Origin of the sequence: Nocardia sp. CA-136227 (genome assembly GCF_050955695.1) — a bacterium.
GTDB lineage: Bacteria > Actinomycetota > Actinomycetes > Mycobacteriales > Mycobacteriaceae > Nocardia.
Map to the genome: position 1 here is coordinate 6,380,004 of NZ_CP192081.1, position 56,364 is coordinate 6,436,367.

60 protein-coding genes (2 of these 60 running past the window's edge) are annotated in these 56,364 nt (G+C 69.0%); 30 read left to right on the forward strand and 30 right to left on the reverse strand.

Annotated elements, in window-relative coordinates; translation table 11 throughout:
* The 3 genes from ACQP06_RS29555 to ACQP06_RS29565 form a co-directional block, all read right to left on the reverse strand.
* Positions 1–387, reverse strand: partial view of a Uma2 family endonuclease gene (locus ACQP06_RS29555; RefSeq protein ID WP_433667956.1) — the 5' portion only. It extends 234 nt beyond the left edge of the window; only the first 387 of its 621 coding nucleotides appear in the window; the start codon lies at positions 385–387; its stop codon lies off the left edge, out of view.
* A gap of 135 nt (positions 388–522) precedes the next feature.
* Complete coding sequence (locus ACQP06_RS29560) at positions 523–2,076, reverse strand: molybdopterin-dependent oxidoreductase (protein ID WP_433667958.1); 1,554 nt, start codon at positions 2,074–2,076, stop codon at positions 523–525.
* 66 nt (positions 2,077–2,142) lie between these two features.
* Positions 2,143–2,574: a VOC family protein gene (locus ACQP06_RS29565; RefSeq protein WP_379280581.1), complete on the reverse strand. Its 432-nt coding sequence runs from the start codon at positions 2,572–2,574 to the stop codon at positions 2,143–2,145.
* Between the two features lie 140 nt (positions 2,575–2,714).
* On the opposite strand from ACQP06_RS29565, the gene ACQP06_RS29570 reads away from it, so the two are divergent.
* On the forward strand, positions 2,715–3,593 hold the full coding sequence (locus ACQP06_RS29570; protein WP_433667959.1) for an alpha/beta fold hydrolase: 879 nt from the start codon (positions 2,715–2,717) through the stop codon (positions 3,591–3,593).
* An 87-nt stretch (positions 3,594–3,680) separates the two neighbouring features.
* On the opposite strand, the gene ACQP06_RS29575 is transcribed toward ACQP06_RS29570, so the two are convergent.
* The 4 genes from ACQP06_RS29575 to ACQP06_RS29590 form a co-directional block, all read right to left on the reverse strand.
* Positions 3,681–5,477 (reverse strand): AMP-dependent synthetase/ligase, encoded by a 1,797-nt coding sequence (locus tag ACQP06_RS29575; protein WP_433667961.1) that lies wholly within the window; start codon positions 5,475–5,477, stop codon positions 3,681–3,683.
* Between the two features lie 111 nt (positions 5,478–5,588).
* Positions 5,589–6,503 (reverse strand): alpha/beta hydrolase, encoded by a 915-nt coding sequence (locus ACQP06_RS29580; protein ID WP_433667963.1) that lies wholly within the window; start codon positions 6,501–6,503, stop codon positions 5,589–5,591.
* Between the two features lie 27 nt (positions 6,504–6,530).
* Positions 6,531–7,361 carry an SDR family NAD(P)-dependent oxidoreductase gene (locus tag ACQP06_RS29585; RefSeq protein ID WP_433667965.1) on the reverse strand — a complete coding sequence of 277 codons (831 nt, stop codon included), beginning with the start codon at positions 7,359–7,361 and terminating at the stop codon, positions 6,531–6,533.
* Between the two features lie 37 nt (positions 7,362–7,398).
* The gene (locus ACQP06_RS29590; RefSeq protein WP_433667966.1) at positions 7,399–8,919 is read right to left on the reverse strand and encodes a flavin-containing monooxygenase; all 1,521 of its coding nucleotides are present in this window, start codon (positions 8,917–8,919) and stop codon (positions 7,399–7,401) included.
* 113 nt (positions 8,920–9,032) lie between these two features.
* Here ACQP06_RS29590 and ACQP06_RS29595 point away from each other — a divergent pair, with 113 nt between their 5' ends.
* The gene (locus ACQP06_RS29595; protein WP_433667967.1) at positions 9,033–9,677 is read left to right on the forward strand and encodes a TetR/AcrR family transcriptional regulator; all 645 of its coding nucleotides are present in this window, start codon (positions 9,033–9,035) and stop codon (positions 9,675–9,677) included.
* 45 nt (positions 9,678–9,722) lie between these two features.
* On the opposite strand, the gene ACQP06_RS29600 is transcribed toward ACQP06_RS29595, so the two are convergent.
* Both ACQP06_RS29600 and ACQP06_RS29605 read right to left on the reverse strand, forming a co-directional pair.
* Positions 9,723–10,070, reverse strand: coding sequence for a Crp/Fnr family transcriptional regulator (locus ACQP06_RS29600; protein WP_433667969.1), 348 nt, complete (start codon positions 10,068–10,070; stop codon positions 9,723–9,725).
* 295 nt (positions 10,071–10,365) lie between these two features.
* On the reverse strand, positions 10,366–11,271 hold the full coding sequence (locus ACQP06_RS29605) for a glycine betaine ABC transporter substrate-binding protein (protein WP_433667971.1): 906 nt from the start codon (positions 11,269–11,271) through the stop codon (positions 10,366–10,368).
* A gap of 404 nt (positions 11,272–11,675) precedes the next feature.
* Here ACQP06_RS29605 and ACQP06_RS29610 point away from each other — a divergent pair, with 404 nt between their 5' ends.
* The 8 genes from ACQP06_RS29610 (at position 11,676) to ACQP06_RS29645 (ending at position 18,066) form a co-directional block, all read left to right on the forward strand.
* Positions 11,676–12,572 (forward strand): ABC transporter substrate-binding protein, encoded by an 897-nt coding sequence (locus tag ACQP06_RS29610; RefSeq protein WP_433673465.1) that lies wholly within the window; start codon positions 11,676–11,678, stop codon positions 12,570–12,572.
* A gap of 16 nt (positions 12,573–12,588) precedes the next feature.
* Positions 12,589–13,734 carry an ABC transporter ATP-binding protein gene (locus ACQP06_RS29615; protein WP_433667972.1) on the forward strand — a complete coding sequence of 382 codons (1,146 nt, stop codon included), beginning with the start codon at positions 12,589–12,591 and terminating at the stop codon, positions 13,732–13,734.
* Entirely contained in the window at positions 13,731–14,372 is a 642-nt protein-coding gene (locus ACQP06_RS29620) for an ABC transporter permease (RefSeq protein WP_433667974.1), read from the forward strand. Before ACQP06_RS29615 ends, ACQP06_RS29620 begins: the two co-directional genes overlap by 4 nt.
* Entirely contained in the window at positions 14,369–15,079 is a 711-nt protein-coding gene (locus ACQP06_RS29625) for an ABC transporter permease (protein WP_433673466.1), read from the forward strand. The genes ACQP06_RS29620 and ACQP06_RS29625 overlap by 4 nt, the downstream gene beginning before the upstream one ends.
* A gap of 50 nt (positions 15,080–15,129) precedes the next feature.
* Positions 15,130–15,552: a CBS domain-containing protein gene (locus ACQP06_RS29630; RefSeq protein ID WP_433667976.1), complete on the forward strand. Its 423-nt coding sequence runs from the start codon at positions 15,130–15,132 to the stop codon at positions 15,550–15,552.
* 60 nt (positions 15,553–15,612) lie between these two features.
* Positions 15,613–16,284, forward strand: coding sequence for a response regulator transcription factor (locus ACQP06_RS29635; RefSeq protein WP_433667978.1), 672 nt, complete (start codon positions 15,613–15,615; stop codon positions 16,282–16,284).
* Positions 16,281–17,639, forward strand: coding sequence for a sensor histidine kinase (locus ACQP06_RS29640; RefSeq protein ID WP_433667980.1), 1,359 nt, complete (start codon positions 16,281–16,283; stop codon positions 17,637–17,639). Before ACQP06_RS29635 ends, ACQP06_RS29640 begins: the two co-directional genes overlap by 4 nt.
* 91 nt (positions 17,640–17,730) lie before the next feature.
* A complete protein-coding gene (locus ACQP06_RS29645; protein WP_357087298.1) occupies positions 17,731–18,066 on the forward strand; it encodes a hemophore-related protein in 336 nt (111 codons plus the stop codon).
* 60 nt (positions 18,067–18,126) lie between these two features.
* Here the strand turns inward: ACQP06_RS29645 and ACQP06_RS29650 are convergent, their stop codons facing one another.
* Positions 18,127–18,918, reverse strand: a complete 792-nt coding sequence (locus ACQP06_RS29650; RefSeq protein ID WP_433667983.1) for a hypothetical protein — start codon at positions 18,916–18,918, stop codon at positions 18,127–18,129.
* A gap of 118 nt (positions 18,919–19,036) precedes the next feature.
* Between ACQP06_RS29650 and ACQP06_RS29655 the strand changes: the two genes are divergently transcribed.
* Entirely contained in the window at positions 19,037–19,681 is a 645-nt protein-coding gene (locus tag ACQP06_RS29655; RefSeq protein ID WP_433667985.1) for a TetR/AcrR family transcriptional regulator, read from the forward strand.
* 326 nt (positions 19,682–20,007) lie between these two features.
* A complete protein-coding gene (locus tag ACQP06_RS29660; RefSeq protein WP_433667987.1) occupies positions 20,008–20,874 on the forward strand; it encodes an Ig-like domain-containing protein in 867 nt (288 codons plus the stop codon).
* Positions 20,875–20,896: 22 nt separating this feature from the next.
* Here ACQP06_RS29660 and ACQP06_RS29665 read toward each other — a convergent pair whose 3' ends face one another.
* The 6 genes from ACQP06_RS29665 to ACQP06_RS29690 form a co-directional block, all read right to left on the reverse strand.
* Positions 20,897–21,541 carry a response regulator gene (locus ACQP06_RS29665; protein WP_433667988.1) on the reverse strand — a complete coding sequence of 215 codons (645 nt, stop codon included), beginning with the start codon at positions 21,539–21,541 and terminating at the stop codon, positions 20,897–20,899.
* Entirely contained in the window at positions 21,538–22,698 is a 1,161-nt protein-coding gene (locus ACQP06_RS29670; protein ID WP_433667990.1) for a sensor histidine kinase, read from the reverse strand. The genes ACQP06_RS29665 and ACQP06_RS29670 overlap by 4 nt, the downstream gene beginning before the upstream one ends.
* Before the next feature lie 120 nt (positions 22,699–22,818).
* Positions 22,819–24,036, reverse strand: coding sequence for an NAD(P)-dependent malic enzyme (locus ACQP06_RS29675; protein ID WP_433667991.1), 1,218 nt, complete (start codon positions 24,034–24,036; stop codon positions 22,819–22,821).
* Positions 24,037–24,504: 468 nt separating this feature from the next.
* On the reverse strand, positions 24,505–26,061 hold the full coding sequence (locus tag ACQP06_RS29680; protein ID WP_433667993.1) for an FAD-binding protein: 1,557 nt from the start codon (positions 26,059–26,061) through the stop codon (positions 24,505–24,507).
* Positions 26,062–26,112: 51 nt separating this feature from the next.
* The gene (locus tag ACQP06_RS29685; protein WP_357091388.1) at positions 26,113–26,379 is read right to left on the reverse strand and encodes a hypothetical protein; all 267 of its coding nucleotides are present in this window, start codon (positions 26,377–26,379) and stop codon (positions 26,113–26,115) included.
* A complete protein-coding gene (locus tag ACQP06_RS29690; RefSeq protein ID WP_433667995.1) occupies positions 26,376–27,230 on the reverse strand; it encodes a PHP domain-containing protein in 855 nt (284 codons plus the stop codon). The genes ACQP06_RS29685 and ACQP06_RS29690 overlap by 4 nt, the downstream gene beginning before the upstream one ends.
* A gap of 71 nt (positions 27,231–27,301) precedes the next feature.
* On the opposite strand from ACQP06_RS29690, the gene corA reads away from it, so the two are divergent.
* Entirely contained in the window at positions 27,302–28,366 is a 1,065-nt protein-coding gene (corA, locus tag ACQP06_RS29695; RefSeq protein ID WP_433673467.1) for a magnesium/cobalt transporter CorA, read from the forward strand.
* An 87-nt stretch (positions 28,367–28,453) separates the two neighbouring features.
* On the opposite strand, the gene ACQP06_RS29700 is transcribed toward corA, so the two are convergent.
* From ACQP06_RS29700 to ACQP06_RS29710, 3 genes are read right to left on the reverse strand one after another with little or no spacing between them, the layout of a single operon-like run.
* Positions 28,454–29,029 (reverse strand): suppressor of fused domain protein, encoded by a 576-nt coding sequence (locus tag ACQP06_RS29700; RefSeq protein WP_357283338.1) that lies wholly within the window; start codon positions 29,027–29,029, stop codon positions 28,454–28,456.
* Positions 29,030–29,033: 4 nt separating this feature from the next.
* Complete coding sequence (locus ACQP06_RS29705; RefSeq protein WP_357091391.1) at positions 29,034–29,528, reverse strand: general stress protein; 495 nt, start codon at positions 29,526–29,528, stop codon at positions 29,034–29,036.
* Between the two features lie 12 nt (positions 29,529–29,540).
* Positions 29,541–30,497: an HpcH/HpaI aldolase/citrate lyase family protein gene (locus ACQP06_RS29710; protein ID WP_357091393.1), complete on the reverse strand. Its 957-nt coding sequence runs from the start codon at positions 30,495–30,497 to the stop codon at positions 29,541–29,543.
* Positions 30,498–30,558: 61 nt separating this feature from the next.
* Between ACQP06_RS29710 and ACQP06_RS29715 the strand changes: the two genes are divergently transcribed.
* From ACQP06_RS29715 to ACQP06_RS29755, 9 genes are all read left to right on the forward strand, one after another.
* Positions 30,559–31,884, forward strand: a complete 1,326-nt coding sequence (locus ACQP06_RS29715; RefSeq protein ID WP_433667996.1) for a magnesium transporter MgtE N-terminal domain-containing protein — start codon at positions 30,559–30,561, stop codon at positions 31,882–31,884.
* Positions 31,881–32,468 (forward strand): DUF1003 domain-containing protein, encoded by a 588-nt coding sequence (locus ACQP06_RS29720; RefSeq protein ID WP_433667998.1) that lies wholly within the window; start codon positions 31,881–31,883, stop codon positions 32,466–32,468. The genes ACQP06_RS29715 and ACQP06_RS29720 overlap by 4 nt, the downstream gene beginning before the upstream one ends.
* Positions 32,469–32,624: 156 nt before the next feature.
* Entirely contained in the window at positions 32,625–34,049 is a 1,425-nt protein-coding gene (locus tag ACQP06_RS29725; RefSeq protein ID WP_433668000.1) for a lytic transglycosylase, read from the forward strand.
* Between the two features lie 176 nt (positions 34,050–34,225).
* The gene (locus ACQP06_RS29730) at positions 34,226–35,092 is read left to right on the forward strand and encodes a lytic transglycosylase domain-containing protein (protein ID WP_433668001.1); all 867 of its coding nucleotides are present in this window, start codon (positions 34,226–34,228) and stop codon (positions 35,090–35,092) included.
* 69 nt (positions 35,093–35,161) lie between these two features.
* Positions 35,162–36,298 (forward strand): Mrp/NBP35 family ATP-binding protein, encoded by a 1,137-nt coding sequence (locus ACQP06_RS29735; RefSeq protein ID WP_433668003.1) that lies wholly within the window; start codon positions 35,162–35,164, stop codon positions 36,296–36,298.
* Between the two features lie 83 nt (positions 36,299–36,381).
* The gene (locus ACQP06_RS29740) at positions 36,382–36,768 is read left to right on the forward strand and encodes a DivIVA domain-containing protein (RefSeq protein ID WP_379275568.1); all 387 of its coding nucleotides are present in this window, start codon (positions 36,382–36,384) and stop codon (positions 36,766–36,768) included.
* A complete protein-coding gene (locus ACQP06_RS29745) occupies positions 36,765–37,337 on the forward strand; it encodes a DNA-3-methyladenine glycosylase I (RefSeq protein WP_433668004.1) in 573 nt (190 codons plus the stop codon). The genes ACQP06_RS29740 and ACQP06_RS29745 overlap by 4 nt, the downstream gene beginning before the upstream one ends.
* Before the next feature lie 165 nt (positions 37,338–37,502).
* A complete protein-coding gene (locus tag ACQP06_RS29750) occupies positions 37,503–37,670 on the forward strand; it encodes a DUF3117 domain-containing protein (RefSeq protein ID WP_083869218.1) in 168 nt (55 codons plus the stop codon).
* 62 nt (positions 37,671–37,732) lie between these two features.
* Positions 37,733–39,022, forward strand: a complete 1,290-nt coding sequence (locus ACQP06_RS29755; protein ID WP_433668005.1) for a methyltransferase domain-containing protein — start codon at positions 37,733–37,735, stop codon at positions 39,020–39,022.
* Positions 39,023–39,062: 40 nt separating this feature from the next.
* Here ACQP06_RS29755 and ACQP06_RS29760 read toward each other — a convergent pair whose 3' ends face one another.
* Complete coding sequence (locus tag ACQP06_RS29760) at positions 39,063–39,968, reverse strand: LysR family transcriptional regulator (protein WP_433668007.1); 906 nt, start codon at positions 39,966–39,968, stop codon at positions 39,063–39,065.
* A gap of 69 nt (positions 39,969–40,037) precedes the next feature.
* Here ACQP06_RS29760 and ACQP06_RS29765 point away from each other — a divergent pair, with 69 nt between their 5' ends.
* Positions 40,038–40,541 (forward strand): GNAT family N-acetyltransferase, encoded by a 504-nt coding sequence (locus tag ACQP06_RS29765; RefSeq protein ID WP_433668008.1) that lies wholly within the window; start codon positions 40,038–40,040, stop codon positions 40,539–40,541.
* A 1-nt stretch (position 40,542) separates the two neighbouring features.
* Here the strand turns inward: ACQP06_RS29765 and glgA are convergent, their stop codons facing one another.
* A complete protein-coding gene (glgA, locus tag ACQP06_RS29770) occupies positions 40,543–41,712 on the reverse strand; it encodes a glycogen synthase (RefSeq protein ID WP_433673468.1) in 1,170 nt (389 codons plus the stop codon).
* Positions 41,713–41,859: 147 nt separating this feature from the next.
* Between glgA and glgC the strand changes: the two genes are divergently transcribed.
* Entirely contained in the window at positions 41,860–43,074 is a 1,215-nt protein-coding gene (gene glgC, locus ACQP06_RS29775) for a glucose-1-phosphate adenylyltransferase (RefSeq protein ID WP_433668010.1), read from the forward strand.
* 98 nt (positions 43,075–43,172) lie between these two features.
* The gene (locus ACQP06_RS29780) at positions 43,173–44,363 is read left to right on the forward strand and encodes a DUF7373 family lipoprotein (RefSeq protein WP_433668012.1); all 1,191 of its coding nucleotides are present in this window, start codon (positions 43,173–43,175) and stop codon (positions 44,361–44,363) included.
* A gap of 33 nt (positions 44,364–44,396) precedes the next feature.
* Here the strand turns inward: ACQP06_RS29780 and ACQP06_RS29785 are convergent, their stop codons facing one another.
* From ACQP06_RS29785 to ACQP06_RS29810, 6 genes are all read right to left on the reverse strand, one after another.
* Positions 44,397–44,879, reverse strand: coding sequence for a hypothetical protein (locus tag ACQP06_RS29785; protein WP_433668014.1), 483 nt, complete (start codon positions 44,877–44,879; stop codon positions 44,397–44,399).
* A 60-nt stretch (positions 44,880–44,939) separates the two neighbouring features.
* Positions 44,940–45,176 carry a hypothetical protein gene (locus ACQP06_RS29790; RefSeq protein WP_379093743.1) on the reverse strand — a complete coding sequence of 79 codons (237 nt, stop codon included), beginning with the start codon at positions 45,174–45,176 and terminating at the stop codon, positions 44,940–44,942.
* Between the two features lie 213 nt (positions 45,177–45,389).
* Positions 45,390–47,051 carry an ABC transporter permease gene (locus ACQP06_RS29795; protein ID WP_433668015.1) on the reverse strand — a complete coding sequence of 554 codons (1,662 nt, stop codon included), beginning with the start codon at positions 47,049–47,051 and terminating at the stop codon, positions 45,390–45,392.
* Positions 47,048–47,983 (reverse strand): ABC transporter ATP-binding protein, encoded by a 936-nt coding sequence (locus ACQP06_RS29800; RefSeq protein ID WP_433668017.1) that lies wholly within the window; start codon positions 47,981–47,983, stop codon positions 47,048–47,050. Before ACQP06_RS29800 ends, ACQP06_RS29795 begins: the two co-directional genes overlap by 4 nt.
* A 40-nt stretch (positions 47,984–48,023) precedes the next feature.
* Positions 48,024–48,659, reverse strand: a complete 636-nt coding sequence (locus ACQP06_RS29805) for a TetR family transcriptional regulator (protein ID WP_433668019.1) — start codon at positions 48,657–48,659, stop codon at positions 48,024–48,026.
* A gap of 247 nt (positions 48,660–48,906) precedes the next feature.
* Positions 48,907–49,554, reverse strand: a complete 648-nt coding sequence (locus tag ACQP06_RS29810; RefSeq protein WP_379273350.1) for an O-methyltransferase — start codon at positions 49,552–49,554, stop codon at positions 48,907–48,909.
* A gap of 236 nt (positions 49,555–49,790) precedes the next feature.
* On the opposite strand from ACQP06_RS29810, the gene sigE reads away from it, so the two are divergent.
* The 5 genes from sigE to ACQP06_RS29835 are packed head-to-tail and all read left to right on the forward strand — an operon-like array spanning position 49,791 to position 53,857.
* Positions 49,791–50,480, forward strand: a complete 690-nt coding sequence (gene sigE / locus ACQP06_RS29815) for an RNA polymerase sigma factor SigE (protein WP_433668021.1) — start codon at positions 49,791–49,793, stop codon at positions 50,478–50,480.
* A gap of 55 nt (positions 50,481–50,535) precedes the next feature.
* Positions 50,536–50,940: a hypothetical protein gene (locus ACQP06_RS29820; protein ID WP_357283308.1), complete on the forward strand. Its 405-nt coding sequence runs from the start codon at positions 50,536–50,538 to the stop codon at positions 50,938–50,940.
* Positions 50,941–50,950: 10 nt separating this feature from the next.
* A complete protein-coding gene (locus tag ACQP06_RS29825) occupies positions 50,951–52,510 on the forward strand; it encodes a S1C family serine protease (RefSeq protein ID WP_433668023.1) in 1,560 nt (519 codons plus the stop codon).
* Between the two features lie 13 nt (positions 52,511–52,523).
* The gene (gene tatB / locus ACQP06_RS29830; protein WP_379273354.1) at positions 52,524–52,961 is read left to right on the forward strand and encodes a Sec-independent protein translocase protein TatB; all 438 of its coding nucleotides are present in this window, start codon (positions 52,524–52,526) and stop codon (positions 52,959–52,961) included.
* Between the two features lie 59 nt (positions 52,962–53,020).
* Positions 53,021–53,857: a hypothetical protein gene (locus ACQP06_RS29835; protein ID WP_433668025.1), complete on the forward strand. Its 837-nt coding sequence runs from the start codon at positions 53,021–53,023 to the stop codon at positions 53,855–53,857.
* A gap of 34 nt (positions 53,858–53,891) precedes the next feature.
* Here the strand turns inward: ACQP06_RS29835 and ACQP06_RS29840 are convergent, their stop codons facing one another.
* The 3 genes from ACQP06_RS29840 to ACQP06_RS29850 all read right to left on the reverse strand — a co-directional run.
* Positions 53,892–54,815: a glucosyl-3-phosphoglycerate synthase gene (locus ACQP06_RS29840; protein WP_433668027.1), complete on the reverse strand. Its 924-nt coding sequence runs from the start codon at positions 54,813–54,815 to the stop codon at positions 53,892–53,894.
* On the reverse strand, positions 54,812–55,684 hold the full coding sequence (gene folP / locus ACQP06_RS29845) for a dihydropteroate synthase (RefSeq protein WP_433668028.1): 873 nt from the start codon (positions 55,682–55,684) through the stop codon (positions 54,812–54,814). The genes ACQP06_RS29840 and folP overlap by 4 nt, the downstream gene beginning before the upstream one ends.
* 161 nt (positions 55,685–55,845) lie before the next feature.
* Positions 55,846–56,364 carry the 3' portion of a long-chain-acyl-CoA synthetase gene (locus ACQP06_RS29850; RefSeq protein WP_433668030.1) on the reverse strand. The gene runs 1,251 nt beyond the window's last position, so 519 of the gene's 1,770 nt are visible here — the last part of the coding sequence; its start codon lies off the right edge, out of view; its stop codon occupies positions 55,846–55,848.

Genomic DNA, 56,364 nt, shown 5'->3' on the forward strand with positions numbered 1-56,364 from the left:
GGCCGGGGACACCACCTCGACGGCGATCTTCACCCGCGCGGCCTGCAGCGGCCCGACATCGGCGGGAGCACAGGAGAACATGATGATATCGGGGCGGCGGACGGTGAGCCGCGGCGATTCCCACAGCAGCACGTCCTGGTCGACACCGACGTAGAGCGAGCCGTCGTTGTAGCGGCTCATATGTTGCTCGGCCCCGGATTCCAGCATGGCGGCCAGCCGCCGGGTGGCATTGCGGTACGGCAGCGCGGGCGTGTCGGCCCGCACCACATCCCCGTTGACCACCTCGACCAGCCGGCGGAAGTCGGGCGGCAGCTGCTGCCAGACGTCGAGCGTGATCGGTCCGGGCTGCAGGTTCTCCGCCCGCGCCCATTCGAGTACTCCGGTCATGCGCTTCCTCTGTTCCGTCGAGGGATGCTCCCTGAACCGGTCGGACTGGGCGACGACTGCCGCGCCGATCCTAAACGGCGGCCGCGGGCAAAACGGCCATTCGGAACTGTCGCCCGTGCTCGACCGGCGTGTTCGTCAGCCGATTCGCACTGTCAGCGAGGGATATCCGGTCGCGCCGTCGGGTACGACGTCCTGTCGCCGCTCGGTCTGGGTCTCCCCCGCGCCGTCGGTGGCGCGCGCCCACACCGTGTGCACGCCGCTGCCCGCGGGCGCGTCCCAGTCGAAGGCCCACTGCACCCAGGTGTCGATGGAGGGGGCGGTCGCCAGGCGCGCGGGCTGCCAGTCCCCTTGGTCGATACGGACTTCCACGCCGCGGATGCCGCGATGCTGCGCCCACGCCACCCCCGCGATGGTGACCTTGCCGGGCGCGAGGGTGCGGCCGCGCGGGGTGTCGATGCGACATTCGGTCTTGATGGGGCCGTATGCCGACCAGCCGCGTTTGGTCCAGAACGCTTCCGCGCGATCGAATCTGGTGATCTCGAGTTCGGTCACCCACTTGGTGGCCGACACGTACCCGTACAGGCCCGGCACCACCAGTCGCGCGGGATAGCCGTGCGCGGTGGGCAAAGGTTCACCGTTCATGCCGACGGCCAGCAGGGCGTCGCGGCCGTCGGTGAGGACGGCGAGGGGGCTGCCCGCGGTGAAGCCGTCGATGCTGCGGGAGAGCACCATGTCGGCGTCGGGGTGCGGCCCGGCCTGGGCGATGAGTTCGTCGAGCCGGTAGCCGAGCCAGCGGGCATTGCCGATCAGTTCGCCGCCGACCGGATTGGAGACGCAGGTCAGGGTGACCAGCCGCTCGATGGGGGTGCGCGCGGCGAGATCGGCGTAGCTCAACCGGATCTCGCGATCGACCATGCCGTGGATGCGCAGGGACCAGTCGTCCTTGCTGACCTGCGGGACGGTCAGCGCGGTGTCGATGCGGTAGAAGCTGGAGTTCGAGGTGAGGTAGGGCGTGAGGCCCGGCAGCTTCAGGTCGGCGCCCGGGTCGATCGGCGGCTCGACGCTGGTCGGCGTGGGCAACTCGACGTCGGCCCGCTCGGCGGAGACGTCCCGCGACCGCAGCCCGATGATCCGTCCGGCCACGCCACCGGCGACCGCGACGGCTCCGGTGATGGCGAGCCAGCGCATCACCTGCCGCCGTTGCGTGGTCTGTTCTTCGAGGGACTCCGCGGTGGCCGGTGTCTCGTCGGCGCGTTCCGCGGACTCCTCGAGTCGGCGAATCAGGCTGCGCAGCACGAGAATTCCGGCCGCGGCGCCGAGCAGCGCGGGTATCGCCCAGGTCCAGTCGGCGGCCGGACGTCCCACCGCGGCCAGTACGGCGAGCAGTCCGAAGGCCCCGAACAGGATCGATCCCCAGGGCCGCCGGGCCCGCTCGGCGAGTCCGGCGACGGCCGCCAGCACGACGGCCGCCACGCCCATCGACACGAACAACAGCAGTTTGTCGTTGGTGCCGACCAGCCCGATCACCCATTCCCGGAACCCGTCCGGCGTATGGTCGACGACCCACGCCCCGACGGCTTGCAAGGGGGTGCTGTCGGGACTGATCAGCACCGACACCGCTTCGGCCACGCCCAGCGTGACCAGGCCCGCGACGATGCCGCCGGCGATTCGTACTTCGCGATCGGGCACGAAACCGACCCTACTGCTGGAACCGCCGCGCGAACCCGCGCGAGAAATGACGATCCGGTGACGTCGTCACATGGTGGCGGAACCGGTGTAGTTGATCATCCACGGCACCGAGAACTTGTCGGTGACCATGGCGAAGGCCTCGGCCCACTCGACCTTGCCGAGCGGCATGGTGACGGTGCCGCCGGGGGCGAACTCGTTGAACAGGCGCTCGGCCTCGGCCGCGGACTCCACCTCGACCTGGACGGCGAAGCCGGGGTTCGAGTTGTCGATGTCGTTGCCGGGCGGGGTGTCGGACACCATGAGGATATTGGTGGCGCTCAGCGGCAGCTGCGCGTTGGCGACCCGGTTGGCGATCTCCGGGGGCAGGTCGCCGGGGGTGTCGCCGCCCATGTCACCGAAGCGGACGATGGTGGCCTCGCCGCCGAAGACGGACTGGTAGAAGGTGATCGCCTCCTCGGCATTGCCGTTGAAGACGAGGTACGGGTTCAGTGCGGGCATGGGTTCCTCCTCGGTCGGTGTGGCGGGTGCGGCGGCACCCGACAGGTAGGACGCGGGGGCCGCCCGGAAATCATCGGTCGTGGCCGGGAAATTTCGGTGAATGCGAGAAATATTCGGTGCGTCCCCCGGTTGACCTTGCTATGAGCGAACTGCCCCGGGTCCAGCACCGTCACCTCGAGGTGGACGGCGTCGACGTGTTCTACCGCGAATCGGTCCCCACCCGCGCCGATGCCCCGGTCCTGCTGCTACTACACGGTTTTCCCACCGCCTCGCACCAGTTCCGGCGGCTCCTGGACGCGCTCGGCGACCGCTACCGGCTGATCGCGCCCGACTACCCGGGTTTCGGAAACACCGTGGCGCCGGCGGATTTCGACTACACCTTCGACCGGTTGGCCGATATCACCGAGGGATTCGTGCGGGGGCTGGGCCTGACCCGGTTCGCCATGTACATCTTCGACTTCGGCGCGCCGATCGGCCTGCGGCTGGCCGCCCGCCATCCGGAGTGGATCGCCGGGCTCGTGGTCCAGAACGGCAATGCCTACGAGGCCGGACTGTCCGAGGCCGCACAGGGTTTCGTCGCACTGCGGCCCGATCACGAGGGTGACGAGGAGGCCATCCTCGGCCTGCTCACCCTCGAGGGCACCCGCGGCCAGTACGAGGGCGGCGTCCCCGATCCGAGCCTGCTGAACCCCGACGCCTGGACCCTGGACCAGCACTACCTGGACCTCCCCGGCCGCAAGGAGGCGCAGCTGGCCCTGGCCTACGACTACAAGTCGAATGTGGCCCGCTACCCCGAATGGCAAGCGTGGCTGCGCAAGTACACTCCCCCGACCCTCATCACCTGGGGTGCGAACGACATGTTCTTCCCCGCCCCCGGCGCCCACGCCTATCTCGCGGACGTTCCCGAGGCCGAACTGCACCTGTTCGACACCGGCCACTTCGCGCTGGAGACGCATGCAGCCGAGATCGCCCCGCTCATCGCGGACTTCCTCGACCGGCTGCCCGCTACCCAGGAATGAGAATGGGGCGCACGGGAAATCCCGTGCGCCCCGAGTCCGCTCATCCGGGGTTCCGGGGGCCTGGCCCCCGCAGCCTCCCGACTCCGGTCAGGAGTTGTAGATCGCGTCCACGTCGGCCGCGTACTGCTTCATGACGACGGCCCGCTTGAGCGACAGCTTCGGGGTCAGCTCGCCACCCTCCTGGGTCCAGTCGACCGGCAGGATGCGGACCTTCTTGATCGCCTCCGCGTGCGAGACCAGCTTGTTGGTGGCCGCGACCGCGTCATTGATCTCGCCGACCAGGGCCGGGTTCTCGATGAGGTGCTCGATCGGGGTGTCGGCGGGAATCCCGTTGCGCGTCTTCCACGCCGGCAGGGCCTCGGGGTCGAGGGTGACCAGCGCGCCGATGAAGGGCTGCCCGTCACCGACCACCATGACCTGGCTGATCAGCGCGTTCTGCCGCAGCGAGTCCTCGAGCATGGCCGGGGAGACGTTCTTGCCGCCCGCGGTGACCAGGATTTCCTTCTTGCGACCGGTGATCGCGATGAAGCCCTGCTCGTCGATGGCGCCGAGGTCGCCGGTCTTGAACCAGCCGTCGGCGTCGAACGCGTCGGCGCTGGCCTCGGGGTTGTTCCAGTAGCCGCCGAACACGACCGGGCCGCGGATCAGCAGTTCGCCGTCGTCGGCGACCTTGGCGCCGTGGCCGGGCAGCGGACGGCCGACCGAGCCGACCTTGATGTACTTGGGGGTGTTGACGCTGACGGCCGCGGTGGACTCGGTCAGGCCGTAGCCCTCGTAGATGGTGACGCCGGCGCCGCGGAAGTAATGGCCCAGGCGCGCGCCCAGCGGGCCGCCACCGGAGACGGCGGAGGAGCACTGGCCGCCCATGGCCTCACGCAGCTTGCTGAACACCAGCTTGTCGAGCACCGCGTGCTGCAGCTTGAGCACGATGCCGGGGCCGCCGGTCTCCAGCGACTGGCTGTACTGGATGGCGATCTCGGTGGCGTAATCGAAGATCTTGCCCTTGCCGCCGTCGTGCGCCTTCTGCTTGGCGCCGTTGAACACCTTCTCGAACACGCGCGGCACCGAGAGGATGAAGTTCGGCTTGTACTGGCCGAACTGCTCGACCAGGGTGGACCAGTCGGCGGTGTGGGCGACCGTGACGCCGGCGTCGAAGGCGGCCAGCGCCACCGCGCGGGCGAAGACGTGGGCCAGCGGCAGGAACAGCAGCGACTTGCGGCCGGGCTGCAGGAACTCGCTCATGGAGGAGCGGTCGGCAGCCGACTCAGCGTAGAGGTTGGCATGCGAGAGCATGACGCCCTTGGGCCGGCCGGTGGTGCCGGAGGTGTAGATCAGGGTGGCCGGGGAGGCGGCCTTCACCTGGGCGCGGCGCTCGTGCACCACGGCGTCGTCGAGATCCTTGCCGCGCGCGGCGAGCTCGGCGATCGCGCCCTTGTCGAGCTGCAGGACCTCGCGCAGGCTGTCCAGCCCGGACTCGATCTCGGCGATGGTGGCGCGGTGCTTGTCGTTCTGGACGACGGTGAGCTTGGTGGCGGAGTCCTCGAGGATCCAGCGCGCCTGCTCGGCGGAGGAGGAGTCGTAGATCGCGACGGTGCAGCCGCCGGCCGCCCAGATGGCGAAGTCCAGTACGACCCACTCGTAGCTGGTCTGAGCCATGATGGCGACGCGGTCGCCGAGCTCGATACCGGAGGCCACCAGTCCCTTGGCCACGTCGGTCACGGTCTTCGCGAACGTCGCCGCCGTGACGTCGTTCCAGCCGCCCTTGCCATTCGGAGTGTTGAAGACCACCAGGTCAGGGGTCTTCTCAGCATGCCGGAACGCGCCGTCCGACATGTTGGCGTTCTCCGGAATGGTGTAGGTAGCCGGGACTTCGAACTCTCGCATCGCTGCCCTTCCACAGAGGTTTACTGGCGGGTAATTTACGCCACGCTCACAGGTAACTCTCCGCGGACCGCCCGAACCTGTTCCCGGACGGTCTCGCGCTGTGACTCTTCTCTATCCTATTGACCGGCTTTGGGCCGGTCGAAGCGCCTGGCGCAGGAACTGTCCGAGTTCGACGGTGACCGCCGCGGCCGGCGCCACCAGCGCCGCCTGCAGCTGGGCCACATGCCAGAGACCCTCGGTCTCGGTGAACTCGGTCGGCACCCCCGCCGCACGCAGCTGCGCCACCAGCCGCGTGCACTGGTCGTGCAGCAGCTCGGCCTTGTCGGCCTGGACGTAGGTGGGCGGCAGGCCGCGCAGTTCGCCCAGCAGCGGCGCGTACCCGGCGTCCGTGCCGTCGCCGCCACCCAGGTAGGCCGCGGCGCAGGCCCGCGACCACGGCTTGTTGATGACCAGATCGCGGTTGCGGGTGGGGACCTCGTTCGGGTCGGCCCACGGCGCGATCAGGCCCAGGGCGGCCGGGGTCAGTCCGTGCCGGTCGCGCAGCCGCTCGGCCAGCGCCAGCGACAGCCCGCCACCGGCCGAATCACCGGCCACCGCAATGCGTTCCGGCCGGAAACCGGCCCGGACCAGTTCCAGGAACGCGGCCTCGGCGTCCTCGAGCGCCGCCGGGAACGGGTGCTCGGGGGCGAGCCGGTAGTCGGGAACCTGCACGGCGCAACCGGTTTCGCGGGACAGGTAGGCCGCCAGCGAGCGGTGCGTGAGCGGCGAGCCGACGGTGTAGCCGCCGCCGTGCAGGTACAGCACGGTGGCGCTGTCGGAGACCGGCCCGACCGAGACGCGCTCGGTCGGGCGGCCACCGAGGCGGACATGCTCGACATGGGTGCCGCGTGGCGCCCGCTGCGCCACCGAACCCCAATCCATCAGTGCCCGCTGGACACCGAACGGGAGCCGGTGATTGAGCATCACCCGGAAGACCGGGTTCAGCACGGCTCGGACGACAGGCAACGGCAGTGTCACATCGGGCATGACCGAATGTCCTTCAGAATCGCGGTATTACGGCAGGATCCGCTTCTGCACCACGGCGGAGATCCGCTGGTAGTACGAAGCCGTGGTGCGCACGAACAGGTCGAGGGCCTTGGCCTCCCAGCCGATCAGTACGCGGCCGTGGCCCTTGCGGACCGCCTCGGTGATGGTCTGCGCGGCCATCTCCGGGGTGTGCAGCGCGAGCTTGCTGTCGAACAGCGCGGCCAGGTTCTTCTGGTCCAGGCCCTCGGACACGCTGGCGTTGCGGGCGACGGCGGTCTTGATGCCGCCGGGGTGCACGCAGGTGACCTGGACCGGGGTGCCGCTCATCAGCATTTCCTGGCGCAGCGCTTCGGTGAAGCCGCGGACCGCGAACTTGGCCGAGTTGTAGGCGCTCTGGCCGGGAACCGCGATCAGGCCGAAGAGGCTGGACACGTTCACCACGTGGCCGTCACCGGATTCGATGAGGTACGGCAGGAACGCCTTGGTGCCGTTGACGACGCCCCAGAAGTCGACGTCCATGATGCGGTCGAAGTCCTTGAACGCGGTATCGGTGACATTGCCGTGGTGGGCGATGCCGGCGTTGTTGTAGATCTGGTTGACCTTGCCGAAGTGCTTCTTCACCTCATCGGCGTAGAGCAGCACGGCCTCGCGCTCGGCCACGTTCAGGCGATCGGACTTGATCTTCACGCCGAACTTCTCACAGCGCCGCACGGTCTCGGCGAGTCCCTCGGCGTCGATGTCGGACAGCGCCAGGTGCGCGCCGCGCTTGGCCAGGTTCTCCGCCAGCGCGCGGCCGATGCCGGAACCCGCACCGGTGATCACGCAGACCTTGTCCTTGAAGTAAGCATCGTTGCTCACGATTACCGCTTTCGGTTGGTGAAGGAGTGGGGGTGACTCAAACGGCCTGTGCGACAGGCTCGGTGGTGGTCTCGTAGGCCGCGACGTCGAAGTGCTCGAGCAGACTACGGAACCGGAAGGTGAAGTCCGGCCACAGCGTGGTGTTGTTGCCGTGCTTGTCCAGGTACCAGGAGGCGCAGCCGCCGGTGCTCCACACCGCGCCCTCCAGCTTGCGCTGCAGACCCGCGTTGTACTCGTCCTGCACGTCCTTGCGGACCTCGACGGTGCGCAGGCGCAGGTTGTCGAACTGTGCGATGGCGTCGGAGATGTAGTTGATCTGCGACTCCAGCATGAACACCATCGAGGTGTGGCCCAGGCCGACGTTCGGGCCGAGCATGAAGAACATGTTGGGGTAGTTGTTGATCGCCGAACCCTTGTAGCCCTGCTGACCGATGGCGTCGAACACCTCGGACAGGGTACGGCCGTCGCGACCGGAAACGGTGTCGTAGACCGGCGAGTCGGTGACGTGGAAGCCGGTGGCCACGATGATCGCGTCCACCTCGCGCTCGACGCCGTCCTTGGTGACGATGGCGTTCGGGCGGATCTCCTTGATCCCGTCGGTCACCAGGTCCACATTGTCGCGGCCCAGCGCCGGGTAGTACTCGTTGGAGATGAGCATGCGCTTGCAGCCGATGCGGAAGTCCGGGGTGACCTTGCGGCGCAGCTCCGGGTCGCGGACCTCGGCGAACAGCTTGGCGCGGGCGATCGCCTCCAGGGCGAGCATGGCGGGCGGGAACTTGGCCAGGCCGACCACCTGGGTCTCACGGGCCGCGTAGATGCCGGCGCGGTACAGGTTGCGCAGCGCGGGAATCTTCTTGAGCGCGAAGCGCTCCGGGGCCAGGTACTCGCGGTCGACGCGGGGCAGCAGCCAGGGGGCGGTGCGCTGGTAGACGTCCAGGTGCGCGACCTTGGCGGCGATGTTCGGGACGATCTGGATGGCGGAGGCGCCGGTTCCGATGACGGCGACGCGCTTGCCGGTCAGGTCGGAGTCGTGGTTCCAGCGGGCGGAGTGGAAGATCTCGCCCTGGAAGTCGTTGATGCCCTTGATGTCCGGCAGGTTCGGCTCGCACAGCGCGCCGACGGCGGAGACCAGGATGTCCGCGGTGAACGCGCCCTGGCTGGTCTGGATCTCCCAGCGCGCCTCGGCGGCGTTCCACTGGGCGCCGGTCATCTCGCAGTCGAAGATGTGCTTGTCGCGCACGTCGTACTTGTCGGCGACGCCCTGGATGTAGCGCTGGATCTCCGGCTGCTTGGAGAAGGAGCGCGACCACTCCGGGTTGGTGGCGAAGGAGTACGAGTACAGCTGCGAGGGGACGTCGCAGGCCGCGCCCGGGTAGGTGTTGTCGCGCCAGGTGCCGCCGACATCGCTGCCGCGCTCCAGCACGAGATAGTCGGTGCGCCCCTGCTTGCTCAGCCGGATGGCCAGGCCCAGGCCCGAGAACCCGCTGCCGACGATGATCACGTGGGAGTGCCGGGCAGGCCGGTTGCCGACAGCTTTGTCTGTAACCTTGCGACTCATGTACCCGAGAATATGGTCCTATTGAGTAGGAGTCAATACTCTTATTGAGCAGTAGTCAATATTATTGACTCGAGTTCAGTAATCGTCGACCCTCGTTCAGTACCGTCGGACAAATGACCAAGGAGCGCGCCGTGAGCAGCAGACCGGACAGCCGGGCCAAACGCGTGCGCCTCAGCCCCGCCGAACGCCGCGAGCAGCTGATCACCCTCGGCGCCCGCATGCTGCGCGAACGCGCCCTCGAGGACGTCTCCATCGGCGAGATCGCCGCCCAGGCCGGCATCTCCCGCGGCCTGCTCTTCCACTACTTCCCCACCAAGCACGACTTCCACCTGGCGATCGTCAATCACGCCAATGCCGAACTCCTGGAACGCACCACTCCCGACCCCACCCTGTCGCTGTTCGACATGCTGCAGGACGCGATCGAGCGCTACATCGCCTACGTCACCGAGAACCGCACCTCGTACCTGGCGCTGCTCCGCGGCCCCGCCAGCGCCAGCCCGGAACTCGTGGCCCTCGTCAACGCCACCCGCATGGCCCTCGTCGACCGCATCCTCGCCGAGGCCCCCATCCCGGCCGACGACCCCGACCGCCCCCGGCTCGGCCTGGCGGTCCGCGGCTGGATCGCCTTCGTCGAGGAGACCACCCTCACCTGGCTCCGCGAGGAACCGATCCCCCGAGAAGCTCTGGTGGACATGCTCGTCACCTCCCTGCCCGCCCTCGCCCTCAACGCAGATCTGGCCGCCGCCCTTCAACAGTGAGCGCCACCGCGGCGGCGAGCATGAGCTCGGCCGCGAGCTGAAAAATCAGGTCACCCGGGCGTCTTTCCCGAAAACATCCGTCAACTCGGCTGCCCGCCGCAGGTTTTCGAGATCACGGACGATGACGTGCCGCTTCATCAGGCACACCGAGCCGTCCGCGCCCAGTTCCTTCATCGCCTTGCCCACCGCGTCCACCCGCGCCCCGACCAGATTGCCCAGCTCCTCGTAGGACAGCCGCACGGTGAGCTCCCACCCGGCCTCCACCCGCCGCCCGTACGACTCGACGAACTCGACGAGCAGGCGCGCCAGCCGCACCCGCACCTGATGGTCGCCGAAGTCCAGGCGACGCTGATCCGACCAGGCCAGCCGGTCGGCCAGGGAACGGCACAGCACCAGGGAACCGTGAGCGCAGCAGATACACCATGCTGCCCGGATCGCCCTGCCGCATGAGCACCGTGCCCGGCGGCCCGTACGTCCGCGTCCCGAGCCGGAGTAGCGACCTCCGGGAGCGCAGGCACAGCCGCTCCATGAAAGTGCCTGTGGGCCAGGGCCAATTGCCCAGATGATCGTCGCCAGGTGAGTTCACCGTCGTATCCAGTTCCGTACCGCCGTTGGAAGCTGCCCCCGAACCCTCCACGGTAAGCGACCGAAAGGGTTTGTGGCACAGCGCGGCGGTGGTGGAACCGGATCAGAGGGCGTGGGCGTCGAGCCAGGTGCGGGCCACGGCGGAGGGGCTGGCGTTCTGGTCCCGGATCTGGTGGATCATGTCGGCGAGCTCGGTGGTGGTGAGTTCGCCTGCCACGTAGTTGAGTTTGCGGAGCTGAGGGTCGGTGAGAGCCGACTTGCGGAGGATGGGGGCGACCATGGCGGCGCGGAAGGCGTAGTCGGGGTCGGACAGGGCGGTGAGGTCGGCGCCGTCGCCGGGGAGGAAGGCGGCGGGGCCCGGGAGCACGGCCAACTGGATCTCGCCTTCGGAGAGGGCTTTTCGGAGGTCGGCGTGGGTGGTGAAGGTGACCGTGCGGGTGATGGCGCAGTGGTAGGTGGCGCGCAGGGGGGTGAGGACGTCGCGGTCGGGGTCGAGGGGGGCGCGCTGGGCGTCCAGCGGGGCGCCGGTATCGATGCCGACGATGAGGTCGTCGCAGCGGGGGCCGAGGTCCTTCAGGGAGGACGGGAGGGCCGTGGGGTGCGCGGCGGAGGCGACCACGGTGGGGCGCAGGTCGGTGCCGTCGGCGGGGTCGGAGGTGGTGACGCCCTGCGGAAGGGCTTTGGCGAGGGCCGCATTCACCGCGTCCGGCTTGGTGACGGTTGCGGTCGAGTCGAGGGCGGTGAGGATGTCGCCGGTGATGTCGCCGAACAGGGCGAGGTCGCCGGAGTCCAGCGCGGCGAGCAGATCACCGCGGGAACCCACCCGCTCCTCGACGCGGGTGTGCAGACCGGTGCGGGCCAACGCGCCCGCGTAGAGTTCGGCGATCATCCGGGACTGGGGCGAATCCCCTGCTCCCACCGTCACAACCGGACCGGTGTCCGCGCTGCCGCAGGCCACCGCGGCCACCGCGATCGCGGTGACGAGCGCGCCCCGGCCCAGTGTTCGCACGGCACAAACCAATCGGTTGGATCCGGTCCCGGACGTGCGCACGCGACGCGACGGACGACGGCGGGCGGCGCGACGGCCGAGCGCCTGCGAGGGGTGGGAGTCAGTGCCGGACACGCGCAACAGTCTGCCGCGCCGGCCCTCGCGGCGGTGAAACCGGGCCGGACATCGGGCGTGCCGTTTCCGCCGGAAGCGCGAAACCGACCGTAGGTAGTCACCGTTCGCGGGATGAGGCGGGCAATATGGACAGTTAGGTCTGTTCCAGGGGTGGTGACACCCCGCCCGCTGCAGGCATCCCGCTCGGAAGGACGACAGTGCAATCGCTCATCACCACGCGCGCCGATGGCAAGCGCATCTCCCGGACCGTACTTCGAATCCTGGCCGCGTCGGTCGCGCTGGCCGCCGCCATGGCACTGTCCGCCTGTGGCGACAACAAGTCCAATCCGCTCGGTGGGGGCGGCAGCTGCGGCGGCGACGCGAACAAGGTGACCGTCGGGTCCGCCAACTTCCCCGAATCCGAGACCGTGGCCGACGTGTACGCGGAAGCGTTGCGGGCCAACGGGTTCAGCGTCGACACCAAACTCAATATCGGCAGCCGTGAGGCGTACGTGCCCGCGTTGAGGCAGTGCGCCATCGACCTGATCCCGGACTACACCGGCAATCTGCTGCAATACCTGGACAAATCGAGCACCGCCACCACGCCCGACGAAGTGAACACCGCACTCGCCAAGGCGCTCGGCGATCAGCTCGCCATCGGCACGCCCGCACCCGGCGAGGACTCCGACGCCGTCGTCGTCACCAAGGCGACCGCCGAGAAATGGAACCTGACCAGCATCGCCGACCTGGCCGCGCACTCGGCCGAGGTGAAACTGGCCGCGCCCGCGGAATTCTCCGAACGGCCGGGCGGGCTACCCGGCCTGAAGAAGAACTACGGACTCGACATCGCCGCCGCCAACTTCGTGCCGATCGCCGACGGCGGCGGCCCCGCCACCGTGAAGGCGCTGACCGACGGCCAGGTCACCGCCGCCGACATCTTCACCACCTCCCCCGCCATCGCCGCCAACAACCTGGTGGTGCTGACCGACCCCAAGCACAACTTCCCGCCGCAGAACGTGGTGCCGCTCTACAACACCGCCAAGAAGAGCGACAAGCTGACCAAGGTGCTCGACGCGACCTCCGCGAAACTCACCACCGCCGAACTCATCTCGCTCAATACCGCCGTCTCCGGCAGCAGCAAGACCGAACCGGCCGCCGCCGCCCGCCAGTGGGTCGCCGCGCAGGGGCTCGACAAGCCGATCGCATAAGGGGAGGCGGAACACGGTGTCCGACATCGAATTCACCGGCGTCAGCAAGACCTACCCGGACGGCACCACCGCCGTCCACGACCTGAGCCTGCGCATCGAATCCGGGTCGTTCACCGTGTTCGTGGGACCGTCCGGCTGCGGCAAGACCACCTCCATGCGCATGATCAACCGGATGATCAGCCCCAGTGTCGGCGCCATCACCATTGGCGGACAGGACATTTCCCGCGTCGACCCGGTCAAGCTGCGGCTCGGCATCGGGTACGTGATCCAGAGCGCCGGACTGCTGCCGCACCGCACCGTCGTCGACAATGTGGCCACCGTGCCGGTGCTGCGCGGGCAGTCCCGGCGCGCGGCCCGGCAGGCGGCGCTGGAGGTGATGGATCGCGTCGGACTGGATCGCGCTCTGGCGCAACGCTATCCGGCGCAACTGTCCGGCGGCCAGCAGCAGCGCGTCGGCGTCGCCCGGGCGCTGGCCGCCGACCCGCCCATCCTGCTCATGGACGAGCCGTTCAGCGCCGTCGACCCCGTCGTGCGCACCGAACTCCAGAACGAGATGCTGCGGCTGCAGGCCGAACTGCACAAGACCATCGTCTTCGTCACCCACGACATCGACGAGGCCATCAAACTCGGCGACCACATCGCCGTCTTCGGGCCCGGCGGGCGCCTGCAACAGCACGACGTCCCGCAGACCGTACTCGCCCGGCCCGCCACCGATTTCGTGGCCGGATTCGTGGGCCGCGACCGCGGCTACCGCGAACTGTCCTTCCGGCCCGCCGACGCCGTACCCCTGCACGACCTCTCCACCATCTCCCCCGAACAGGTGCCCGGCATCCGGTTGGACGAGGGCGAATGGCGGCTCGTCATCGACGAGGCCAAGAAACCCATGGGCTGGATCGACACCACCGGCGTGGAAGGCGTCCGCGCCGGACGCCCGCTCGCCGACAGCATGGCCTCGGGCGGCTCCCTGTTCCCGCCCGGCGGCGACCTGCGGCAGGCACTCGACGCCACCATCTCCTCCCCCGCGGAAATCGGTGTCGCCGTGGACGATTCCGGCGGCGTGCGCGGCGCCATCTACGCCCGCGACGTGCTCGAACAGCTGCACCGGCAGCGCACGGCCGAGGACGCCGAACGCAATCGGGTCTTCTTCGAGGAGACCCGGTGAGGTACCTGCTGGACAATTTCGGCGAGATCGCCGGATACGCCCGCACCCACCTGTCGCTGGCGCTGCTGCCGCTGGCGCTCGGACTGGTGATCGCGATCCCGGCGGGCGCGCTCGCGCATCGGGCGCGCTGGCTGCGGCGGATCACCACCACCGCGGCCGGGATCGCCTACACGATTCCGTCGCTGGCGTTGTTCGTGATCCTGCCGCCGCTGCTCGGCATCGGGGTCATCGATCCGCTGAATGTCGTTATCGCCCTGACCATCTACTCGGTCGCGCTGCTGGTGACGGCGGTACCGGCGGCGCTGGACTCGGTGTCCGACACCACCCTCGACGCGGCCGACGCCATCGGGTACCCGCGCTGGCGGCGGGTGCTCACCGTCGACTTCCCGCTCGCGCTGCCCGTCTTCCTCGCCAACCTGCGGGTCGTGGCCGTCACCAATATCTCGATGGTGACCGTGGGCGCGCTGATCGGAGTGGGCGGTCTCGGCAAGCTGTTCACGCAGGGGTATCAGCGCGACTATCCGGACGAGATCGTGGCGGGCATCATCGTCGTGCTGGTGCTGGCCTTGATCGTGGACCGGGCGCTGTACCTGCTGGGCAAGGTGGCGACGCCGTGGCTGAAAGGGGTTGCGCGGTGAACCTTTTCGTGGACGCCTGGCACTTCCTCACCGACGGCGCGAACTGGTCCGGGCCCGCCGGGATCGGGCGGCGGCTGCTCGAACACCTCTGGTACAGCCTGCTGGCCGTGGGGCTTTCGGCCGTGATCGCCGTGCCCATCGGACTGCTGATCGGGCACACCCGGCGCGGGTCGGCGCTCATCGTCGGATTCGCGAACTCCATGCGCGCCCTGCCGACCCTGGGGGTGCTCACCTTCGTGGTGCTGCTCATGGGGTTGGGGCTCGCCCCGCCGCTGCTGGCGCTGCTCACCGTCGGCATTCCGCCCCTGCTGGCGGGCGCGTACGCGGGCATCGCGAACGTGGACCCCATCGTGGTCGACGCCTCCCGCGCCATGGGCATGAGCGAGCCGCGGGTGCTGCTCCGCGTCGAACTCCCCAACGCGCTGCCGGTGCTGCTCAGCGGCCTGCGCGCGGCCACCCTGCAGGTGGTGGCGACCGCGACCATCGCCGCCTACGTGAACCTGGGCGGGCTGGGCCGGTACATCTTCGACGGGATAAGCCTCTACCGGTACGACAAGGTTCTGGTCGGCGCGATCCTGGTGGCCGCGCTGGCGCTCACCCTGGACGGTCTACTGGCCTTCGTGGTGTGGCTGAGCGCGCCCGGGACCGGACGATTCGGCCAGCTCACCGGCAGGATCCGAAACAGGCGGATTGACCTTCCGGTGTGACTGGGGTCACGATGTCTCCTGGCACACCCATCCGAGACAGGAGGTTCGCAGTGAAGGCTCGCGACATCATGCACCGGAATGCGGAATGCATCCCCGCTGATGAGACGATCGACCGCGCCGCCCAGATGATGCGCAACATGGACGTCGGCGCCCTGCCGATCTGTGACGGCGACCAGATGATCGGCATGCTCACCGACCGCGACATCGTGGTCAACTGCATCGCCATGGGACACGATCCGGGCAAGGTCCGCGCAGGCGACCTGGCCCAGGGCCGGGTGTGGTCGGTGGACGTCGACACCGACCTCGGAACCGTCCTCGACGTCATGGAACAGAACCAGATCAAACGCATGCCCGTTCTCGACATGCGCAAAGGCAACAAGCTCGCGGGCATGATCTGCGAATCCGACCTCGCCAAGAACGTCAGCGACAAGCAGCTCGCCGCGTTCATCAGCGCCGTCGCGGTACCGCACTAATTCCACGGGAAGCGTCCCGGTTCGCAGCGGATTCACAGGCAGCGACCGGAGAATTACCGCGTGCAACCGGGACGCATTCTTGTCATCGAAGACGCCGAGGCCATTCGCGCCGCGGTCGGAGCCGGGCTCACCGCCGCCGGGCACGACGTGCTCACGCGAGGCGACGGCGCGCTGCTGGAACAGGACCTCACCCGCTACCGGCCCGATGTGGTGGTGCTCGATGTCGGGCTGCCCGGGCGGGACGGGTTCGCGCTCCTGGAATCGGTGCGAGCACGCTCCGCGGCGGGCGTGGTCATGCTCACCGCGCGCGACGGCGTCGAGGACCGGGTCCGGGGGCTGCGCGCCGGATCCGACGACTACCTGGTGAAACCGTTCGACCTCACCGAACTTGTGGCACGCGTGGACGCGCTGCTGCGGCGCATGGGGAAACTCCAGCGCCGCACCGTGATCGGCGACCTCGAGGTGACCGTGGACACCGGCAGCGCGCGCCGGGGCGGACAGGAACTCACGCTCACGGCCACCGAGTTCAAGCTGCTGGCGTACCTCGCGGCGCAACGGGACCGGGTGGTGACCAAGACCCAGATCCTTACGGCCGTGTGGGGATACGACGACTACGACCCGAATCTGGTCGAAGTGCACGTCAGCGCGTTGCGGCGCAAGCTCGAGGAACATGGGGAACGGGTCGTGCACACGGTGCGCGGACTCGGGTACACCCTGCGGGCGCCGAAGTGAGGACCGTCTCGCTGCGTGCGCGGGTAACCCTCACCGCCGCACTGGTTTCCGGCATCGTGCTGGTGCTGGTCGGGGTGAGCGTGCACGCCTTGTTCGGGCTGGTCGTCAACCGCAGCGAGAACGCGGTGCTCGGCGACCGGGCGCAGCTGGCCCGCGAACTCGCGCACAGCGGGGTGACACCGGAGGATCTGGTGTCCCGGGTCGACACCCGGTCCGTGCGGGTGCGGCTCGTGCTCGCCGACGGCCGCACCTTCGGCAGCCTCGATCACCGGATCGCCGAGGACAGCACCACCAAGACTCGCCTCATTCGCCTGAGCGGGTCCGGTGCGATCGACGGCAGCCGGCTCACCTTGCAGATCGACACTCCCCTGCTGGCCCGCGTGCAATCACGGCTGGGACTACTGCTGACCGCGGCGACCACGTCCGCCATCGCGATCATCTCGCTCGCACTGTGGTTCGGGATCCGCCGCGCGCTCGAACCGCTCGACGCCATGACGCGGCTGGCCCGCGACATCGCGCACGGTCACCTCGGACGACGGCTCGAACCGTCCCGCACCGACACCGAATTGGGGCGCACCGCGGCCGCATTCGACGAAATGCTGGACGCGCTGGAAGGGGCGCTGCGTGACACGGCGGCCGCCGAAGCCCGGGCCCGCGCCTCCGAGCAGCAGATCCGCGCGTTCGTCGGGGACGCCGCCCACGAATTGCGCACACCCATCACGGGAGTGCGCTCGCTCGCCGAAGCGGTCCTGCAACAGCCCACCGACACCGATCCCGAGGATCGACAGCGGATGTTGCTCCTCCTGGTTCGCGAAACGCATCGCGCGGGACGGTTGGTCGATGACCTGCTCGACCTGGCGCGTATCGACGCCGGGCTCCAGCTCCGGCGCGAGCCCGTCGATCTGCACGCGCTCGCCGGCGCCCAGCTCGACCGCATGCGAATGCTGCATCCGGACACCGAATTCCATCTCACCGGCGATCCGGTCACCGCTTCCGCCGATCCCGAGCGCATCACCCAGATCCTCACCAATCTGCTGACCAACGCCTGCCAGGCCATGCGGGACCACGGCTCGGTCACCATCGACGTGCGTGCCGCTCCGGACCGATCCGCCTCCAGCACAGTCGAACTGACAATCTCCGACACCGGCCCCGGCATCCCCGCCGAAGCCCGCGAACGCATCTTCGACCGCCTGGTCCGCCTCGATTCCGCCCGCGACACCCGCCCCGACGGGTCCGGTCTCGGCCTGGCCATCGCCCGCGGTCTCGCCCGCGCCCACGGCGGCGACCTGGTCTGCGTCGACCCCGAGCCGATCGGCGCGCAGGGCGCGGTCTTCCGCCTCGCTCTCCCCGCCTGAAGATCACCTGAAGAAGCCCGCCGGCTTCAGGGAGGCTTCAGGTTCGGCGGGCAGATTCGACGGCGAACCCACCACACAACCTGGAGTGAGCATGAAACGCACCCTCGCCGTGGCCCTCGCCGGAGCCGCCGGAGCCGCCGCCATCGCCCTCGCGATCCCCGGCACCGCCTCCGCCGACACCCCCACCTGCGGTCCTGCCGCCGCGGCCGCCGCGCGCGCCGACTCCGCACCCAAGGTCGCCGCCTACCTGGCCGCGCATCCCGACGTCGCCGCCGAGATCGCCAAGGTCAAGGCGCTGCCCAAGGATCAGCGGCGGGCGGAGCTGAAGGCGTGGCGCGAGGCCAACCCGCAGCAGGCCCAGGACCTGAAGGCGGCACGCCAGGCTGTCATCGACTATCACAAGGCGTGCGGCAAGCAGCACAAGTAGTCGGTCATCGCGTGTGGGGCCCGGTCGAAACGACCGGGCCCCACACGCGTTCCGTGACCACTAGACCCTCGCGGCCACCGGTGCGGCCGCGATCAGCCAGTTGCTGAACTCCACGGCCAGATGCCACCGATGCTGCCGAATGAACCTCCCTGGCAAGGTCGCCGGAAACTGAACGGTGAGAAGCGCATTCAGCGTGCCGCCCTGATCGCGGAACTGATGGCGGACGCCGCCGATGACCAGACCGTCATCGAGAACCGCTTGCCCCGCGATCTGAATCGGATACCGCGGGTCGACCGGAACGGTCAGGTCATCGGTCGTTGTGTAGTCGACCAGGAACCGGGTCGGCATGGGCGACCCACCGGTGGTCTCGACGACTTCCTGCCGTCCGTCGGGCAGCCCTCGGAGCAGATAGTGATCCGGGCAGGCATCGACCATCTCGGCCTCACGGTTGTCGAGGACCAGATTCTCGAACCACGCGGCGAACCGTTCCGCGGAGTAACCCGGGACCTCCAGACGAATCGCGGAGTGCGCCGTCCGACCGCGGCTCATCGCCATCCCAGCGCGAGCGATCCGCTCCGACACGACCAGATCTCGCTCGAGCACTGCGTATAACCCGGCATGCCCAAGGCGAATCTTCAAGTCCGTCAACGCGACTCGCTGCATGTCGAGGGGCGCGCCGAGCAACTCCGCCATCGTGCGATCCGGCAGCAGTTCAGCGAGCGCGCGCTCCCCCAGCCGGGCGGCGAGCTTCCGCAGCACGGCACCGGCACGCCGTGATTCCCACGCCCGCACCTGATCTCGCGTGATCCGCCGTCCACCCAGGTCCGCACGAATCTCGATGGGCTCGGCCATATCGCGTCCTCTCATCCCCATCCTTAACGCAAGCGAACCTAGCATTAAGCTCCGTTCAGTGGGAAGACTAAAGCCAGGAATGTTAGCTTTTAACCTCCGAACCTGTTAGGAACAGGGCATGGACCAGCCCGGAGACCGCGACCACCCGGAATCAAGCCCCCGCCGCAGGACCGGAGGCCGATCCGCCCGAGTCCGCCAGGCCATCCTCGCGGCCACCCTCGACCAGATCGCCGACCACGGTATCGAGGGCCTGACCATCACCGAGGTCGCCACCCGAGCCGCCGTCGCCGAAACAACCATCTACCGCCGCTGGGGCACCCGCACCGCCCTCATCGCCGACGCCGTCACCGAACTCGCCGCCGAAGCCAACCCCATCCCCGACACCGGCGTCCTCCGGGAAGACCTGCGCCAGTTGGCCCAGCAGATCGCCGACCTGATCTCCCGCCCCGGCATAGCCCGCCTCCTCGGCACCACGGTCGCCCTCTCCCCCGACCCGGAAGTAGCAGCCGCCCGCCACCACTTCTGGACCACCCGCTTCGACCAGAGCGCCGCCATCATCCACCGAGCCATCCGGCGCGGCGACCTCCCTCCCGATACCTCCCCCCGTGAGGTCATCGAAACCCTCTCCGCCCCTCTCTATTTCCGCCTCCTGGTCAGCGACCACCCCCTCGACACCACCTTCGTCGACCGCTGCACGGACCACGCCGTCACCGTCTACACCACCCCGCACAAAACCGAGGTGCAGCGCCCCACACCCCTGTGATATCGCTGTGGTGACCGGAAACGGTTCCGGCACAACAACAAAGTTAGGAATACACATCACCATGGGCGTTCTAGGTGTCCTCTTCACGCTGCTCAGCCAGGCCTTCGGCATCGTGACCAACGGCTCCGCCTACATGAACAGCCAGCACTAGAGGGAGGGGCTGTGCGTCGGCCCCACACCGGGGCCGGCATGCCCACCACCCATCTGACATGGGTTCATTTCGGAATTGGGTCCGTGAAAGTAAACGGCGTGATCTAATTCCGCCAACTCGGGTGAATCCTGCCTTGATGACGATGTCGAGGGCGCCCGGTGCGTGGGAGAAACACATGGTGGACAGAAGTATGCAGCGGGCGGCCGGGTCGGTGGCCGCGTTCGCGGTGGCGGCCGGGTTCGCGGTTGCGGCGATGCCTGGCATGGCCTCGGCCGCGTCCGGGACGGTGACCTGGAACGACGGGAACAGCAAGTTCACCCGGACGGTGTCCAACACCAACCCGATCGCCGGTGAGGTCGTGACCGTGTCGACGAAGTTCGAGCGGACCGGCATCCCGGTGGAGTACATCTACTCGATCAAGGACGCGCACCCGACCTGCCTGACCCCCGTCGCGGGCTCGGCGAAGATGGGCGGCGACCAGGTCTCGATCGACACCTCGGCGCCGGACGCGGTCAGTGCCTCGTTCTCCATCGTGAAATACCCGGTGTACCCGAACATCTCGCCGAAGTCGCAGACCTTCGAGGTGCAGTACACCGTCGGCGTCAACTGCGCCCGCGACACCCCGCTGGCGACCTCCATGAGCTACAGCGGCTCCCTCGGCTCCGGCAACTACACCGACAAGGGCCCGGCCCTCACCGTGTCCAGTGACGCCGTGTCGACCACCGTCCTCACCGACGTGAGCGGCGCCAAGATCAACACCCCGGTCACCCTGGAGGCCACCGTGTCCCCGGCGGCCGCCGGCGGCACCATCCAGTTCAAGGCCGGCGACCAGGTCCTCGGCGACATCCCGGTCAACGCGAACGGCAAGGCCACCATCGTGTGGACCCCGGGCGCGGCGGGCTCGTACACCATCGGCGCGAACTTCTCCGGCCGCACCGGCGTGGCCGCCTCGTCGACCACCAAGGTGGTCACCGTGGCCGACGACACCACCCCCACCCCGACCCCGACGCCCAAGCCGAGCACCGGGTCCTTCGGATTCTGATCACCGCCACGGACTCGGCCGGCTACCGGCCGAGTCCGTGCTGGTGCGCGAACACCACCGCCTGAATACGGTCGCGCACACCGAGTTTCGCGAGCACCCGGGACACGTGCGTCTTGATCGTCTCCTCGCCGACACCCAGCGCGGCCGCGATCTCGCCGTTACTGCGCGCATCGGCCAGCAACAGCAACACCTCCCGCTCCCGGGCGGTCAACTGCGCCAACTCGGGCGGCTCCACCGGCGGCGCGATACCGACCGCGAAACGCGTTGCGAGCCTGCGCGTCATGGACGGGTCGATGACCGCGTCCCCACGCACCGCGACCCGGATCGCGGCCACGAGCTCTTCCGGGGGAAGACTTTTCAGCAGGAAACCGCTCGCGCCCGCCGACAGCGCCCGATGCAGATTCGCCTCGCTGTCGTACGTGGTGAGCAACAGCACCCGGGTGCCACCCGCGGCCACGATCGCCTCGGTCGCGGCCAAACCGTCCAGCTTGGGCATGCGGACATCGAGAATCGCCACATCGGGATGCGTGCGCGCGGCCGCCTCGATGGCCGCGCGGCCGTCCCCCACCTCGGCCACGCACTCCAGATCGGGATGAGCGTCCACCACCGCGCGCAGACCGGAACGGAAGACCGCGTGATCGTCGGCGATCAGGACCGTGATGCTCATGCGACTCCGATCGGAACGGAAACCCGGATATCCCAACGGGTTCCGCAGGAATCGGCACCGTGGACCACGGTCCCGTCGAACAGTTCGGCCCGGCGGCGGATGCCGTCCAGACCGCGATGCACATCCGAACCCGGCACCCGGGCGGTGATCGAATTGGTCTCGCGGATCTCCACCGAGCCGGGCCGATAGACGATTTCGAGCTCGGCCCGCTCACCACCGTGACGCAGCGCGTTGGTCAGCATCTCCTGCACGACCCGATACAGCATGACGTCCAGCGACTCCGGCAGCACCGGCGCATCCCCCGAGACGGTCACGCGCACAATCAATCCGGCATCCCGCACCCGATCCACCAGATCGTCGATATCGGCCAGCCCGGGCTGTCGCTCACCGTCGTCCTCGCGGCCGTGCAGCAGATCCAGCTGCCGCCGCAGATCCACCATAGCCGCCCGGCTACTGGTCTCCACCGCATTGACCGACCGGGAAGCCGACTCGGAATCACTGCGCGACAAAGCCATTCGCGCCACCCCGGCGTGAATCCCGATCGCGCTCACATGATGCGAGATGACATCGTGCAGATCCCGCGCGATCGCCTCCCGCTCATCGGCCAGCGCCCGATCCAGCGCCGCCCGCTGCTCCTGCCGCCGCAACCGCTCCCGCTGCTCCAATTCCGCGATATAGGCCCCGCGCGCCGCCGTGTACCGGCCCACCAGCCACGGCACCACCCCCGCCCCGAGCGCCGAGATCACCAGCCGCACAGGATTGTTCGTGCCCGCCAGCGCCGCCATCGCGTTCACCGTCAACGCGCCGCCCGCCAGCAGCGTCACGGTCAGCACCGACACCACCCCGCTCAGCCACGCGCCCGCCTGATACCCGGCCACCAGGAACCCGACATCGAAAACCCTGGCGGTGAGCCCGTAATGGTGCGCGAACACCGCCACCGACACCTTCACCACCACCTGCGCCACCGCCACCGCGGCCGCCGTCGCCGCCGGAGCCGCCAGCGCCAGATCCGCGGCCACCGTGGCCACGGTCAGCACGGTGGCCGCCACCGGGGCCAGGCCGAACCCGCCGCACATCACCATCTGCGCGCCGTCCAGCACGGCCGCCACCGCGGCCACCAGCAGCGACTGCCGGGCCAGTGACCTGGTCACATCCATGGCCGCACGGTACCGCCCGGACCCCTCCTCCCCCGTGTGGGGGACGACCGAATCCCGCGAACGCGGAAGGGGCGCCTCGTCGATGACGAAGCGCCCCTTCCGGCTCGGTTCAGCGTGCGATTACGCGACGCCCTCGGCGCGGGCGGCATTGCCCACGGCCTCGGCGACCGCCGGGGCCACGCGCGGGTCCAGCGGGCTCGGGATGATCTTGTCCGCGGACAGCTCACCGGCGACCACATTGAAGATCGCCTCGGCCGCGGCCACCTTCATGCCCTCGGTGATGCGGCGGGCGCCGGCATCCAGCGCGCCCTTGAAGACGCCCGGGAAGGCCAGCACATTGTTGAGCTGGTTCGGGAAGTCGCTGCGGCCGGTGGCCACGATGGACGCGTACTTGGCGGCGACGTCGGGGTGGATCTCCGGGTTCGGGTTCGACATGGCGAACACGATGGACTCCGGCGCCATGGACGCGATGAGCTCCTCGGCGATGGTGCCCGCCGACAGACCCAGGAACACGTCCGCACCCGCGAGCGCCTCGGCCGGACCGCCGGTCACATTGCGCGGGTTGGTGCGCTCGGCCAGCGCGGTCTTGTACTCGTTCAGGTCGCCGCGATCCTTGCTCACGATGCCCTTGGAGTCGAGCACGACGATGTCGGAGACGCCGGCGGCCAGCAGGATGTCGGTGCACGCGACGCCCGCGGCGCCCGCACCCGAGACCACGACCTTCATGCCGGACATGTCACGGCCCTGCACCGCGGCCGCGCCCTTGAGGCCGGCCAGCACCACGATGGCGGTGCCGTGCTGGTCGTCGTGCATGACCGGGCAGTCCAGCGCCTCGACGACGCGCTTCTCGATCTCGAAGCAGCGCGGGGCGGAGATGTCCTCCAGGTTGACCGCGCCGAAGCTGGGGCGCAGGCGGATCAGGGTCTCGACGATCTCGTCGGGGTCCTTGGTGTCCAGCACGAGCGGGATCGAGTCCAGCCCGGCGAACTTCTTGAACAGCGCCGCCTTGCCCTCCATCACCGGCAGCGACGCGCGCGGGCCGATGTCGCCCAGACCCAGCACGGCGGTGCCGTCGGAGACGACCACGACCAGGCGCTCGGCCCAGGTGTAGGTCTTGGCGAGGGACTCGTCCTCGGCGATGCCGAGGCAGACCTTCGCGACGCCCGGGGTGTAGGCGATGGACAGATCCCGCTGGGTCTCCAGCGGTGCGGTGAGTTCGACCGAAAGCTTGCCGCCAAGATGCCCGGCGAAAATTTCTTCCGTGGTGATGTCGGACAGGTTCGCGCCATTGGACGCGGGGGCCTCGGTGGCATTCACTGCTTCAGTCACGGGTGACACGCTTTCACTCCTGATCGGTTCGGACTCAACCGTTTGACGGTTACCGTTCGGTAATAGCTGTTTTTATGGTTTCGGTGCTCATATATATCTTTTCGCCGTGACGGAATGGTCGACGGCGGCACAGATCGTCGAGCGAGAACCGGAGGGGTGTGTCCGGACGAGACAGTCGGGGTGATCCCGGGTGAACCCGCGAGTCGGAGTTCGTGATCACCGAGTGTCCCGGGCCGGGCGGTGGCTGCGGCCGGGATCGGCCCATTCTGCCAGTCGCTGCGACGGGGTGCCAAATCGACCCTGGGTCCGTCGCGTCGCCTCACCATCGTTGAAGAGTAAGTCAGCCGCGTCACGCGCAGGTGAACGGAAACTCGCTGGTGGGAACCCGAACTCGGAGAACTGTCACAACCCGGTCGCGGGGACGGCTGTGAGGTTGTCATGGGGGCTGCACGACCGATCAGTAACCTACCGCCCGGTTCACGCCGGCGCCGCCTCGGCTACCACGGGTTGCGGTCGTACCCACACGGATTCGAGACCGCCGGAGAGCAACCGTACCCGCCAGTCAATTCCCGCACCGGGGTGGTCGGTACGCCGGTGCATTCCCCGGGTCTCGGTTCGAGCGAGCGCCGAATATTTCGTCCAACGCGCCACCGCGAGCAGCGCCGCGGCCTGCCTGGCCCACAGCCGATCGGGACCTTTTCCGCCCAGCGCCAACTCCGCACCCGGCCACAGACCATCCAGTTCGCCGATGCTGTCACGCAGGCTGCCGTCACTCCGCCAGTAGCTGCGCCGCAGGGGCAACGTGTGCTCCTGAACCAGCCCCACCACCGCGCGCGGATCCAGGCGGGACTTGTCCCCCAGACCCACACCCGGCACCGGCCGCGCCTTGCCCAGCTTGCGGCGGGACTCCGCGAAACCGGCCGCACCGGCGCCCGCCCACACCCCGGACGAAATGGACCACGCACCGTTCTGGCCGCCGAAACCGCTGACCGCGCCGGTGATCGGCTCCCGGGTGGTGACATCCCCCGCGCCGTAGAGGCCCGCCACGGTGGTGGCGCAATCCGGTCCCACCAGGCGCAATCCACCCGTGCCGCGCACCGTGCCCTCCAGCACCGCGCCCATCGGCACCTGACCGGTCGGGCTCGGGCCCAGCCGCAGCAGCTCCGCGCGAACCGCCTCGGGCAGCTCGTCCAGCGCGGCGTACACCCGGCGGCCATCCGCGATGGCCGCGAAAGCCTGTGCCCGCGAACCACACCCCTGACCCCACAGCACCGACCGCGATTCGTCGTACAGGGTCGCGAAATGCATGACCTGATCCGAGGCGAACACCGCCGACACCGGGCGCCCCCCGAACGGCCACGAATCGGCCACCGGGGCCAGCGAATACGCGTTGGAGAACTCCATGCCCGACAGTTCGGCCCCGGCCTCCGCGCCCATGAGCAGGCCGTCCCCGGTGTCCACGTCGGTGCCCGCGCCGCCGGAGAGGAAGGCGCAGCCTCCGGTGGCCAGCACCACCGCGCGAGCGCGAACGATCCAGTTGGGCGACTCACCGTGCAGCGCCACGCCCGCCGCGCCGGACACCACGCCGTCCTTGTCGGTGATCAGCTGCAATGCCGGATGGTGGTCGAGGATGCGGACCCCCGCGATCACCATGCTGCGCCGCAGCCTGCCCAGATATTTCGCCCCGTCGAGGTAGACCCGCGCCGGGCGCTCGGCGTGTTCGCCCTGGAAGTGGAAGCCGCCGTGCACGAGCTGGCCGACCCGCCGGTGTGTCTCCTCCAGCACCCGGTACATCCAGTCCGGTTCACCCAGCCCGCCGCCGTGCGCGAAGTTCTGCCGCACGGCTTCCTCGCGGGCCGCGCCCGACGGGATGTTCCACAGGGTGACCCCGCCCCGCGCCGTCGGTCCGCTGGATCCACAGCGGGCCTTGTCGACGACCAATACCCGCGCGCCCGCGGCGGCCGCGGCAAGGGCGGCCCAGCATCCGGCCGGGCCACCTCCCAGCACCAGCACATCGGCGTCGAATTCGGTCATATCGACAAATGTTCGACGACAGTTCAACTCACCGCAACTGTTATGCGTATTTCAATTCCACCACTGCGCCCACAGCAGATATCCCGCTATCCCGAAAACAACCAAGCATCCGAAAAAAGCGGCAAAACCTTGACGTCTATCCGCATAAATCTGGGCGGCGACAACCGCGAGTGCGGCGGCCACATGCCATGTCACCGACTCCGCTCCGGGGCCCGGAAAACCGCGCCGAGCACCGATGCTCGCGGCCCCGGCGACCGTGACCGCCAGCACCACCGTGCCCCCGGCGACGATTCCGCTCAGACCCCGGAACACCTTCACGCGGTGATCACCGGAACCCCACTGGCTTTGCCCACAATTTCCTCGAATTGTGTTGGGTCGGTGGTGAATTCGCCGAGCCGAATGGTCTTGTTGGCGCCGTGGTAGTCGGAGGACCCGGTGGTCAGCAGCCCCAGCTCCGCGGCCAGCCCGCGCAGCACCTCACGGTCGGCCTCGTTGTGATCGATGTGGTCGATCTCCAGACCGCCCAGCCCGAACTCGGTCAGCTCACGAATGTGGTCCAGCGCCAGCAGCCGTCCCCGCTTGCGGGCGCGCGGATGCGCCACCACCGACACCCCGCCCGCCGACGCCACCATCTCGACCGCCCGCCGCAACGGCGTGTCGGCCTTCTCGACGTAGTACCGGCCGTGCGGGGCCAGCAGATCCTGGAAGGCGGCGTCCACCGTCGGCACCACGCCCGCGGCCACCAGCGCCCGGGCCAGATGCGGGCGGCCCGCCGACGGGCCCACCGAGGCCATCACTTCGTCCGGATCGATGGGCAGGCCGTCCGCGGCCATCTGCTCGGCCATGGCGCGCAACCGCACCACCCGCTCGGCGCGCAACCGCTCCCGCTCCTGCGCGAAGGACTCGTCGGTCGGATCGAACAGGTAGGCCAGCAGGTGCACCGGCACCGGGTAACCGTCCTCGCCGAGCCCCACACACGACATCTCCATGCCCCGGACCAGCGTCAAACCCGGCGGCAAGGCGTCGACGGCCTCGGCCCAGCCGGAGGTGGTGTCATGGTCGGTGAGGGCCACCACGTCGAGACCGGCGGCGGCAGCCTTCGCGATCAGTTCGGCCGGGGTATCCGTGCCGTCGGACGCGTTGGAATGGGTGTGGAGATCGATGCGCACCCCACCTATCTTGCCTGCGGCGCAAACGATCACCCCGACCCGGGACGATTAGCATCGTTGATGTGTCCTCGATCCCGCCGCTGTCCTCGTTTCACTGGCCCGGACGGTCCGGCGAGCCGGATCCCGCCAAGCCCACCCTGCACAACCAGATCGTCGACTGCGCGGTCTACGTGGACGGCCGGCGACTGTGGGAGCACTGCACCTACCGCAACGCCCTCACCGAAGTTCGTGAGCGCGGCCAAGGCTTCGTCTGGCTGGGGCTGTGGGAACCCAGCATGCAGATGATGACCGACGTCGCGAACACCTTCGGCCTGCACGCCCTGGCCGCCGAGGACGCCGTCCACGCCCGCCAGCGCCCGAAACTCGAACGGTACGACGACATCCTGTTCCTGGTCCTGCGCACCGTGCAGTACCACGAGCACGAACTCAACACCGTCGCCGAGATCGTGGACACCGGCGAGATCATGGTCTTCACCGGACCCGGCTTCGTCATCACCGTGCGGCACGGCGACCACAGCCAACTGGCCGGCGTCCGCAAAGCCCTCGAAGCCGACCCCGCCCAGCTCGCGCTCGGGCCCGGCGCGGTGCTGCACGCGGTCGCCGACCATGTCGTCGACACCTATGTGTCGGTCACCGCCGACATCGAGGAAGACGTGGACGCCATGGAGGAAGAGGTGTTCACCCCCGCCAACAAGCTTCAGATCGAGGCGATCTACCAGCTCAAACGCGAAGTGGTGGAACTACGCCGGGCGGTGAAGCCGCTGGCGTTGCCGCTGCAGGTGCTCACCCACGACACCACCCTGCCGCTGCCCAAGGAGATCCGCCGGTACCTGCGCGACGTCACCGACCACCACACCGCGGTCACCGAGCAGATCCTCGACTTCAACGAATCCCTCAGCGCCCTCATCAATGCCGCGCTGGCCAAGGTGAGCGTCCAGCAGAACATGGACATGCGCAAGATCTCCGCGTACGCCGCCATGGCCGCGGTGCCGACCATGATCGCGGGCGTCTACGGCATGAATTTCGATTTCATGCCCGAGCTCCGATCCCATTACGGCTACCCGATCGTGATAGCCGTGATGCTCGTCCTCTGCGGGATCCTCTACGTCAATTTCCATCGGAACAAGTGGCTTTGAGCAACCTCTTGGATTCCCGTGCCCCATCGACCGGTCGACGGGGCACGGCGACGAGGAGGTGGGGGCGGGTGCCGGGAACGGCAGTCGTCAGAGGCTCGCCGCCGGGCGGGCCGGGTCGCGGACGTCGATGCCCGCCTCGGCCCACGCGTCGCGCAGGGCCGCCGCGCCGCGGATGCGCACCCATGCCGCCTCGGTCGCCGTGATCGGCGCGACCGTCAGGAAGCGCACCGGGTCCGCGGGATCGGGCAACACCACCTCCGGGATCTCGCTGTCGCCCAGCAGGACCGCCGTGAACGGCGCGTTGGCCCAGATCGGCTCGCCCAGGTCCAGCAGCGCGTCCGCCTGCAGCACAACGCCTTCGACCGCGGGCGCGGCCACCAGCACGCCGAGGGTCCGGGTCAGCCCCGAACCGGCGCCCGCGCCGCCGCGCAGGGTCAGCACCAGCTCCGCGCGCGGTCCGCGCACCGGATCGGCGAGCGCCGCCGCCGGATCGGTCATCGGATGCCGGGAGCCGCCCAGCGTCGAGTAGTGCACGAACTCGCCGTCCGGGATGCGCAGGATGTCGATGGGCTCCAGACCCAGGAACGTCACCGACGCCGCGTCCGCGGACTCCACCCCGAAGTGACCGAGCACCGCGGCCCGGACCTTGTCCAATACCTCCATCGATTCAGATGGCCAGTCTGGCGAGCATGTCGCGCGCCTGCTCGGCGGTCTTCGGATCGCACAGCACGTCGTAGCGGCCCGCCACCAGCTGCATGGTGGAGGCGAAGTCACGCTGGCCCCGGGTCGCCGCGTACGGGATGGACGCGGAGATGAGACCGAAGATGATGCCGCCGACCAGGCCGACTACCAGCGGACCGAGGGTGCCGCCGGTGGTGAACATGCTCAGCAGCAAGCCCAGGAACAGGCCCAGCCAGGCGCCCGAAACCATGCCGCCGCCAATGACTTTGCCCCAGGTCAGCCGGTACAGCACGCGCTCGACCTGCATGAGGTCGACACCGACGATGGTCACGCCCTCCACCGGGAACTGGTTGTCGGCCAGATAGTCGACCGACCGCTGCGCCTCCGCGTAGGTTGGGTAGGAGCCGATCGGCCAGCCCGACGGCGGCGTCGGCAGGGCGGGCTGCCGGCCCCGGCTCGCATTCCCCATGGGATTCGTCATGACTCCATCATGCTATTTCGTGCCGACAGGCGCAGGTTCGAAACGCGTGGTCCGCGCCATTCCGGCGGCCCGGCCCTTATCAGCGATCACCTGAGCCATCTTGGCGCTGGCCTCGTCGATCATCTCGTCCCCGAGCATGACCGCGCCGCGCGCGCCGCCCTCGGCGGAGGTGTGGAAGGCGTACGCGTCGAGGATCTCCTCGGCCCGGTCGTAGTCGGCCTGGCGCGGGCTGAAGATCTCGTTGCACGCGGTGATCTGATCCGGGTGCAGCACCCACTTGCCGTCGAATCCCAGGGCCGCCGTGCGGGCGGCATTGCGGCGGAAGCCGTCGATATCGCGGACCGCCAGGTAGGGGCCGTCGATGGCCTGCAGGCCGTGGGCGCGGGCCGCGAGCAGGATCGTCATATAGATGTGGTGGTAGGCGTCGCCGGGCTCGTAGCCCTCGGGCTGCTCGCCCACCACGAGGGTGCGCATATTGATCGAGGCCATGAAGTCGGCCGGGCCGAACACCAGGGTCTGCACCCGCGGGCTCGCGGTGGCGATGGCGTCGATATTGCGCAGGCCCAAGGCGTTCTCGATCTGCGGTTCGATGCCGATCCGCCCGACCGGCAGGCCGTTGGCCTTCTCCAGCTGGGTCAGCAGCAGGTCCAGCGCCTGCACCTGGCCGGCGTCGGTGACCTTGGGCAGCAGGATGGCGTCGAGTTCGGAGCCCGCGCCCTCCACCACCGTGATGACATCGGCATACGTGTACTCGGTGGTCCAGTCGTTGACCCGCACCACGCGGATCTGCGAACCCCAGCCGCCGGAGTTGAGAGCAGCCACGATGTTCGCCCGCGCGGCAGCCTTCGCCGCCGGCGCGACCGCGTCCTCGAGATCCAGGAACACCTCGTCGGCGCCCAGCCCCTTGGCCTTCTCGATCATGCGCGGGTTACTGCCGGGTACGGCCAGCACCGATCGACGCGATGTCATGGGTCACTCCTTCTCGTGGCGCGGCGATTCCGACGCGCTGGACCCACTAGCCTTATCAAACATGGCAGCGACGAAGGTTTTCGCCGCCCGGTTGGCGGGCTTGGTGGTACTGGGACCGGACGGCGAGTCTATCGGCCGCATCCGTGACATCGTGATCTCGATACGGTACGACCGTCAGCAGCCCCGGGTGCTGGGTGTAATCGTCGAACTGCCCACCCGGAAACGGATTTTCGTGCCCATGCTGCGGGTGCAGGCCATCGAACCGGGCTCGATCACCCTCACCACCGGCACCATCAGTGTGCGCCGCTTCGAGCAGCGGCCGGGCGAACTGCTGGCCATCGCGCAGATTCTCGACTCCACCGTGCGTGTCGCCGACCCCGAGCTCGAGCATCTGGCGGGCGTGGACGTGGTGGTGGTCGACCTCGGCATCGAGCAGGGCCGCACCCGCGACTGGGTGGTGTCCCGGGTCGCGGTGCGCGAACGCCGCCGCCTCGGTGTGGGTTTCGGCCGCCGCGGCGCGGTGCACGTGGTCGACTGGGCGCAGGTGCGCGGGCTCACCCAGACCGAACTGAACATGCCCGGCCAGGACGTCACCCAGCTGCTGGGACAGTTCGAGGGCATGCGGGCCGCCGACGTCGCGCACATGCTGCGGGAACTGCCCATGAAGCGCCGCATCGAGGTGTCCGCGGCCTTCGACGACGAACGCCTCGCCGACGTGGTCCAGGAGCTGCCCGAGAACGACCAGGTGGAACTGCTCGAGCAGCTCGGTGTGGAACGCGCCGCCGACCTGCTCGAGGCCATGGACCCCGACGACGCGGCCGACCTGCTGGGCGAGCTGCCCGCGGGCGAGGCGGAATCGCTGCTGGCGCTGATGGATCCGGAGGATTCCGAACCGGTCCGCCGCCTGCTCGAGCACGCGCCCTACACCGCGGGCGGTCTGATGACCCCGGACGCGGTGGTGCTGACCGCCTCCACCACCGTCGCCGAGGCGCTGGCCCGCATCCGAGATCCCGAACTCACCCCGGCGCTGGCCTCCATGGCCTTCGTGGTGCGCCCGCCCACCGCCACCCCGACCGGCCGGTACCTGGGCTGCGTCCACTTCCAGCAACTGCTGCGGGAACCGCCGGCGAACCTGGTCGGCGGCATCGTGGACACCGATCTGGTGCAGCTGCGCCCCGATGCCCCGCTCACCGCGGTCACCCGATATTTCGCCACCTACAACCTGGTGTGCGGACCGGTGGTGGACGCGGAGAATCATCTCCTGGGCGCCGTCAGCGTCGACGACGTGCTCGACCACCTGCTCCCCGAGGACTGGCGTGAGCAGGACGAGGACAATCACGATGTGCACGGGATGCCCGTGATCGAAGGGACGGGAGGCCGCGCATGAGCGAACGGCTCGACAAATCCAGTGCGCGCCAACGCCTGGAGACGCCCCTCGAGAATCGCTTCCGCGGCCTGGACTGGGACGCCGAGGCACTCGCGGTCACCAGCGAGCGGATCGCCCGATTCCTGGGCACCGGACGCTATCTGGTGATCCAGACCGTCCTCGTGGCGGTGTGGATCCTGCTCAACGTGTTCGCGCTGCGGCTGCAGTGGGACCCGTACCCGTTCATCCTGCTGAACCTCGCGTTCTCCACCCAGGCCGCCTACGCCGCGCCGCTGATCCTGCTGGCGCAGAACCGCCAGGACAACCGCGACCGGGTCTCGCTCGAGGAGGATCGGACCCGAGCGGCCCAGACGAAGGCCGACACCGAGTTCCTGGCAAGGGAGCTGGCCGCCCTGCGACTCGCCGTGGGTGAAGTCGCCACGCGCGACTACGTGCGCAGGGAACTGGACGACATCAAGGAAACGCTGGTCAGATTGGAGAAACTGGCCGCCGACGGGGAGATCGTCCAGGCGCGGAAAGCAAAGAAGGGTACCGAGCGAAAGGCCAATGAGGTCGCAATTTCGGCACAGAAAGATGGCGACTGACCACAGAAGTTGTACCGAACAAGCTGACTCATGGGTAACCTGGATCACGTTGTTCCGAGCGACCGACCCAGACACTGCCGCAGCACACGTGTCACCACGGGGCTCCGGCCGCACGACTGAGGGGATTGTGTGGTGGCGAAGAGAATTTCTGCTCCGGTGACAGCGTCTGCGCTGTTGATAGCGGGCCTGGTCACCGCCGGTTCCGCCACCAACACGACGGTCCATTCCGTCGCCCCGCAGGCCGCGCCGGACGCGTTGCTCGCGGCCTCCGCCGCGCACAACGCGAGTCTGAACACACCCGTCGACACGCCGTCGGATCGGCTCGTCGGACTGGTTCCGGCGGCTCCGGAGGCGCCCCGCAAACTCAGCGCAATGACTCCGCCCGCGGACGGCATGCCGCTCTTCGGCGGCACCGTCCCGCTGCGCGACATCGCCCTGCCCGGGGGCGGCGGACTGCTCGGCATCCCGGAGATCGTGCTGGCCGCCTACCGCAATGCCGAACTGGCACTGCAGTCTTCGGACCCCAACTGCCATCTGCCGTGGTACCTGCTGGCCGGTATCGGCCGCATCGAGTCCAACCACGCCAACAACGGCCGCACCGACGCCGCGGGCACCACGGTCACCCCGATCTACGGTCCGGCGCTGGACGGGACACTGCCCGGCAACGAGATCATCAAGGCCGCCGACGGCAAGTACGTGCGCGCCGTCGGGCCCATGCAGTTCCTGCCCAGCACCTGGTCGGTGTACGCGGCCAACGGAAAGGGCAGCGGCACACCCGATCCCAACAACGTCTTCGACGCCGCGCTGGCGGCCGGCAAGTACCTGTGCTCGGGCGGCCTGGATCTGGCCGACTCGCAGCAGCAGCTGCGGGCGGTGCTGCGCTACAACAATTCGATCTCCTACGCGGCCAATGTGCTCAGCTGGGCCAACGCCTACCGGACCGGCGGCGCGCCGCAGCAGGTGAGCATCTCGCCGGATCTGGTGCCCAACAACTACGTTCCGGTCAACGGCCCGGACATCACGGTGGCCTCCACCACGATTCCGGCCGGACCCGCGCCGGAGGGCACCCAGCAGACGGTCGTGACCACCACGCCCGGCGCGACCCAGGTGATGATCACCATCGCGGGCCTGCCGCCGATCCCGTGCGGCATCTTCTGCCCGGCCACCCCGGCCGTGCCCGCCAATCCCTGTGAACAGGTGGCGGTTCCGGCCCCGCAGCCGGATCAGAAGCCCGCCGACACGCCCGCCGAGGATGGCGCGAAGCCGGAGGACGCGCAGCCCGCCGACCAGAAGCTGGGCCCCGACGGCAAGCCGTTGCCGAAGGATCAGCCCATCATCACCACCTGCACCGCGCCGGTGCAGCAGGCCGAGAACAAGCCGCAGGATCAGCCGCAGCAGGGTGTTCAGCAACCGCGGGAACAGCAAACGGTGACGCCGTCCACGACGCCGGAGGCGCAGCCGCAGCAGCCCGCGGACGCCGCCCCGCAGTCCGTCGATCCGACCACCCCGGCGCCCGGTATCACGCTGCCGTTCGGCATCACGATCCCGCTCCCGGCTCCGGCCCCCGCGCCGGTTCCGTAACGAAGGTGTGATTCGCGAGTTTCGGCGCGTCGCTCCGGAACTCGCGTTTGACTAGGCATTCCTTCAAAACCTGAAAGTTGATCACGAAGGTGTAACAAGAAGGTCTCGGATGAGGTAACGTGACCTGTGTTGCATCTCCCCGGTATCAACCGATGGCAATGGAGGGTCACCACACAGTGGGTCGTCACCGTAAACCCCCGGTCCCCAGAGTTCGTCGTGGATCGGTCATCGCATTGACCGGGCTCGTGCCCGCAGGGCTCGCCACAGTTACCGGAGCGGGTGATGGCCACCTCACCGACAAGCTCGCGGCAACCTTCCAGCACCAGTTCGGCGACGACGAACAGCTACCCGCCCCGGAGGCGGCCCCGCCCGCCGCCCCGGCCCCCGAACCCCTCCTGCACGAGGCCAAACAGGTTGCGCCCGTGGGCCCGCCGGAGATCAAGTCCGTCGCCCTGCCCGAAGGCCGGGTGCCCGCCGCCCGCGCCGCCGGACCGCTCGGCATGCCCGGCATCGCCCACGACGCCTACCAGAACGCCGAACGCGTGCTGGCCGTGGAGAACCCGACCTGCAACATGCCGTGGAACCTGCTGGCCGGCATCGGCCGGGTGGAATCCACGCACGGCTTCGGCGGCAAGGTCGACGAGGACGGCAATCCGCTGCAGCCCATCTACGGCCCGGTGCTGGACGGAAGCCTGTACGGCAACAACGTCATCCAGACCTCCGACGGCGGCGACCTGGACGGCCTGTCCGGCAGCTACCGCCGCGCCGTCGGGCCCATGCAGTTCCTCCCCGAGACCTGGCGCAAGTACGCGGCCGACGGCAACGGGGACGGCATCGCCGATCCGCAGAACATCTACGACGCCACGCTCACCGCGGGCAAGTACCTGTGCTCGGGCGGCCTCGACATGCGTGACCCGGGCCAGCAGACCCGGGCCATCCTGCGCTACAACAACTCGATGGCCTACGTCGCCAACGTGATGGCGTGGGAGACCGCGTACGGCTCCGGCATCTCTCCCGCGGCCGCCGCCCTCCCCCGCATCTGATACCCACCAGCATCTGACATGAGTGTGCCCCGCATCGGGGCGCGAAACCGGCGTCCTAGACTTGGGCCCATGCCAGTGGTTACGGAATCGGATGTGCGGGGCGCGCTCGCGAAGGTGAACGACCCGGAGATCCGGAAACCGATCACCGAGCTGGGCATGGTGAAGAGCGTCGATGTCGGCGTGGACGGCGCGGTCAAGGTCGTGATCTACCTGACCACCTCGGCCTGCCCGATGAAATCCGCCATCCAGGAACGGGTCACGAAGGCCGTCAACGACGTGCCCGGAGTCGGCGCCGTCAGCGTCGACCTGGACGTGATGAACGACGAGCAGCGCACCGAGCTGCGCCGCAAGCTGCGCGGCGACGCCGCCGAGCCGGTCATCCCGTTCGCCCAGCCCGGATCGCTCACCCGCGTGTACGCGGTCGCCTCCGGTAAGGGTGGCGTCGGAAAGTCCTCGGTCACCGTGAATCTCGCCGCCGCCATGGCCGCGAAGGGTCTCTCGGTGGGTGTGCTCGACGCCGACATCTACGGCCACAGCGTGCCGCGCATGCTGGGCACCCAGCAGCGGCCCACCCAGGTCGAGCGGATGATCATGCCGCCCATCGCGCACGACGTGAAGGTCATCTCGATCTCCATGTTCACCGAGGGCAACACGCCCGTGGTGTGGCGCGGCCCGATGCTGCACCGCGCGCTGCAGCAGTTCCTGGCCGACGTCTTCTGGGGCGACCTCGACATCCTGCTGCTGGACCTGCCGCCGGGCACCGGCGACGTGGCCATCTCGCTGGCCCAGCTGATCCCCAATGCCGAGATCCTGGTCGTCACCACCCCGCAGCTGGCCGCCGCCGAGGTCGCCGAGCGCGCGGGCAGCATCGCCCTGCAGACCCGGCAGCGGATCGCGGGCGTCATCGAGAACATGTCCTGGCTGGATCTGCCGGACGGCTCGCGCATGGAGCTGTACGGCTCGGGCGGCGGTCAGACCGTGGCCGACAACCTGACCCGCACCATCGGCGCGAATGTGCCGCTACTGGGCCAGATCCCGATCGAGCAGCAGCTGCGTGAGGCGGGCGACGAGGGCACCCCGATCGTGCTGCGCGCGCCCGAGAGCCCCTCGGGCAAGGCGCTGCTCGACATCGCCGAGAAGCTCTCGGTCCGCCGCCGCGGCCTGGCGGGCATGTCGCTGTCCATCGACACCACCCGCCACCTGTAGCGAAGGGGCAGTGCGGAATTCGACGGCCGAATTCCGCCGGGGTGTGGGCGGACGCCCGCGACGGTGACCCCTAAGCTCGGGGCATGCTCACCATGCTGCTGTACGTGCTGATCGTCGGACTGGTCGCCGCCCTGCTGTTCCTGGTGGCCAGTGCGATCTTCGGACGGTCCGAGGAGCTCGGGCCGCTGCCGGAGGGCACCACGGTGACCGTGCTGCCCGTGGCGGGCATCAGCGGGACCGATGTGCGGGCGCTGCGCTTCCAGCAGGTGTTCCGGGGGTACAAGGCGGGCGAGGTCGACTGGGCGCTGACCCGGCTGGCCGCCCGCATCGACGAACTCGAGGGTCAGCTGGCGCGGGCGACGGCCCCGGCGGCCGCGCCCGAGGAGACGCCACGCCCGGACGGCGAACGGGAAGTTCCCGAAGTGCTGACCGCCGATCCCGCCGAGCCGGGCCCCGAGGCCACTCGATGACCGTTCCCGTGGAATCCGACGGACGAATTCGGTGCGGTTGGTCGGAGGGGTCGCAGCTGTACCGGGATTACCACGATCAGGAGTGGGGTCGCCCGCTGCACGGCGATGACGCGCTGTTCGAACGGGTGTGCCTGGAGGCCTTCCAATCGGGGCTGGCGTGGATCACGATTCTGCGCAAGCGGCCGGCGTTCCGGGCGGCATTCGCGGACTTCTCCATCGAGCGGGTGGCGGGGTTCGGGGAGGCCGATGTGGAACGCCTCCTGACCGATCCGGGCATTGTTCGCAATCGAGCCAAAATCGAGGCCAGCGTGCACAATGCGCGGGTTGCCCGGGATCTCGACGAGAGTCTCGACACGCTGCTCTGGAGCTTTGCCCCGGCCCCGCGGAAGCGGCCTCGGAAAATGTCCGATGTGCCCGCTGTCACGCCCGAATCCACCGCTCTCGCAAAAGAACTCAAGCGGCGCGGGTTCAAATTCGTCGGACCCACCACGGCGTACGCACTCATGCAAGCGACAGGGATGGTAGACGATCACATCGCCGATTGCTGGGTGAATGTGGGGACACGCTGAACGGCACGTCGGTCGGTTTTTGGAACTCAGGTACCCGCCCCGATCCGCGATAGGGAAGAATGGGCAAGGTGTAGCCCGCCACATACCGGCGGGCTGCCTGGTTGGTGACAACTGGAGTTCCATGAAAGTGCGCAGCAGACCGCGCAGATCTGGAGGGAGCAGAGGATGGCGGCCATGAAGCCCCGCACCGGGGACGGTCCCCTCGAGGCAACCAAGGAAGGGCGTGGAATCGTGATGCGGGTTCCACTCGAGGGTGGCGGGCGTCTGGTCGTCGAGCTCACGCCGGATGAAGCCGCGGCGCTCGGTGACGAACTCGTCAAGGTCACCAGCTGATCGCTGCCGGTGAGCCCAACCCGGGGGCTCCTCCCCGGAGCCCCCGGCTTACCGGTATCGCGGTGAACGACAACACACAGAACCCCATAATCGGCACGGCCCAGCCCGCTCCCGCGGATCGGCTCCTGGCCTGCGCCGACCTACTGGCCTGCCCACAGTGCGGCCACCCCCTGGCGGTCGGCGTCGACCCGGCTGCCGACGACTCGCCGACCCGAACCCTGCGCTGCCGGCTCGGCCACAGCTACGACCTGGCCAAACAGGGCTATGTCAGCCTCCTCACCGGCGCGTCCACCAAGATGACCGGCGACACCCCGGCCATGCTCGACGCCCGCGCCGCCTTCCAATCCGCCGGCCATTTCACCCCGATCGCCGCCGCCCTGGCCGCCGCGATCGCGACGCCCCTGCCCGGCCGCGCTGCCGACACCCCAATATTCGGAGCGGACTCGCCCCCGGCTGCCACCCCCACCGGTGCCCGACCGGCCGCACGCCGCGAAGACGACCCCGCGGCCACGACGAGTCTCCGCAACCCACGCGAATCCGGCACAGAACTGACGCCCCGCCTCGGCCGACCCCGCGCCGGTATCACCACGCCCGGAATGTCCGTCGCCACAGCCTCCGCGGCACGACTGGCCGCCACGCTCCTGTCCGCCGGCACGGCCGCGGCGGGCGGCGGGCGCATCGAGGCCCCCACCACTGAGAGCACGGTCGGCGGCGCAGTCCGGCCGGAACCGGACCTGGTGGCGGAATCACTGACGCCCGTTCGGACCGAAGCGGCCGATCACGGCCTGGCGGTCCTCGAGATCGGCGCGGGCACCGGCTACTACGTGGCCGCGGTGCTGGACGCGCTGCCCACAGCACGCGGCATCGCCCTGGATGTCTCGAAGGCGGCGGCGCGGCGGGCGGCGCGGGCGCATGGACGGGCGGGGTCGGTGCTGGCGGACGCGTGGCGCGGGCTGCCCGTACCCGACAGGGTGATGAGCGCGGTGGTGTCGGTGTTCGCGCCACGCAATGCCGACGAGGTGGCACGCGTGCTGGCCGCGGGCGGGCGGTTCGTGGTGGTGACGCCGACCTCCCGGCATCTGCGCGAGCTGATCGAGCCCTTGGGGATGGTGAGTGTGGACGCGGCCAAGGAGGATCGGCTCGCCGAATCCCTCGGGGAGCGTTTCGAGCTCGTCGGGCGCGAGGCCGTCGAGTATCCGATGTCGCTCACGCACGAGGATGTGGCGCGGGTGGTGGCGATGGGACCGTCGGCGTTCCACGAGGACCAGGGCCGGGCCGAAGCGATTGCGGCGCTGCCCGATCCGGTCGTGGTCACGGCTTCGGTGACGGTCTCGGTGTACCGACCGCGCTGAGCCTGGCGGATCCGGTCCCGGAAGCGCGTGGCGCCCACGGCTATTCGCGTGGTGCGGCCGGGCGATTCGGAAGCAATGCGAGCAGATTGTGGACCAGTGGCCGGTCGTCCCCGGCGCGGGTCGCCGTGTAGATGGTGGTGGCGGCTTCGGTGCCGGTCAGGGGGATGATGCGGACCGAGTCCGGTGCGGTGAAGGTGGCGCTGCGCGGGGCGATGGTGATGCCGAGGCCCGCGGCTACCAGGTAGAGGATGATCGTCCAGTTCGTGGCTTCCTGGACGATGTGGGGTCGGCGGCCGGATTCCAGGAGCGGCGTGAGGTTCTTCTCGTAGGCGAGTTCACCTGCCGCGCGGGGGAAGAAGACCAAGGGATGGTCGGCTAGTTCGGCACCGGTCAGGGTGGGGCGGTCGGCGTCTGGGTGGTCGGCGGGCAGGACCGCCACGAACGGCTCGGTGATGAGCGGGGTGGTGACCGTGCCGGGCTGGTCGTCGGGATCGCGGACGATGGCCATGTCGAGGGTGCCGGAGGCCAGGCGGGCCATCAGGTGGCTGGTGAACCCTTCGGTCAGCTCGACGTGGACGAGCGGGAAGCGTTCACGGAATTCGCGGACGCCGCGCAGGGGTTCGAGCGGCAGGACCGAGGGGACGAAACCGAGGTGCAGGGTGCCCTGGCCGCCCTGGCCGATCCGGATCACCTCGGCGAGGTCGCGGTCGGCGTGGCCGAGCAGGGCGGCGGCGCGGTCGCGCAGCACGATCCCGGCCGGGGTGAGAGCGACGGTGCGGGAGGTGCGGTCGAAGAGCCGGGTGCCGAGCAGGGTTTCCAGGCGCTGGATCTGCTGGGTGAGGGCGGGCTGGGCGATGTGCAGGCGGGTCGCGGCGCGCCCGAAGTGCAGTTCCTCGGCGACGGCCTGGAAATAGCGCAGGTGCCGCAGCTCCACCCCGGTGTTCATAAGCCGATGATATCGATCGCAGCTATCAAGTATTGGACGTTATGGTTCGACGTCCGACATGCTTTCGTGGTGACTCAGCAGACGGAAGCCGACGCCCCCGAGCTCGATTCGATCGTGGTCGCGCCCATGGCCGGGCCCGAGGACGCGCGCGCCTTCAGGGACCTGAATCTGGAGTGGATCGAGGCCTTCTTCACGGTCGAGGCCGCCGACCTGGCCACCCTCGACAATGCCGAGGCCATCGTCGCGAACGGCGGCGAGGTGCTCATCGCCCGGCTGGACGGCGAGGCCGTCGGCTGCGTGGCGCTGGTCCAGGAGCATCCGGGGGTCTTCGAACTGTCGAAAATGGCTGTGTCGCCGCGCTTCCGGGGCCGGGGCATCGGCCGCGTGGTGCTGCGGGCGGCCATCGACCAGGCCCGCGAGCTGGGTGCGGAGCAGTTCTTCCTGGCCAGCAATGCCCGTCTGGCGAGCGCCGTGCACCTGTACGAGTCGATGGGTTTCGTCCACGTCCCGCCGTCGGAGTTGCCGCCCAGCCCCTACGACCGCGCCGACGTGTTCATGCGCTACCCCCTCTGATTCAGCCCTTGCGAACCTGGTCGTAGATGCGCGCGGTGCGGGCCGCGATCTGCGTCCAGTCGAAGTGGTCGATGGCCCGGACCCGCCCGGCCGTCCCCATGGCGGCGGCGGTGACGGGGTCGGCGGCCACCATGTTGACGGCCCGGGCCAGGCCGCGTTCGTAGTCGTGGGGCGCGTGCTCGTCGTAGTGGACCAGCCGCCCGGTCTCCCCTTCGACCACCACCTCCGGAATGCCGCCGACATCGGAGGCGACCACGGCGGTCCCGCAGGCCATGGCCTCCAGGTTCACGATCCCCAGCGGCTCGTACACCGAGGGGCACACGAAAACCGTTGCGGCGGCGAGCACCTGCCGGACCAGTTCGGTCGGCAGCATCTCCTTGATCCAGAACACCCCGTCGCGATCGTCGCGCAGCGCGCGGACCGCGGTCGCCACCTCCGACTCCATGGCGGGGGTGTCGGCGGCGCCGGCCAGCAGGACGAGCTGGATGTCGGGGTCCAGGTGGCGGGCGGCGGCCAGCAGATGCGGCACGCCCTTCTGCCGGGTGATGCGCCCGACGAAGGCGGCGATCGGCCGGTCCTGCGACACGCCGAGTTCGGTGAGCACGTCGCGGGAGCCGAGCGCGGGCCCGCCCGGATGCCAGACCCGGGCGTCGATGCCGTTGTGCACCACGTGGACTTTCCCGGGGTCGATATCGGGGTAGGCGTCGAGGACGTCGGCCCGCATGCCCGCGCTGACCGCGATCACGGCGTCGGCGTAGGTCACGGCATTGTGCTCGGACCACGACGAGAGCCGGTAGCCGCCGCCGAGCTGTTCGGCCTTCCACGGCCGCCGCGGTTCCAGCGAATGCGCGGTCAGCACATGCGGAATCCCGTACAGCTGCGCGGCCAGATGCCCGGCCAGCCCGGTGTACCAGGTGTGCGAGTGCACCACATCGGCGAAGCTGGCGGCGTCGGCCATCCGCAATTGCGCGGACATCATCTGGACCGCGGAGTTGGCGGCGTAGAGCATCGGATCCGGTTGGTGCACCACCGCATCCGCGCGCGCGACCCCCATGCAGTGCACGGTGACGTCGCACAGTTCCCGCAGCCTGGGCACCAGTTCGGTGACGTGCACCCCCGCCCCGCCGTACACCTCGGGCGGGTATTCACGGGTCATCATGGCCACTCGCAGTCCACGAGCTCCGTCGGAGCGGTAACTCACGGGTCCAAAATAATCGCTCAGGTTCCGGCCAACCAATCGACGTGGCCAGCAAGATCGCGATGAACACGGCACATGCTGGACATTCCACGTTCGGGTGCACCCGGTAGTTTCAGTGGTGTGAGGAGCCAGCCGCACGTACTCGGGATCGTGCTCGCCGGTGGCGAGGGCAAGCGACTCTTTCCGCTCACCAAGGACCGCGCCAAGCCCGCGGTGCCGTTCGGGGGCGCGTACCGGCTCATCGACTTCGTGCTGTCGAATCTGGTGAATGCCGGTTACCTGCGGATTTGTGTACTGACCCAGTACAAGTCGCATTCCCTGGACCGGCACATCTCGCAGACCTGGCGGTTGTCGGGGTTCGGCGGGGAGTACATCACCCCGGTGCCGGCGCAGCAGCGGCTGGGGCCGCGCTGGTACACCGGCTCGGCGGACGCGATCATGCAGTCGCTGAACCTGATCTACGACGAGGACCCCGAGTACATCGTGGTGTTCGGCGCGGACCACGTGTACCGGATGGATCCCGAGCAGATGGTGCAGGCGCACATCGAGTCCGGGGCGGGCGTGACGGTGGCGGGCATCCGGGTGCCGCGCAGCTCGGCCGGCGCCTTCGGCTGTATCGATTCCGATGAATCCGGCCGCATCATCGGCTTTCTGGAGAAGCCGGTGCACCCGCCGGGCACCCCCGACGACCCGAACGTCACCTTCGCCTCCATGGGCAATTACGTCTTCACCACGAAGGTGCTGGTGGACGCCATCCGCGCCGACGCCGACGACAACGACTCCGACCACGACATGGGCGGCGACATCATCCCGTCCCTGGTGCGCGGCGGCGCGGCCGCGGTCTACGACTTCTCCACCAATGTGGTGCCCGGCACGACCGACCGCAGCCGCGGCTACTGGCGCGATGTCGGCACCATCGACGCCTTCTACGACGCCCACATGGATCTGGTGTCGGTGGACCCGGTGTTCGACCTCTACAACAAGCACTGGCCGATTCGCGGTGCGGCCGAGAACCTCCCGCCCGCCAAGTTCGGCCGCGGCGGGCTGGCGCAGGAGTCGATCGTGGGCGCGGGCAGCATCCTGTCGGCGGCGACCGTCCGCAATTCGGTGCTGTTCTCCAACGTGCTCGTGGAGGACGGTGCCACGGTGGAGGGCAGCGTGCTCATGCCGGGAACCCGGATCGGCCGCGGCGCGGTGGTGCGGCACGCCATCCTGGACAAGAACGTGGTCGTGACCGAGGGCGAGATCATCGGCGTCGACCTCGAGCGTGATCGGGAGCGCTTCGCGGTCAGCAATGGCGGCGTCGTGACCGTGGGCAAGGGCATCTGGGTCTGATCGCGACACGGTATAGGAGTGGACAGTCGGCGGTCGTTGGCCCGAAAATCTTTCGATAGGGAGCGCTGCCGACGCAGGGCCGCGCGGGAGGGATCATCATGGGCCGTCCGGCGCGTGTCGTCACCGCACTCACCTGTCTCGCCTTGATCGCGGCACTGGCCTCCGGCTGCGGCCGCTCGGGCACCGCCGTCGCCGGCGAACTGGATGTCCGCACCCTCGACACCGGGACGTATCCGGTGAACCGCTACACCTACGACCGCAACAACGGCGGCAAGGGCGCGGCGCTCGAGGGCATCCGCATGACCGCCGCGGTGGCTCCCGCGGTGAAGATCGATCCGGCATTGAACATCGGCCGTGGCGGCGCGGTGCTGGCCAGCGTCGACGATGTGCTCAATGTCAGTCACCTGGCTTCGGCGGTGAAGAACGTGCTGGTGAATCGCGGCTTCGTGGCCGGTTTCGCGGCCAGCGGCTCCGATCGTGAGGATGTCAACGACAATCCGGATCCGAACGGCACCACCATCACCACCCGCGTGCTGCGTTTCCCGACCGCGGATGCGGCGAAGCTGGCGGCCCGTGAGCTGGAGGACGCCGACTTCAGTGTGGCGCTGAACGTCAATCAGAAGCTCACCCTGCCCGACTATCCGGACGCCTACGCGCACTGGCGGCCGGGCGTGCCCACCATCGGAGTCGCGATGGCGCACAAGGATTTCGTGATCTCGCTGTTCATCCTGCGGCCCACCGCCGATCTGCAGGGCCTGCTGTCCTGGTCCAAGAAGACCCTGGACGCGGAGGTCCCGGTGCTGGACGCGTTCGCGGCGACCCCGAACGATCAGATCGCGCAGCTGCCGGTGGATCCGGACCGCCTGCTGGCCCGCACCCTGGTGATGGACCGCGACCACCGCACGGTGGATCCGGACAAGTTCGCGGTGTTCCCGGCCAACTGGCTGGTGCTGCCGTCGGATGATCTGGGGTTCTGGACCAAGCTGGTGGCCGATACCGGCGCGAGCGAGATGTCGGTCGCGGACGGCAGTTTCGTGATTCGGGTGCGCGACGCGCAGGCGGGCGCGGATCTGATGGCCGGGATGATCCGGAATCTGCAGGAGACCACCACGACCGCCGTGGACGACAAGGTGCCGGATTCCCAGTGCGTGCACCGCTCCTCGGACAAGAAGCCCAGCCGCTGCTATGTCCGCTACAAGCAGTACGTGGGCGTCGCGGACGGGGCCAATGACGCAGAGGCGAAGAAGAAGGCGGTCGCGCAGTACGCGCTGCTGGCCAACAGCTTGTAGCGAATCCGGATGCGGCGCTTCGGGCGCCGCATCTCAGAAGCGGAGACGGTCCGCGTCCAGCAGTCGCCACGCCGCGGGCCGATGCGCGCGGTCGCCGCTGGCAACGTCCGGCTCTGCGCAACAACGGCATTCCGATTCCGCTGCCGTGCAGTCGGGTTCGCTGTCGGCCGGGTACGGCGTGGCCGCGCTGCGGGAGACGGTGTGCCGGGCCCGGGTGAGCCCGCCGCGCGGCGTGCTGTCGTCCCGGAACCGGTAGTCGCGAAAACCGAACGGCTGCAGCAGCGCTCGCAGGAATTCCGCGCCGTCGCCGGGCAGCACGGTGCGCTGCTCGCCGAGTATGTCGACACCCTGGTGGTACCAGACCCGCGCGACCAGGCCCTCGATCGGATCCACCGCCCGGAAGGTGGCGCGGCCGTCCGCGGCGAGCCGGAATTCGGCGATGCGCCGCCACTGCCCGCCGTCGCGGAAGTACAACCCGACCACGGCCGGTACCCGCTGACCCATGGGAACCCCCACTCGTCGAACTATTCTCGTGGAGTATCCGGCGACGCCGCCCGGAAACCTCTACGCGACCGATCAGTTCGTGATACCGGGTCTCATCGGGAATCCGGGCGCGGGTGTGCCGGTGCCGCAGAACGGCTGACACGAGCCCGTCGTGGTCGGCACGTAGCGTGATTCGCGGTCGTCGAATCGGGCGCCGCTCACCAGCATGAGCACCAGGAGCGCCGCGCCCAGGATGCCGCCGAACACGACCAGGGCAGGCCACAGCCATCCCGTCGGCAGGTGCACCCCGAGGGCCAGTCCCTCGAACATCTCCCCCACCTCCTAGCGAAAATCGATCCCCTTCTGGGGTACACCCCCGGCCCGGCCCGAATCCACCCCTGGACACTGCCCCTGCACCGCCACCACCGCCCTCCCGCCACACCCGCACCGGCAGCTGATGATTCGCTGCCCGGTCGTCCGTGTCCCGGGCACGCGAACGGCCGCCCCGGATGTCCGGAGCGGCCGTTCGCGGTGCGGTCGCCGTCAGGCCGAGCGCAGGTCCCGGCGGCGGAATGCGATGAGCCCCACCGTGATCAAAGCCACGTCGACCAGTAGCAGCACCACGATCGGGGCGGCGGTGAACGCCGCACCCGGCACCTTGGGTGCGTGCTCGAAGGGGTTCAGATCGCGCAGCCATTGCGGCGCACCGGACAGCGAGCCCAGCAGGAACGCGGCGATCGCGGCGGTCAGCACACCCCAGGCCACGGAACTCCAGCGCGGCAGCAATCCGAACAGGGCCACGGTGATGGCCGCGAAGGTCCACACCGCGGGCACCTGTACCAGCGCGGCGGCCAGGGTCTGCCCCAGCTTGCCGCCGACGTCCCCGGCGGCACGGCCGTAGACCAGCCCGGCGAGCCCGGCCGACACGATCAGGGCCAGCAGCGGCCCGAGCAGCCCGTACGCCAGATGCGATGCCACCCAGCGGGTTCGCGACACCGCACCGGTGAGCAGGGTCTCGGCGTGCGCGGTGCTCTCCTCGGCGTGCAGCCGCAGGGTGGCAGACACCGCGTACGCGGCCGCGCCGACCGCGACCATGGTGAACGCGTAGTTCACCATCGCCTTCTCCAGTGAGTCCGAGCCGCCCATGCGGGTGATCAGGTCCTTGATGGTCTGGCTGGTGCCGAGCTCGTCGCCGATGCCGTGGATCACGCTGCCGATCAGCAGCCCGTACAGCCCGAGCCCGATGGTCCAGGCCAGCAGGGTGCCGCGCTGCAACCGCCACGCGAGTCCGAACGGACCTCTCAGGCCGGGCCCGGCGGCGGCCGCGCCGGGTCGTTCGGCGATCAGGCCGGCGCCGATATCCCGGTGTGCCAGTAGGTAATACGCGGCCACGGTCAGCACCGCGGTGGCGGCCAGGTGCAGCAGCAGGATGGCGAAGTGGTCGCCCGCGTACGGCCGCACCTGCAGCGACCAGCCCTGCGGCGAGAGCCAGGTGAGCGGACTGGTCGGCCCGTCTCCGGCACGCGCGTCGCCGATGGCCCGCAGCGTGTAGGTGACGCCCAGCACCGCGAAGGCCAGCCCGCGCGCCACCCGCGCGCTCACCGACAGCTGCGCGGTGACCGCCGCGACGGAGGCGAACACGATGCCGGACGCGGCCAGCGCCAGCCCGAACGCCAGCGACCCGGTCTTCGCGACCGACGTGCCCGCGAGACTGACGAATCCGAGCAGCCCCGTCGCCAGCGCCGCGCCGTAGGTCATGATCAGCACCGCGGTGAGGCCCGCGAAGCGTCCCACCCGGGTGGCGGCCAGCAGTTCGGTGCGGCCGGTCTCCTCGTCGGCGCGGGTGTGCCGGATGACGGTGAGGATGGTGGCGATGCCGATGAGCGTGTGGAACATCCCCGCCTTCCAGATGCCCACGGCCCCCAGGTCGGTGGGGTTGTAGACGGGCCCGTACATGGCGAGCTGGGCGGGGCTGGCGAGGATGCTGGCCGCGAAGTGCGCCAGATCCTGCGGTGTGCCGTACACCTTCTCGATGCTCTTGATGTAGACGCTGCCCAGCGGCAGCGACAACAGCAGCACCCACAGCGGCAGCACGATCCGGTCGCGCCGCAGATACAGCCGCAGCAGCTGCCCCGTGCCGGTGAAATCCGCGGCACGCAAAGGTGATTCGGCGATGCGGGGCGCGGTGGCGGTGACGGCGGTCATTTCGACACCTTCTCGCGCTCGTCGGCGGGCGCGCCGCCGTCGAGCGAATAGTGGCGCAGGAACAGTTCTTCCAGGGTCGGCGGCTGGCTGACCAGGCTGCGCACCCCCGCGTCACCGAGCACCCGGATGAGTTCGCCGAGGTGTTCGCTGTCGACCTGGCAGTGCAGGGTGTTGCCCTCGACGCTGATGTCCTCGACGCCGGGCAATCGGCTGAGATCGCCTGGGCTGCCGGTCATCTCGGCGGTGATGGAGGTGCGCGACAGATGCCGCATCTCCGCGAGCGTGCCGGTCTCCACCGTCTTGCCGGCCCGGATGATGGTGACCCGCTGGCACAGCTTCTCCACCTCGGACAGGATGTGGCTGGACAGCAGCACCGTGGTGCCGCGCGCCACCGCCTCGGCCACGCATTCGCCGAACACCTGCTCCATCAACGGGTCCAGGCCGGAGGTGGGTTCGTCGAGCAGCAGCAGTCGCGCGTTCGACGAGAACGCCGACACCAGCGCCACTTTCTGCCGATTGCCCTTGGAGTAGGTGCGCGCCTTCTTGGTCGGGTCCAGCTCGTAGCGCTGGATGAGTTCGGCACGCCGGGCCTCGTCGATGCCGCCGCGCATGCGGGCCAGCAGGTCGATGGTCTCGCCGCCGGACAGCGAGGGCCACAGCGTGACATCGCCGGGAACGTAGGCGATGTCGCGGTGCAGCGCCACGGCGTCGGTCCACGGGTCGCGGCCCAGCACCCGGGCCTCGCCCGAGGTGCGGGACAGGATGCCGAGCAGGACGCGGATGGTGGTGGACTTCCCGGCCCCGTTCGGCCCGAGGAAGCCGTGCACCTCGCCGTGCGCGACCTCGAGGTCGAGGCCGTCCAGCGCGCGCACCTGCCCGAAATTCTTGTGCAGGTCCCGGACTTCGATCGCCGGGGTGGCGGGAGTGGTCATCGAATCTCCTTGTAGAAAAACGATTGTGGGAAGCCGAGGGCTATTCGGCTTGCTGTTGGAGGTAGGCGTCGAGCATGGTGCGGTCCGCCAGCAGACCGGCGCTGTAGAGTTCGAGCGCGGGCAGCATCATGTGATCGGCGTACTCGCGCAACGCCTTCCGGAAGTCCACGGGTCCGTCGTGCTCGGCCGCGTACAGCTGCAGGAACATCATCATGCCGCCGCCGTTCTGGGTGGCGATGTAGCGCGCCATGGCCGGGATGTCGGAAACAGCCCGCACGGTGCCGGACGCGATCCCGGCCCGCAGGTACAGCTCGGTGTCCTCGACCATGTGCTCGAAGAAGTTCCGCAGCAGTGGCCCGCCCGCCTGGAGACTGCGCATCAGGTAGGCCATCAGCGGCGCGAATTCCTCGATCTCGGCGAGCTGCCGCATCGTCGCGGTGGGCGAGGGGTCCTGGACCGACTCCAGTTTGGCGGCCTTGACGGTCGCGCGTACCTGGTCGTCGCACGCCTCCCGAAGTCCGTCCTTGGACCCGAAATAGTGGATGACCAGCCCGGGCGACACCCCGGCGGCGGTGGCGATGGCACGCACGCCGACCCCGAACCCTTGCTCCCCGAACACGGTGATCGCGGCGTCGCGAATCCGCGCCCGGGTGGTCAGATCGTCGATTGAACGCACGTTCAATAGATTAAACGCTCGTTCAATGCGAGCGCAAGAGGGAGCGCGGGACCCATTCGGTCCGATTGGTCATCAGAGAAATCTGGCGTGCGCATCGGGGATTTTCCGCGCGCGGACAAACGCCTGTGAGCAATGATCCCCGTGCGGACTATCGCCGGGCGGAATACCCCGGCGACGTCGAAATCATCACCGGGCGTGGGGTTCTCGCCCCGCGCGCTGGAATCTCAGCCGCGCGAGGCACCGGATCTCAGCCGCGCGAGGCGCAGAGCAGGCCGTCCCCGACCGGGATCAGCACGCTGGTCAGATCCGGATCCTCGGCGATCGCCCGGGTGGCGGCGCGCACGGCCGTGGTCTGCGGGTCGCGCTGGTTCGGATCCGGCACCCGCCCGCCCAGCAGCGCGTTGTGCAGCAGGATCGCCCCGCCCTCGCGCAGCAACCGCACCGCCTGCGCCACGTACTGCGGGTGCTCGAGCGGCGCCGCGTCGATGAAGACCAGGTCGTAGGCGCCGTCGGCGAGTCGGGGCAGCACGTCGAGGGCGCGGCCGTTGATGAGCCGGGTACGCGCGGGCGCGATCTCGGCCGACCGGAACGCCTCGCGGGCCGCGCGCTGATGCTCGGGCTCGGAGTCGATGGTGGTCAGCGTGCCGTCCTCGCGCATGCCGTCGAGCAGCCACAGCCCGCTCACCCCCGCCCCGGTGCCGACTTCGACCACGGCACGCGCCCCGAGCAACTGGGCGTACATGCTGAGCAGCGCGCCGACCGCCGGCGCGATCGGGGCGGCGCCGAGTTCGAGGGCGCGTTCGCGCGCGCCGACGAGGATGTCGTCCTCGGCGACGGATTCCTCGACGTATTCGAGGTTGCGCTGCAGGTTCTGTGCCGCGGGAGTCAGGCTCACGCACTAGAGGCTAATGGCGATACACCGGTAAGGCGTGGCGGTGACCGGCCGGTGTGGCGATTTTTCTCAGGTGTCCCTCAGCCTCTGCATACGGCTGCCACATCACGACCGGCCAGAGTAATGCTCACGCCAGGCCAGCGACCGCGGTCTCGGGGAACGGGAACAGCCGATCGAACGGATGGGTTGACACCGGTAACCGAGGTTCACGGTCCCGAGTAGGAGGTAACCCCATCCACATGGTCGACGCGGCGCGTGAACACGCCAACACCCTGCACCCGCAGATTCAGCCGCACGACAGCGACTCCCCGCTGGACGGTGCCTTGCTGCTGTCCCCCGCCGACGACGAGGCCGCCCTCACCGGGACCGCCGCCTTCGACGCCACCGGCGATCGCAATGTCATGCCCACCTGGGACGAACTGGTCCGTGAGCACGCCGACCGCGTGTACCGCCTGGCCTACCGCCTCACCGGTGACCCGCAGGACGCCGAGGACCTGACCCAGGAGACCTTCATCCGGGTCTTCCGTTCGCTGCAGAACTACCAGCCCGGCACCTTCGAGGGCTGGCTGCACCGCATCACCACGAACCTGTTCCTGGACATGGTCCGCCGCCGCAACCGCATCCGCATGGAGGCGCTGCCCGAGGACTACGACCGCGTCCCGTCCGAGGGTCCCGATCCGGAGCAGGCCTACCACGACGCCAACCTGGACCCGGATCTGCAGTCCGCGCTGGACTCGCTGGCCCCGGAGTTCCGTGCCGCCGTGGTGCTCTGTGACATCGAGGGTCTGTCGTACGAGGAGATCGGCGCGACGCTGGGCGTCAAGCTCGGCACCGTGCGCAGCCGCATCCACCGAGGACGTCAGGCACTGCGCGAGCAACTCGAGCATAATGGGGTGGAGCGGCGCATCGCCGCCGAGCAGATCGGGTGACCCGCGGGCAGCGCTCGCCCGAAGAACTCGAATCGTCCGGAAGGGTGTGCAGCGTATGAACGGCGAGGACCGACCGCACCGTCGTCCCCCGCGTTTCGCCCCCACCGAGCATCTGGCCAGTGAGGCCATCGCCGCCTACGTGGACGGCGAACTACGGATGAACGCGTATCTGCGTGCCGCCCACCACATCTCCGTGTGCCGCGAGTGCGCGGCCGAGGTGGACGCCCAGCAGCAGGCGCGGATCGCGCTGCGGCAGTCCTCGGATCAGATCTCCGCGCCGCTGAGCCTGCACGACACGCTGAGCCGGATTCCGCGGGCGCTGTTGCAGGAGTGCGCCAATCACCCCGCGCCGGATCCGGCCGATCGGGATCGGGGTCCGCTGGCGCGCGGCATGAGTTCCTTCGGGCTGCGCCAAGATTCGTTCGACAGCAGACGGTGGACCTCGTGGTGGCGCAAGTAGAGTCCATAGCGTGACCACCGAATCGAAGAACACCGGGCCCGAGCCCGACCGGGAGGCGACCTCCGATTCGGCGGCCGATCGGGGGAACCTGCGGCCGTCGGACGCACCGGTGCTGGGGCCGCGGCCGGTGTACCGGCCGCATGTGGACAATCACACCGCGCGCGCTTTCCGCCGCCCGAACGGCCAGAACGGCTCGTTCGCGGCCCGCACCGCGGGTGCGGCGGCCGCGGCAGCGGCGGGAGGCTCCGAGATTCAGAACCGGCCGCCGGATTCGGTGCTGGCCGAGGCGTTCGGGCGTCCGGAGGGTTCGTCCGAACTGTTGCAGCGTGATCCCGAGGCCAAGGGCGAGAGCGCCGCGCCGAGCGTGCCCGCCGACCCGTGGCGGGATCCGAATTCGGCCGCGCGCCTGGGCACTCCGGCCGTGCCACAGCCCCCGGCGCCGCCGCTCACCCCCGGACCCAAACTGGGTGCGCGGGAGGTGCTGTTCGGTGGCCGGGTGTCGTGGCGGGCGCTGTCGCTGCTGGCGGCCATCGCCGCGGTGATCGGCTTGATCGGTGGTTTCGTCGGGGCCTTCACGGGTTCGTCGGCGTCGGCGCTGACCTCCCGCAAGGTGACGCTGCAGTCCGCGCCCGCGGCCCCCGAATCGCACAACCAGATCACCAAGGTGGTCAACGCGGTGATGCCCGCGGTGGTGACGGTCCGCGCCTGGCTGGGCGACACCGGTTCCACCGGTTCGGGCGTGGTGATCGACGGCGAGGGCTACATCGTCACCAACAACCACGTGATCTCGCTGGCCGCCAATGACAAGTCGGGCAAGGCCAAGCTGGACGTGGTGTTCTCCGACGGCCAGCGGGTGCCGACCCGGATCGTCGGGCGCGACGTCAAGACGGACCTGGCGGTGCTCAAGGTCGACGTGAAGAACCTGTCGGTGATCCAGCTCGGCAATTCCGGTGATGTGCAGGTCGGCGACGAGGTGCTGGCACTGGGCTCCCCGCTTGGCCTGGAGAAGACGGTCACCTCCGGCATCGTGTCGGCGCTGCACCGGCCGGTGAAGGTGGGCGGCGAGGGCACCGACACCGACGCCACCCTGGACGCCGTGCAGACCGACGCCGCGATCAACCACGGCAACTCCGGTGGCGCGCTGGTGGACATGCAGGGCCGGCTGATCGGCATCAACTCGGCCATCAAGTCCGAGAGCGGCGGTTCGGTGGGCCTGGGCTTCTCGATCCCGGTCGATCAGGTCAAGCGCATCTCGCAGGCGCTGATCCACAACGGCGAGGTGTTCCACCCCATGCTGGGCGTGAGCGCCAAGACCAAGCTGGTCGCCAATGACGTGATGAGCGGCGCGGCGGTGGCCGACGTGCAGGCCGGCGGCCCGGCCGCCAAGGCGGGCATCGTCGAGGGCGACGTCATCGTGAAGGTCGGCGACCGCGACGTGTCGGGTCCGGAGGAGCTCACCGTGGCGGTGCAGTCCCACGAAATCGGTCAGACCGTGAACGTGAAACTCATTCGTGACGGCCGCGAGGTCGATGTTCCGGTGACGCTGGAAACGGATCAGAAGGACAAGTAGGTAGCCTGTACTCGTGTTCAGCAATATCGGCTGGGGCGAGATGCTCATTCTGCTTGTCGCCGCCCTCGTGATTCTGGGTCCGGAGCGACTGCCGGGTGCCGTTCGCTGGACCGCGCACGCCTTGAAACAGGCTCGCGATTACGCCACCGGCGCTTCCCAGCAATTGCGCGATGAGCTCGGCCCGGAATTCGACGAGATCCGGAAACCGTTGGAGCAGTTGAACGAACTGCGGAGTATGAATCCCCGTTCGGTGGTGACCAAACACCTGCTGGACGGGGACGACTCGATCCTGAACAGCTTCACCGACCTGACCAAATTCGACAAGCCGGGCAGCGCCGCGAACAGCGGAAACGGTTCCAGCAATACCGGATACGGCCCGATTTCCATGCCGCCGGAACAGAAACCACTGGAGCGCAACGAACGTCCGCCGGTGGATCCCGACGCCACCTGAGATCAATTATGTCTACCGGACTTGACGCATGATGCTGTCCAGCTATCTAGACTGCGCACATGTCGGCCGACGAGGTGGCCCGGGTATTCGCGATCGAGGACAAGGTCGAACGCCTGAAAGCCGCCACCGAAGGCGTGGCAGCCGCGCAGCAGCAGATCAATGAGCTGACGCGCATCCGCCGCGCAGTCATCCGCGAACTACATGCCGAGGGCTGGACGTTCGCCAGAATCGGTGCGGCCGCGGGCCTTTCCCGCGCCCGCATCCATCAGGTGAGCACGCAGGGCCCGGTACCCGAGGGCCTGTTCTTCGGCCACGGTCCGCTCACCATCCTCACGCCGGACGTGCGCAGCACCACCCGCTCCATGGCCCTGGTCGGCGCGCCCGACGCGGCCGCGCCGCACCGGCTGGTGGAGCTGCTGCGCGAGCTCGGCTTCACCGCGAATGTCCAGCGGTTCCTACCCGGCCGCCCGCTCGATCTGGACCGGGACGGCCTGATCGTGCTCGGCGGGCCCGAACTGTCACCGAGCCTGCGCTATCTGGTGGCCGCCGATCCCCGGCTGCGCCGCACGGTGGCGCGGGCCGGCCGGGTGCGGCGGGGCATCGAGGACCGGGCCGCGCGGCGGGTCTATCGCCCAGGCGGCACCGAGCCCTACGACATCGCCTACCTGGCCCGCCTCCCCCGCCCGGACGGCAAGGGCAGCGTGCTGGTCATCGACGGCCTGCATCCGCCCGCCTCCTTGGGGGCGATCCGGCTGCTGGCCACCCGGCTCGCGACTTTGCACGAGCGGGCGGCCACCCACCCGTTCTCAACGGTGGTGGGTGTCCGCTACGACCGCTCCACGGGGGAACCGATCGAGGCGGACCTGCTCACTCCGATCTATCGCCACGATCGCTGACACGGGTCGGGTCCGAGACCTCGGGCCCGGCGTCTCAGGCCGCGGCCTCCTCGGAGCGCAGGGTGTTCATCGGCGGGCGGTCGGCGAGCGAGACGTCCGTCGTATTCGCGATGAATTCGCCTGCCACCATGGGGAATTGGGTCAGCGCGGCGCCCGAGTCCTGGATGCCGCTGCGGCCGAGGACGGTGCCCAGGATCTGGCGGCTCATGACGCCCAGGTCGGCCAGCGGGCGGTTGCGGTGCTGGCGGACACCGAGATTCACCTGTCCGATGGCGGAGATGCCGAGCAGGTCGTAGGTGTCGAGCAGCAGGCCGATCTCCACGCCGTAGCCCGGAGCGAAGGGCACCGCGGTGAGCAGTTCGCGGGTGCCCGCGTACTCGCCGCCCAAGGGCTGCAGCACATTCGAGAGTTCGGGGCGCAGCGCGGCCAGCAGCGGCCGGGCCACCAGTTCGGTGACGCGGCCACCGCCGTGGTGGTCGACGGATTCGCCGGTGCGCAGCGGGCGGCGGTAGTACGCCTTGACCAGGTGCATGCCGTCGACCGTGAGCAGCGGGCCCAGCAGCTTCGGCACGAAGTTCGGATCGGGGTCGATGAGGTCGGAGTCGACGAAGGCGATGAGGTCGCCGCTGGTGACGGCCAGCGACCGCCACAGGCATTCGCCCTTGCCGGGGACCGGGTCGAGTTCGGGGACGGCCTGTTCCCGGGTGACCACGCGGGCTCCGGCGGCCTGTGCGCGGGCGGCGGTGGCGTCGGTGGACCCGGAGTCCAGGACGACGAGTTCGTCCACCAGCGTGCCGAGCAGGGGCCGGATGCTGGCCACCACGGCGGCCACGGTGGCCTCCTCGTTGAGGGCGGGCAGGACGACCGAGACGGTGCGGTCACCCTTGGCCGCGACGAGTTCGGGGACCGACCAGTCGGGACGGTCGAAGGTGTTGGTGTTCACCCAGTCTGTTTTCATGCGAGACCTCGCAAAGTACGGGCGGGTGGGCGGTGACCCTGAATGGCGGCGATCATGTCCACGACCCGGCGGGTCTGGGCCACCTCGTGCACTCGGAAGACGCGAGCACCCGCGGCGGCCGACCAAGCAGTCGCTGCCAATGTGCCCTCCAATCGTTCGGACAGCTCGACACCAAGAGTCTCTCCGATGAAATCCTTATTGCTCAGCGCCATCAAGACGGGCCATCCGGTTTTCACAAGAACGTCTATCGCCCGCAACAATTCGAGCCCGTGGTAGGTATTTTTCCCGAAATCATGGGTCGGGTCGATCAGAATCGAGTCCTTGGCCACCCCGGCCGCCGCAGCATTTTCGGCCGCGGCCACCACCGTCTCGGTGACCTCGGTCACTACATCGGCGTACCGCACCCGGTGCGGACGGGTCCGCGGAATCGCGCCCCCGGTATGTGAACAGACGATTCCCACACCCAGTTCGGCGGCTACGCCGACCAGTTCCGGGTCCGCGCCCGCCCAGGTGTCGTTGATCAGGTCCGCGCCCGCGGCGACCGCGGCCCGCGCCACGCCGGCCCGCCAGGTGTCGACGCTGATCAGCAGCTCGGGATAACGCTCGCGGATAGCCGCCACGAACGGCACCACCCGGCGCGACTCCTCCGCGGCGTCCACGTCCGACCCGGGCCCGGCCTTCACCCCGCCGATGTCGACCAGATCCGCGCCGCCCGCGACCGCGGTGTCCACGGCCCGCAGGGCGGCCTCGTCGGTGAACGTCGCGCCCTTGTCATAGAAGGAGTCCGGCGTCCGGTTCACGATCGCCATGACAAGCGCCCGATCCGTCGCCACCGGCTTCCCGCACAATGTCGGCAACGGCGCACACATGCCCCCGACTGTACTGTGTCTAATTTGCCCCTCCGCTTCGCTCCGGGGCGGTTCGCGGCCCTGGAGGTCTCGTTCTTCCCTCCCTCCGCTCCTCCGCTGCGCTCCCCCGCTCCACTCAGTCCAGAACGAGACGGGCCGCGAACGCCCAGCGAGTCTGAGAATCAACCGCGCGGAACGTTGCCCGCAGCGACGTCGGCCACGTACTCGGGATAGGCCGGAACATAGCCGTCAGCGCGGCCCGCAAGGACGTAGAGCGTGCTCTCGACGTCCGGGGCATAGCCCTGCTTGCGCAGTTCGACCTTCCGGTTCTTGAAGGTGGAGGTCTGCTCGAGTTCCGGCACTACGCGGATGAACAGCGGGACCGCGTAGGTGGGCAGGCGGTCGTAGAGGGCCTTGGCGGCGACCTTGCCGTCGAAGTGCGCGTCCTCGTGCAGGGTCACCGCGGCCATGCCCGCCTTGCCGTCCGTGCCGGGGATGTCGACGCCGTAGACGACCGCCTGGGTGACCTCGCCGATGCCGTCGAACGCGCCCTCGACCTCGGTGGTGGCCACGTTCTCGCCCTTCCAGCGGAAGGTGTCGCCGAGCCGGTCCACGAAGGCGATGTGGCCGAAGCGCTGGTCGCGGACCAGGTCGCCGGTGTCGAACCAGCAGTCGCCGTCCGCGAAACCATCACGCACCAG

What these genes read in the sequence shown, in the direction of transcription:
- ACQP06_RS29745 (WP_433668004.1), top strand. Translation starts at nt 36,765, where the DNA reads ATGACCGTTCCCGTGGAATCCGACGGACGAATTCGGTGCGGTTGGTCG.
- ACQP06_RS29820 (WP_357283308.1), top strand. Translation starts at nt 50,536, where the DNA reads ATGAACGGCGAGGACCGACCGCACCGTCGTCCCCCGCGTTTCGCCCCC.
- ACQP06_RS29800 (WP_433668017.1), bottom strand. Translation starts at nt 47,983, where the DNA reads ATGACCACTCCCGCCACCCCGGCGATCGAAGTCCGGGACCTGCACAAG.
- ACQP06_RS29835 (WP_433668025.1), top strand. Translation starts at nt 53,021, where the DNA reads ATGTCGGCCGACGAGGTGGCCCGGGTATTCGCGATCGAGGACAAGGTC.
- ACQP06_RS29565 (WP_379280581.1), bottom strand. Translation starts at nt 2,574, where the DNA reads ATGCCCGCACTGAACCCGTACCTCGTCTTCAACGGCAATGCCGAGGAG.
- ACQP06_RS29740 (WP_379275568.1), top strand. Translation starts at nt 36,382, where the DNA reads ATGCTCACCATGCTGCTGTACGTGCTGATCGTCGGACTGGTCGCCGCC.
- ACQP06_RS29720 (WP_433667998.1), top strand. Translation starts at nt 31,881, where the DNA reads ATGAGCGAACGGCTCGACAAATCCAGTGCGCGCCAACGCCTGGAGACG.
- ACQP06_RS29590 (WP_433667966.1), bottom strand. Translation starts at nt 8,919, where the DNA reads ATGAGTCGCAAGGTTACAGACAAAGCTGTCGGCAACCGGCCTGCCCGG.
- ACQP06_RS29610 (WP_433673465.1), top strand. Translation starts at nt 11,676, where the DNA reads ATGGCACTGTCCGCCTGTGGCGACAACAAGTCCAATCCGCTCGGTGGG.
- ACQP06_RS29735 (WP_433668003.1), top strand. Translation starts at nt 35,162, where the DNA reads ATGCCAGTGGTTACGGAATCGGATGTGCGGGGCGCGCTCGCGAAGGTG.
- sigE (WP_433668021.1), top strand. Translation starts at nt 49,791, where the DNA reads ATGGTCGACGCGGCGCGTGAACACGCCAACACCCTGCACCCGCAGATT.
- ACQP06_RS29705 (WP_357091391.1), bottom strand. Translation starts at nt 29,528, where the DNA reads ATGACGAATCCCATGGGGAATGCGAGCCGGGGCCGGCAGCCCGCCCTG.
- ACQP06_RS29760 (WP_433668007.1), bottom strand. Translation starts at nt 39,968, where the DNA reads ATGAACACCGGGGTGGAGCTGCGGCACCTGCGCTATTTCCAGGCCGTC.
- ACQP06_RS29680 (WP_433667993.1), bottom strand. Translation starts at nt 26,061, where the DNA reads ATGACCGAATTCGACGCCGATGTGCTGGTGCTGGGAGGTGGCCCGGCC.
- ACQP06_RS29700 (WP_357283338.1), bottom strand. Translation starts at nt 29,029, where the DNA reads ATGGAGGTATTGGACAAGGTCCGGGCCGCGGTGCTCGGTCACTTCGGG.
- ACQP06_RS29840 (WP_433668027.1), bottom strand. Translation starts at nt 54,815, where the DNA reads ATGAAAACAGACTGGGTGAACACCAACACCTTCGACCGTCCCGACTGG.
- ACQP06_RS29750 (WP_083869218.1), top strand. Translation starts at nt 37,503, where the DNA reads ATGGCGGCCATGAAGCCCCGCACCGGGGACGGTCCCCTCGAGGCAACC.
- ACQP06_RS29710 (WP_357091393.1), bottom strand. Translation starts at nt 30,497, where the DNA reads ATGACATCGCGTCGATCGGTGCTGGCCGTACCCGGCAGTAACCCGCGC.
- ACQP06_RS29650 (WP_433667983.1), bottom strand. Translation starts at nt 18,918, where the DNA reads ATGGCCGAGCCCATCGAGATTCGTGCGGACCTGGGTGGACGGCGGATC.
- ACQP06_RS29595 (WP_433667967.1), top strand. Translation starts at nt 9,033, where the DNA reads ATGACCAAGGAGCGCGCCGTGAGCAGCAGACCGGACAGCCGGGCCAAA.
- ACQP06_RS29570 (WP_433667959.1), top strand. Translation starts at nt 2,715, where the DNA reads ATGAGCGAACTGCCCCGGGTCCAGCACCGTCACCTCGAGGTGGACGGC.
- ACQP06_RS29580 (WP_433667963.1), bottom strand. Translation starts at nt 6,503, where the DNA reads ATGCCCGATGTGACACTGCCGTTGCCTGTCGTCCGAGCCGTGCTGAAC.
- ACQP06_RS29790 (WP_379093743.1), bottom strand. Translation starts at nt 45,176, where the DNA reads ATGTTCGAGGGACTGGCCCTCGGGGTGCACCTGCCGACGGGATGGCTG.
- ACQP06_RS29715 (WP_433667996.1), top strand. Translation starts at nt 30,559, where the DNA reads ATGGCAGCGACGAAGGTTTTCGCCGCCCGGTTGGCGGGCTTGGTGGTA.
- folP (WP_433668028.1), bottom strand. Translation starts at nt 55,684, where the DNA reads ATGTGTGCGCCGTTGCCGACATTGTGCGGGAAGCCGGTGGCGACGGAT.
- ACQP06_RS29645 (WP_357087298.1), top strand. Translation starts at nt 17,731, where the DNA reads ATGAAACGCACCCTCGCCGTGGCCCTCGCCGGAGCCGCCGGAGCCGCC.
- ACQP06_RS29780 (WP_433668012.1), top strand. Translation starts at nt 43,173, where the DNA reads ATGGGCCGTCCGGCGCGTGTCGTCACCGCACTCACCTGTCTCGCCTTG.
- ACQP06_RS29665 (WP_433667988.1), bottom strand. Translation starts at nt 21,541, where the DNA reads ATGAGCATCACGGTCCTGATCGCCGACGATCACGCGGTCTTCCGTTCC.
- ACQP06_RS29670 (WP_433667990.1), bottom strand. Translation starts at nt 22,698, where the DNA reads ATGGATGTGACCAGGTCACTGGCCCGGCAGTCGCTGCTGGTGGCCGCG.
- ACQP06_RS29575 (WP_433667961.1), bottom strand. Translation starts at nt 5,477, where the DNA reads ATGCGAGAGTTCGAAGTCCCGGCTACCTACACCATTCCGGAGAACGCC.
- ACQP06_RS29795 (WP_433668015.1), bottom strand. Translation starts at nt 47,051, where the DNA reads ATGACCGCCGTCACCGCCACCGCGCCCCGCATCGCCGAATCACCTTTG.
- ACQP06_RS29655 (WP_433667985.1), top strand. Translation starts at nt 19,037, where the DNA reads ATGGACCAGCCCGGAGACCGCGACCACCCGGAATCAAGCCCCCGCCGC.
- ACQP06_RS29660 (WP_433667987.1), top strand. Translation starts at nt 20,008, where the DNA reads ATGGTGGACAGAAGTATGCAGCGGGCGGCCGGGTCGGTGGCCGCGTTC.